Genomic DNA, 43838 nt, shown 5'->3' on the forward strand with positions numbered 1-43838 from the left:
CGGCGTTTGAGGACGAGCGCGTTCAGCGCGACAAAGGGGGGTCTGGGGGCGCAGCCCCCAGGGATGGGACGGGTAGGGGCGGCGGGGGCGAAAACAACCACCAGGCACCCTCTTCCCCCAATCGGACGCCAAGTAAGGGAACGGTAAAACGGGCCCGGTCGTTCACTCGGCATGACAGCTATGACCCCCGGCTCGAACATCCCTCTCCCCACCACACGCGTGACGGTGGACGTCACCGCCCCCGTGCGGCTCGACGTATCGAGCCTGCTGCTCACCGCCGACGGCAAGGTGCGCTCCGACGACGACTTCATCTTCTACAACCAGCCGACCGGCCCGGGCGTGACGTACCGCTCCGGCGGCGGCACCACCCCCGACTCGATCACGGTCGACACCACGACCGTCCCCCCTGGCATCGAAAAGATCGTCGTCACGGCAAGCCCGGACGCCGCAGGCCAGACCTTCCAGGGCATCGAACCGACGGCCACGATCCGCAACGCGGCCGACAACGCCGTCCTGGCCACGTTCACACCCCCACAGCTCGGCTCCGAAACCGCACTGGTGATCGTCGAGATCTACCTCCGCAACGGCGCCTGGAAGGCCCGCGCGGTGGGCCAGGGCTACGCGAACGGCCTGGCCGGCATCGCCACGGACTTCGGCGTGAGCGTGGAGGAACCGGCCCCGGCCCCGACCCCCGCCCCGTCCGCGCAGCCGACCCCGGTCCAGCCCCCCACCCCGGTCCAGCCCCCGGCGCCTCCGGCACCCCCGGCCGCTCCCCCCACCCCCACCCTCGGCGCCGGCAAGATCAACCTCGACAAGGGCCGCGTAAGCCTCCAGAAGAACCAGACCGTCTCCCTGGTCAAGGGCGGCAAGCCCCTCCTCTCCCAGGTCAAGATGGGCCTCGGCTGGGAGCCGGCGTTCCGGGGCAAGGACATCGACCTCGACGCATCGGTCATCGCGTACGGCCCGCAGCGCAACCACATCGACAGCTGCTACTTCGGCAAGCTCTCCATCGTGAACGGCGCGATCAAGCACTCCGGCGACAACCTCACGGGCGAGGGCGGGGGCGACGACGAGGTCATCGTGGTCGACCTGGGCCGCCTCCCCCAGGAGGTCACCGGCCTGGTCTTCACGGTCAACTCCTTCTCCGGCCAGAAGTTCACGGAGGTGGCGAAGGCGTACTGCCGTCTCCTGGACGCGGCGACGGGCGAGGAACTGGTCCGCTTCGACCTGACCAGCGCCGAAGCGCAGACGGGGGTCATGATGGCCAAAATGATCAAGCAGTTCTCGGGCGAGTGGGAGATGACGGCGATCGGCGACTTCGTGAAGTCCCGCACGGTCAGGGGCATGGTGAAGCCGGCAGCTCAGGCACTCTGAGCACCAACAGAAGCGGGCCGTGGGGTCAAGCGGTCACCTTGGCGATGAACGCGGCAAGGCTCCCCACGGTCCGCCGGATCTTCTCCTCCAGAGTGATCGTCTCGTGGAGCCGCGCCCCGGCGCCCGCGTCCTTCCTGCCGCGCACATACAGCGAGCAGCACAGGTCGCCGCATATGTAGGCCCCCACCGAGTTGCCCTGCTTCCCTGCCTTCCCCGCCCTCGGCGCGACCATCAGCGACACGCCCCCGGTGTGTGAGGTCAGGCAGATCGAGCACATGCTGCGCCGTGTCTGGCCGAAGGCGGGCGCCGAACTGCGCAGGACAAGACCGGACGGACGGCCGCCTTCCAGCTCCGCGACCAGGTAGGCACGGTCAGGGGCCTGCGGATCCCGCCACCCCAGGAAGTCCAGGTCCTCCCAGGGCCGGTCGGCCAGATCACGCGGCACGGACAGGCGCCGCGCCTCACCCTTCGTGCAGTTCACGAACGCGGCACGGATCTCTTGCTCAGTCAGCGGCTCCATAACGGCAGGCTAATTTGCCTAAACACTTTAGGCAAATGCATAATCAGCTTAGCCAAACAGGCCCCACGGACGAACGGGAGAGGCCATGGCTGCACGCGCAGGACTGACCACGGAACGCGTGACCAGAGCCGGAGCGGACCTCGCCGACGAGGTCGGCTTCGACCAGGTGACCGCCTCGGAACTCGCCCGGCGCTTCGACGTCAAGGTCGCGAGCCTGTACTCGCACGTGAAGAACACCCACGACCTCAGGACCAGGATCGCCCTCCTCGCCCTGGAGGAACTCGCCGACCGGGCCGCCGACGCCGTGGCCGGACGGGCGGGCAAGGACGCCTTGACCGCCTTCGCGAACGCCTACCGCGACTACGCCCGGGAACACCCCGGCCGCGCCGCAGCCGCCCGGATGAGACTCGACCCCGAGACGGCGGCGGCCAGTGCGGGCGTCCGGCACGCCCAGATGACCCGGGCGATCCTGCGCGGATACGACCTGACGGAGCCCGACCAGACCCACGCGGTCCGCCTCCTGGGCAGCGTCTTCCACGGTTACGTCAGCCTGGAACTGGCGGGCGGCTTCAGCCACAGCGCCCCCGACTCGCAGGAGACCTGGACCCGGACCATGGACGCCCTCGACGCCCTGCTGCGCAACTGGCCGTCTCCTTCCCCCCGTTGACCCACAGGCCGCCCCTTCCCCCATCGACCCGCAGGCTGAGGACGCACATGCACACCGACCCCGAGTGGACCACCACCCCCATCACCGCGGACCTCATACGCGGCGCCCTGGACCTGGAGCACACCTCCCACGGCGTGCTCCCCCACCGCCTGCCCGCCCGGGCCCGCGCCCAGAACACGGACCCCCAACTCACCATGGCGGAGACCCAGCCCTCCGGCGTACGGCTGGTCTTCCGCACCCGGGCGACCTCCGTCGAACTGGACACACTGCCCACCAAGCGCACCTACGTGGGCGCCCCACCCCGCCCGGACGGCGTGTACGACCTGCTCGTCGACGGCCGCCAGACCGGTCGCGGCAGCGTCACCGGCGGCAACACCGTGACCGTCGACATGGCTGCGGGGACCGCCGAAAACCGCCCCGGCACACCCGGAACCCTCCGCTTCACGGGCCTGCCGGACACCATGAAGAACATCGAGATCTGGCTGCCCCACAACGAGACCACCGAACTCGTAGCCCTCCGCACCAACGCCCCGACCGAGCCCATACCCACACCGCACGACGGCCGCAAAGTCTGGCTGCACCACGGCAGTTCGATCAGCCACGGCTCGGACGCCGCGAGCCCCACGACCACCTGGCCCGCCCTCGCCGCCTCCCTCGGCGGCGTGGAACTGATCAACCTGGGTCTGGCCGGCAGCGCCCTGCTCGACCCGTTCACCGCCCGCGCGATGCGCGACACCGCCGCCGACCTGATCAGCGTCAAGATCGGCATCAACCTGGTCAACACCGATCTGATGCGGCTGCGCGCCTTCACCCCGGCCGTCCACGGCTTCCTCGACACCATCCGCGAGGGCCACCCCACGACACCGCTACTGGTGATCTCGCCCCTCTACTGCCCCATGCACGAGGACACCCCCGGCCCCACGGCCCTGGACTTCACCACGCTCAGCACCGGCCGACTCCGCTTCCAGCCCATGGGCGACCCGGCCGAGGTCACCGCCGGAAAACTGACGCTCAACGTCATCCGGGAGGAGCTGGCACGCATCGTGAAGGAGCGGTCGGCAGAGGACCCGAACCTCCACCACCTCGACGGTCGCGCCCTCTACGGCGAGTCCGACTCCGCCGAACTCCCGCTCCCCGACCAGCTCCACCCGGACGCGGCGACCCATCGCCGCATCGGCGAACGCTTCGCCGAACTCGCCCTCACCGCACCGGAACCGCGCTCCTGGAACGCGAAGGACTAGAACAGGGCGCTGTACGCGTTCAAGGCGGGCTGCCCACCCAAGTGCGCGTACAGCACTGTGGACTCCTGCCCGATCTCCCCGCGCGCCACGAGATCGACCATCCCCGCCATCGACTTCCCCTCGTACACGGGATCGGTGACCATCCCCTCCGTACGGGCGGCGAGCCGCATCGCGTCCAGGGTCGTGTCGTCGGGGATGCCGTACACACCCGCGTGGTAGCGCTCGTCCAGCTCGACGTCGTCCTGCGTCAACTCACGCTTGAGGCCGATGAGTTGACCGGTGTTGTGGGCGATCCGCGCAATCTGCTCCTTGGTCCGGGCGGGCGCCGCCGACGCGTCGATGCCGAGCACGCGCCGCGCCCGGCCGCCCGCCTCCTCCAGCGCCGCGAACCCGGCGACCATGCCGGCCTGGGTGGACCCGGTCACGGAGCACACCACGACCGTGTCGAAGAAGACGCCCAACTCCCGCTCCTGCTCAGCGACTTCGTACGCCCAACCGGCGAAGCCGAGCCCACCCAGCGGATGGTCGGAGGCACCGGCCGGAATCGCGTACGGCTTGCCGCCGCCCTCCTCCACCTCCCGCAGGGCCAGCTCCCAGCTCTCCTTGAACCCGATCCCGAACCCGGCACGCACCAACCGCACATCGGCCCCGGCGAGCCGGCTGATCAGGATGTTGCCGACCTTGTCGTAGACGGAGTCGGGCCACTCCACCCAACTCTCCTGAACCAGAACACACTTGAGCCCGGCCCGCGCTGCACAGGCCGCGACCTGACGGGTGTGGTTGGACTGCACCCCGCCGATCGAGACGAGCGTGTCGCACCCCTTGGCGAGCGCGTCGGCGACGAGGTACTCCAGCTTGCGGGTCTTGTTGCCGCCGTACGCCACACCGGAGTTGCAGTCCTCCCGCTTGGCCCAGAGGGCGGCACCGCCAAGATGCGCGGTGAGCCGCTCCAGCGGATGCACGGGCGAGGGCCCGAAGAGGAGTGGGTAACGCTCGTACGAGGAAAGGGACATGGGGTTCTCCAGGTATCAGTGAGCCTCTTGGCCGGCATCGCCGGCTTCGTCGGCGAGCTCCTCCAGGCCCCGCCAGATCTCCGCGGTGACCCGGACCGCACTGTCCGCGTCACCCGCCGCGCAGGCCTCGATCAGCTGCTCGTGCAGCCCGGCCGAACGGCAGTTGCCGCCCTCCCCGAAGCGCCGCCGTTCCAGGCGGCGGATGAGGGGGGTGTAGCGGGCGACGGTGGCAGCGGCGGCGCGGTTGCCGCTGACGCGCACGAGGACGTCGTGCAACTCGTCGTCGGCGTGCAGGGCGGCGTCCACATCACCGGTGCGCACGGCGGCGGCGAACCGAGCGTTGGCCGCGCGCATGACGTCAATGTCCGTGCCCCGCAACCGGGGTACGGCCACCCGAACCGCCAACTCGTGCATGGCCCCGACCACGGCGGCGGCGTCCCGCACCTCGGCGGCCACGACGGGAGTCACCCGCGTATAACTCTGCGGCTTGCTCTCCAACAGCCCCTCGTCGACCAGCCGCGAGAACGCCTCCCGCACGGGCGCCCGGGACAGCCCGAGCCGCTCCGCCAGCTCGGCATCGCGCACCACCGCGCCGGGCTCGATCTCCCCGGCGACGATGGCGTCCCGAATCGCTGAGTACGCCCGATCCCTGAGCAGGGTCCGGGGCACAGGTCGTATCGCCGGTCGCATCGCATCCACAACTAAAATGTTAGATGTCAGTCACGGCGATGCACAAGGGTGTGACCCGCACCGAAGTACGGGTCACACCCAAGTCAGCTCACTTCAAGCGCGCCTCAGCCGACCCACGGCCAGTCCGCGCTCCGCGCACTCTCCAGCAGCGGCACCATCCGGAACGCCGCGTCCGAGAGCCCCCCGAAGGTGTGCCGGTTGGCCGCCCCCGACGGGCCGTGGCCCGCCTTGTACCCGGCGAGGTTCCAGGTGTACACCGGCACGTCAGCCGGTACCTGCGCGGTCGGATCACCGTGCCGGCTGTACGCGTACTGCTCGTCGGTGACGATCAGTACCCGGTCGTGCTTCTTGTAGTGGCGCCGGACCGCCTCAGTCGTGTCGGTGCCGCCCAGGTCGCCGAAGCGGTCCAGGATCTTCAGCACCGACTCGCCCTTGCGGTACTTCACGGCCTTGCTCGACGTACCGAACTCGACGAGATCCGCGTCCGCCGCCCGCAGTGCGAGCGCCGAGCCGAAGACCGCCGCCGCGTCGGCCCGGGTGAGTTCCGAGCGCTCGGACAGCCGGGAGAAGAACATCGAGCCCGAGCGGTCGACGAGGACCAGCGTCCGCCCGCCCAGCGCCGGCACATTGGCCAGCGAGTGCCCGAGCGCCTGCTCCAGCGGGTACGCCCAGCGCAGCGAGGGCGCGTGCCGGTACGCGGCGAGGTAGCGGAAGGGGAACTGCCGCGAGCGCGCAACCTCGGCCGGGTCGCTGATCTTGGCGGCGACCCGCGCCGCGACCTCGTCGCTCACCCCCGCCTCGTCGAAGTTCCGCAGGTTCCGGACAAGCGCCATCGCCCCCATGGACGGAATGACCGCCTCCCAGGCCGCCCTGTCCATCGGCCCCTGCAGCCAGCCGGCCAGCGCCTCCCAGGTCATACCCGCGTCCGCCAGCCGCTCGGCGCCGCCCGACCCGGTCACGACCTTGCGCCGCTTGGCGGGCCGCAGCGCCATCAGGTCACGGTGTGCGGTGAGCACGGGCAGCGACTTGGGCACGACGGCCGTCTCCGGGTTGTGGCGCCGGTCGAGGGCGTACTGGAACAGGTCCCCCTGCCACGGCTTGTCCGCGTCCGGCGCCGCGTGCACGAGGTTGAGGATGTCGCCGAAGCGGTAGCCCTTGGACGCCGTGTCGTACTTCAGCAGCGACTTGCCGCTGTAGAGCCGACGTACGGCGTCGGCGACGCCCCGCTTCACCGGCTTGGGGATGTTCCGGCCGTACCGCGAGGTCCAGTAGGCGAGCAGCTCGCCGGGCTCGTCCGGGCGACGCAGTACGGAGTCGATGACCTGCCGGTTCGTCGGACCGTCGGTGACGTTCGCGTCGAGGCGTGCCTTCACGTACTCGGCGGCGCCCACGATGGCGGCCGTACGGAGGTTGCCCTCGCCGCGCAGCCAGCCGAGCAGGCCGGCCGTCCACGCCGGGTCGGTGACGGCGAGCCGGCGTACGAGCGCGGCGAACCGGTCGTCGCGGTCCTCGCCGCTCTCGTAGAAGGTCTTCTGCGCGACGAAGTTGGCGAGCGACAGCAGGAACAGTTCCGAGCGCTCGTCCCGCTCACGGCCGCGGCCGCCCTCGAACGTACGGAGCACACGCCCCGTCGAGGTGACCCGCGAAGCGGGCTGCGCCTTGGTGGCCTTGGTGTTGAATCGCGCCATGATGAATTCCCCCCCATTCGCCGGCACTTCGTGCGTGGAACGGTTGTTTTTGGAGGGAGGCGCAGCAATAGGAGGGTGACCGAGGTCGAAATCGGCGACGGTTGCTTATAACTGGCGCGTCTTCCATTCCGCCACACCGACCCTGGGCCGATGACGGGATTCGAACCCGCATGAGGAGTCAACCCCACCAGTTCCCGAAGTATCCGCTGCCTGCGCACCGGGCACCCACCATTTGCTGCGCCTCCCCGAGATCGAATCGCGCACCGGGAGGTGCATGAAGCAATTGACGTACTGGGTGTCCAGAGATCGAAGCCGGCGGAACCGACGTAGGTGCTCTGTCCTCTGAGCTACACCGGCGCGTTGTACCGATGGCGGGATTCGAACCCGCGGCCGCCCCATTGAGAGTGGAAGTAGGTCCTGCCTTCGCACCTGGACGTTCATCACTCTAGGAGGCGTACCGCGGGCCGAGCGACCGATTTATTTATCCGCGCTTCTGCCGCTTCCACGGCCCCGTGATGGCCAGCATGATTCCCGGCGTCTGGATGTTGGCGTACAAGGTCTTGCCGTCGGGTGAGAAGGTGACGCCGGTGAACTCGCTGTATTCAGGCTCTTCTTCAGTACCGGCGTTGAGTTCGTTGCGGGCGATCGGGTACGTCCGTCCGCTGTCCGTCGCGCCGAACAGGTGCTGGATGCCCTCGCCGTCCTCGGCGATGATCAGGCCGCCGTACGGGGAGACGGTGATGTTGTCGGGGCCGTCGAAGGCGCCGTCGACCGACGGGTCGGGGTTCACGCCCAGCAGGACCTTCAGGGTCAGCGTGCGGCGCTTGGGGTCGTAGAACCAGACCTGGCCGTCGTGCTGGACGGGGCTCTCGGCGCGGGCGTACGAGGAGACGATGTAGGTGCCGCCGTCGCCCCACCACATGCCTTCGAGCTTGCGGGCCCGGGTGATCTCCCCGGTGCCGAACTGCTTGCGCACGTCGACGGTCTTCCCGTCGCGGTCGGGTACGTCGACCCAGTCGACGCCGTACACCGTGCCGATCTTCGTGGCGCGGGAGAGGTCGTCGACGAACTTGCCCGCGGAGTCGAAGCACTTGGGGGCCTGGAGGGTGCCCGCGGTGTCGGAGAGGGTGCGGAAGGTGCCGTGGCCGTAGTGGAAGTGCTGCGGCGCGGTCCAGCGGTAGAGCAGGCCGTTGGGCGAGGCGGCGTCCTCGGTGAGGTAGGCGTGGCCGCGCTTGGGGTCGATGACGACGGCCTCATGGTCGTAACGCCCGAAGAACTTCAGGGGCTTGGGGTTCTTGTTGGCGCGCTTGTCGCAGGGGTCGACCTCGAAGACGTACCCGTGGTCCTTGGTCATGCCGTTGACGCCGGCGCGGTCGGAGTTCTCCTCGCAGGTGAGCCAGGTGCCCCAAGGGGTGCTGCCACCAGCGCAGTTGGTGGACGTACCGGCGATGCCCACCCACTCGGCGACCTGACCGCCGGGACGCACCTCGACGACCGTGCAGCCACCGGACGCGGCCGGGTCGTAGACCAGGCCCTCGGTGAGCGGCACCGGGTACTTCCAGTTGGCGCGCGGGCCCTTCAGCTCGTGGTTGTTGACGAGAAGGGTGGTACCGCGCGGCCCGGCGAAGGCGGCGGTGCCGTCGTGGTTGGACGGGGTGATCTCGCCGGACTCCAGCTTGGTCTTCCCGCTGTACGTGATCACGCGGTACGAGAATCCGGCGGGAAGCGCCAGCAGCCCCTTGGGGTCGGGCAGGAGCGGCCCGTAGCCGACGCCCCCACCGTGCCGGTCCTCGGTGGCAGCCGTCTCCGTGGACGCGAGGGCGTTGGGCGCGGTGGCGAGGGCGCCGACACTGCCGGCCAGCGCGACCCCGGCCGAGGTGATCGCGGAGTTCCTGGCGAAGTCCCTGCGGGTGAGCGACATGGTGATGTCTCCTGTGACGGTGGGCGTGCCGTGCGGCAAACGGGACGTGGAGGGCGGCGCACTCGTTCGGCGCAACCGTCCCGCCCACGCTTGAACGCGAGTTGAACGGCGAGCGACATCACGGACCAAGGTTCAGCATGGCGCCCCAAAGGGGCGCGGGGAACTGCGCGACAAGCCACGACGCACCCGCAGCCGGGGTCGATCCGCAGCACCCCCCACAGACTCCGCACCGCACCACTACTACCCCCCTTGCTGCGACCGCGCCTTGAACGCCGCCTTCCGCGCCTCCTTAGCCACCCGCTTGTCCGGATGCAACCGCCCCATCGCCTCCAGCACATCCGCCGTAGCCGGATGCCCCACCCGCCACGCCGCCTCGAAGAACCCCCCGTGCTGCTGGGCCAACCCCTCCACCAGCCCCCGCAGCTCCGCCGAGTTCCCCTCGGCAGCCAGCTGCGCGGCCACCGTGTCGATGGTCAGCCAGAACACCATCGCCTCGGACGGCGCCGGCACATCCGGCACCCCGTGCTCACTGAGCCAGACCCGCGCCAGCCCACCCAGCTCCGCATCGTCGAGAACCTCCCGCAGCGCGGGCTCCGCCTCGGCACCGACAAGAGACAGCGCCTGCTGGCAGAGCAGCCGCCGCAGCGGCCCACCGGCGTCCCCACCCCGCGCCGCCGCAAGCAACTCCCGCGCCGCGGCAAGGGGTTCACGACGCGTCAGCCACTGCTCGGTCTCGGCCTGCGCCGCCGTCGCCGGGAAGTCCGCCGTACCGTCGAGCAACGCGTCCGCCCCCTTGTCCGCGAGGTCCCCGACGGCGGGCGCCACGAAGCCGGACTCCAGCAGCCGGGCCCGTACGCCGTACAGACCGAGCGGGGTCAGCCGGACCATGCCGTAGCGGGAGACGTCGGTGTCGTCGCCCGCGAGCGCGCCCTCGGCGGGTTCGTCGGTGTCCGCCATGAGCGCCTCGTCGACGGGCCGGTAGGCGACGAGCCCGATGGGTTCGAGCAGCCTGAACTGGTCGTCGAGGCGCATCATCGTGTCCGAGACCTGCTCCAGGACGTCATTGGTGGGCTCGCTCATGTCGCTCGGTACGACCATGGACGCGGCCAGCGCCGGCAGCGGCACCGGACTGTCGGCGGGCCCGCCCTCACTGACGGTCAGCAGGTACAGGTTGGCGAGCACCCCGTCGAGGAGGTCGGCCTCCGCCTCGGGGTCCCAGTCCAGCTGGGAGAAGTCGACCTCGGCGCCCTCGTCCATGGCGCCGACGAGATCGTCGAGGTCGGGCACGCTCGCGTCGGCGAGGACGGTCTCCAGCGCCGCGAGCCAGACCGCGAGCACGTCGTGCGGTGCCCCGGAGGTGAGCAGCGCCAGGTCCTCGCCCACCGTGACGGTGCCCTCGTCCTCGTCGACGACCTCGACGAGCCCGGTGTCCACGGCGACCCGCCACGCCTCACTGGCATGCGCGAGCGCGTCCTCGACCGCTAGGCCCTCCCCCGCAGCCCCGTCGGCGATCAGCCCGAGCGTCTCCGCCGCCGCCGGCAGCTGCTCGTCGACGAGTTCGCCACCGGCCCCGACCCGGGTGCCCGGCCCGGCCCAGCGGGCGAGCCGGACGGCGCGGGAGACCAGCGGGGCGGCGAGCGCGTCCCGCGCCAGCTCCGCTTCGGAGTGCAGTCGCACCGGCGGCAGGGGGGAGCTGTCTGACATCGGCTGTTTTCTCCTCAGGCGCCCGAAAGGCCGTACGGCGGCACCCGGTACGCATCCACTACACATCCGATACGTGATCCGAAGTCCGACGACGGCGTCTGACGACCGTACGACGTTGTGTTGAAGGCCGTACGACTCAGCCGCTCAGCCTAGACGGATTTGGCACCATGCCGCCCGGTTCATGAACCTGCCAAAGGCGGTAGATGGCTGAAACCTTGACAACTGGCGTGACCAGGCAGGAGATTGACGCGCGTAGAAGTTCAGGCCGGGCGTTCACCGTCGATCGCCCGGCGCCGAGCCCTCGGCGCGGAGCCTTTCGCACCGAGTGTTCACCGGATGTCTACGCGCGTCGCCAGCCGCCCAGCAGCTCGCGTTCCCCCCACGGCACCACCCTTGACAGCTTCTTCACCACCTTCGTCCCGGCACCCACGTTTGTCCCCGGAGGGATCCCGTTGCCGAGCAAGTCTTCCGCGCGTCTCGGCGCGCTCACTGTCGCCGCCGTCTGTTCCACGGTCGTCACCCTGGTGGTGATCCCGTCGTCCGCGCAGGCCGACACCGTGCGTATTCATGACATCCAGGGCACCACGCGCCTCTCCCCGCTCGCGGGCCAGAAGGTCACGGACGTGGCGGGAATCGTCACCGGCGTCCGTACCTACGGTTCGTCGCGCGGCTTCTGGATCCAGGACACGGCCCCGGACGCCGACCCGGCCACCAGCGAGGGCGTCTTCGTCTTCACCAGCTCCAAGCCGACCGTCGCCGTCGGCGACTCGGTCACCGTCACCGGCACCGTCGCGGAGTACGTGCCGGGCGGCAACTCGTCCGGCAACCAGTCGCTGACCGAGATAACCAAGCCGACGGTCACCGTCGTCTCCAGCGGCAACGCGGTCCCGGCCCCGACGGTCGTCGACGCCAAGTCCGTACCGGCCGTCTACACCCCGGCCGGCGACACCGCCGCGAGCGGCTCGGTGAACGCGCTGACGCTGGAGCCCACGAAGTACGCCCTGGACTACTACGAGTCCCTCGAGGGCATGGACGTCCAGGTCAAGGACGCTCGTGTGGTCACCGCCACCGACCCGTACACCGAGCTGTGGGTCACGGTGAAGCCGCGCGAGAACGCCAACCGCCGTGGCGGCACGGTGTACGGCTCCTACACCTCGCAGAACACCGGCCGGATCCAGATCCAGTCCCTGGGCGCGGTGGCCGACTTCCCGACCGCGAACGTCGGCGACAGCCTCACCGGTACGACCACCGGCCCGCTGGACTACAACCAGTTCGGCGGCTACACCCTCGTCGCGAACGAGATCGGCACCCTGAAGCAGGGCGGCCTGGAGCGCGAGACGACCCGCAAGCAGTCGCGGAGCGAGCTGGCGGTGGCGACGTACAACGTCGAGAACCTCGACCCGTCCGACGCCACGTTCGAGGAGCACGCCGCCGCGATCGTGAACAACCTGCAGTCGCCCGACATCCTGTCCCTGGAGGAGATCCAGGACAACAACGGCGCGACGAAGGACGGTACGGTCGCCGCCGACCAGACGGTCCAGAAGCTGATCGACGCGATCGTCGCGGCGGGCGGCCCGACGTACGACTGGCGCTCCATCGACCCGGTCGACCTCGCGGACGGCGGCGAGCCCGGCGGCAACATCCGCCAGGTGTTCCTGTTCAACCCGGCGCGGGTCTCCTTCATCGACCGCCCGGGCGGCGACGCCACGACCGCCGTCGGTGTCACCAAGGATCACGGCAAGGCGGCCCTGACGGTCTCCCCCGGCCGCATCGACCCGGCCAACGCGGCCTGGACGAACAGCCGCAAGCCGCTCGCGGGCGAGTTCGTCTTCCGCGGCAAGACCGTCATCCTGATCGCCAACCACTTCTCCTCGAAGGGCGGCGACCAGGGCCTCACCTCGCAGTACCAGCCGCCGTCGCGCAGCTCGGAGACCCAGCGTCACCTCCAGGCGACCGCGGTGAACACGTTCGTCAAGGACATCCTGAAGGTCCAGAAGAACGCGCACGTGATCACGCTCGGCGACATCAACGACTTCGAGTTCTCCGACACCACCGAGCTGCTGGAGGACGGCGGCGCGCTGTGGTCGGCGATCAAGTCGCTGCCGAAGAGCGAGCGTTACACCTACGACTACCAGGGCAACAGCCAGGTCCTGGACCAGATCCTGGTCAGCCCGTCGATCAGTCGCGGCTGCGACTTCGACTACGACTCCGTGCACATCAACTCGGAGTTCAACGACCAGATCAGCGACCACGACCCGCAGGTGCTCCGCTTCAAGCCGTAACTCCCAGTGGTTCAGGCCTGGTTGAACACACCGTTCAGCCAGGCCTGCCACTCGGCCTCGCACTCCTTGATGTCGCTGTCCGGCGTGAAGTCGTGCAGCGAGATGCCGACGGGGTAACCCCAGTGGTTGCGCCCGAAGATACGGGTGAGCCCCCGGTCCGTCCGCAGCCCGATGAAGTACGGGTCCCGGAAGTCGACCACGGCCTCGAACACGTCGGGCCCCTGGACGGTCACCCGCTCACCGGCGGCCACGCCCTCCCCGAGACCGAGCGCCCGCCCCACAACGGCCAGCGCGTCGGGCGCCTTCGAGCCCTCGGGCCCGTCGAAGGTGGCGAAGGCGGCAGGCCGCGGCGCGAAGTGGACGAGGTACTCGCGCAGGGTGTGCAGATAGAAGTCGGTGTGCTTGGCGGCACCGTCGTACTGGTTGTCCCAGTCGTCGACGAAGATCCCGCTGTGCACGTACCGCACCCAGGCCCGCCGGCCCTCGTCGCGCGGCTCGACGGTGTAGTCGAGCTGGTTGGCGGTCTGTTCGGCGATGCCCTCGACGTCCTCGACGCGGTTGGTGTAGCGGTGCGGAGGCTCCCAGGCGGTGACCGTCGACCCGAAGGGCCCCTTGCCGCCGACCCGTGGCTCCGGCGGCTCCATCGGCCACAGATACCCGCCGGTCCCGGTGGTGATCGCCTCCCACACCTGCTCCGGGCTGGCGTCGACCTCGAACTCCCGGACGATCTCGAACTCTTTGGACACTTTCTCGGACATGACGAACTCCTGACTCATTCCAACTCGGTCTGCTTGAGCGTGGGATGGACGGCCACGACGATCCGGTGGTCACGGCCGCCCTCGGCCTCCGGGGAGTCGTACTTGCGCACCAGCGCGGCGACTCCCGCCGTCAACTCCTCGACGAACGCGGCCCGTTCACCCGCCGAGGCGAAGCGCACCTCGCCGTCCAGCGCGTACGTGGCGAGCCCCTTGCGGGCCTTCGTCGCGCCGGTGATCAGCGCCCCGACGTCCCTCACCAGCCGCGCCCCGACCGCCAGCAGCCAGCGCGCGGAGAGCTGGTCCCGGAAACGGTCGGGATCGGGCTGTACGGCGGCGAGGGCGAGCGGCGAGATGACGTACGACGCGGCGGTCGCCCGCATCAGCCGCTCGGTGACATTGCCCTTGCGGCGCTCCCCGGCCAGCTCGACCAGTCCGTGCCGCTCCAGCGCCTTGAGGTGGTAGTTCACCTTCTGCCGGGGCAGCCCGACCTTGCCGGCCAGCATGGCGGCCGACGCGGGCCCGGCGGCCAGCTCGGCGAGCAGCCGGCCCCGTATGGGGTCCAGCGAGACGGCGGCGGCGGCCGGGTCCTCGATCACGGTGACGTCCAACATGGCTCCACCGTCTCACCGAACACTTTTTTTGTCCAGGGGAGAAAAGTCTTCGGTGAGAGACGGGTGCGAGGCCCGGATCACTCAGGGACGAGGCCGAGGGCGTACGAGTACCGACTGCCCGTGAAGGACTTCACCGCGGGGTACGTCCGTACGCGCTCCCACTTCGGCTCCGCCGAGCCGAGGCCCGCTCCCGACGAGGCGATGGCCTCGTCGTAGGACTCCGCGCTCTCCCACTCGGCGTAGTTCAGGACGTGGGTCCCGTCCTGGCTGAGGTGGAAGTGCGCGGAGATCAGCCCGCGGTCGCTCTCCGGCGGGTCGGCGAGGGCGTCGAGCACCAGGTCGACAAACTCGCGCCGGCGTTCGGCGGTTTCCTCCACGAAGTCGATCCGGCCGACCAGGACGAGCCCGGGCACGCGCGTGTCACCGACGGCCCGCTCCCGGCTCCGGTACCGCCGGTACCGATCGAGGGCGACCCGCTCGATCCCCGGCACAGCGATGTCGATCTCGTCGACGCGCTCCTGCCGCTGCGTCTTGACGAAGGCCTCGTAGTCCTGCTCGCGGGCCCACTGGGAGTGATGGAGAAGGGTGGTCCCGTCATGCCCGGCGTAGACGAAGTAGCCGAGCCCTCCCTCGGCGGGCCAGGCCCGGCGCTCCCAGGTCGCGGCGATGGCCTCGACGGTCTCCCGCTGCCGCTCGGGCGTACCGACCCGCCAGGTGCTGAAGAAGGGCGCCAGGGCGTCCGGGCGGGTGAGATCGGGGTGCGTGTGGGTACGACGGGCCATGACGGCCTCCGTGTGATCGGCAACGTGTGTACGCCGACCAGCCTCCGACCTCGACCAGGATTGAGGTCAAGCCCTACCAGAGGCCGCGACCAACTCCCCTATCCCTTGGGCCCGTTGCCGGACCCCCCTTCCTCCAGCCCCGCCAACCGACTCTGGAACCAGTCGAGCCGGGCCTGCAACAGCGCGGCCTCGGCGACGAGTTCGGGCACCCCGAGCCCCTCGGCGGAGCCCAGTTGACCGCCGGCGCCTGCCACCCCACGACCACCGCCCCCCGCCACGACCCGCAGTCCGTCCCCGGCCAGCCGGGCGAACCCGGCGAGCGACACGGACGTACGCCCTCGCACGCAGCCCGCGCACACGGCGGCCAGGCCGAGCCAACCCGGCCTGCCCCAGCCGGCGTCGGCGAACGCGACGGCGGCCGCACCGCAGACACAGGGCCCGACGGTCGCGACGCGCACCCGCTGACGGGCGTACCGGAAGCCGAGTTCGAAGCGGATGTAGGCACCGAGGACGGTGACGTCGAGCAGGACGGCCGCCCGGTGCTCGCCGGTGCACAGCAGCCCTTCGGCCGTTGCCCGGTCGTGCACACAGTGGAACCCGCAGTCGCAGCGGCGATTCGGCGCACGGTGCCGCAGCCCGTAGACGCAGGACGCGTCGGCGAGGACTCCGTACGGCAGCGCGCCGCCCAGCGACACCCCGGTGAACCCGGCCCGGGTGCCGTCCTGGGACAGCACCGGGTGGGCGATCTTGTATCCGGTCGGCGGCTCCGCCGGACGTTCCTCGGGGAGCCGCAGCCTCATCGGGCGACCGGAGCCTCTTCGACGGAGGCTGCCAACTCCTGCACTTCGTCAGGCAGTTGGAGTTCTTCGTCCTGGACGGGAACCTGCTCCTCCGCGACACCGGTGGCGAGTGCCTTGCCGAGCTTCATGACGCCTCCCATGACTGCTGTTCGGTGGCCGTTCCGGCCATGGTGACTCATGGGAGCCCGATTTGGCACTAGTGCCTCCACCTTCGCCGTAGCACTGCTTACCAATACAAGGCAAAAAAATTAAGTAGAGCTTCACCAACAACCCGTCGAGACTACTCGCATGAAGACACCACCGACACCGACATCAACACGGACACCGACGCCCTTCGGCCGTGCCCTGTGCGCGATGGTCACCCCTTTCACCGCCGAGGGCGCCCTGGACCTCGACGGCGCCCAGCGGCTCGCCGACCGGCTGGTGGCCGGGGGCTGCGACGGCCTGGTGCTCTCCGGCACGACGGGCGAGTCCCCGACCACGACGGACGCGGAGAAGTCGGCGCTGGTACGGGCGGTGCGGGAGGCGGTCGGTGCGCGGGCGTCGATCGTGGCGGGAGTGGGAACAGCCGACACCCGCCACTCCGTCGAACTGGCCCGGGCGGCCGAAAAGGCGGGCGCGGACGGCCTGTTGGCGGTGGCGCCCTACTACAGCCGACCCCCGCAGGACGCGATCGAGGCCCACTTCCGAGAACTGGCGGACGCCACCGCCCTCCCCCTCACGCTGTACGACATCCCGGGCCGCACCGGCGTACGCATCGAGCCGGAGACGATGATCCGCCTGGCCGAACACCCGAGGATCGTCGCGGTGAAGGACTGCGCGTACGACCTGATGGACACTCAGAAGGTGCTGACCCGGACCGACTTGGCGTACTACACGGGCTGCGACGAGTACGTACTGGCGCTGTACGCGCTGGGCGGCGCCGGATACATCAGCACGGTGGCGAATGCGGCCCCCCGCCACTTCCGGTCGATCATCGACAGGTTCGACGCGGCAGAGACGGCCGAGGCGGCCCGCCTACAGCAACGAGCCCTCCCCCTCACCGAGTTGATGATGGCGAAGGACCTGCCGGGAGCGGTGACGACGAAGGCACTGCTGGGCCGGCTGGGCCTGCCCTCGGGCCCGGTAAGGCCACCACTGCGCCCGGCGGACGAGCGGACGAAGGACGAACTACTGGCGGCGTACGAGGAGTTGACCGCGTAAAGCCCGGTGACGGGGGGAGGGGCGAGGTCCGAACCGGACCTCGCCCCTCCCCCCCAAAAAAAGCCACGGCTCAATCAATCCCAGCGATACCCGTCACCCAACAGGAGGAAGTGCTCCAGCACGTCCTCCATCGGGTCGTCGATCTGACCGACGTTGACGAGCCCGATCTTGGGACCGTTGTGCGAGTTCGTGTTGTACTCGTCCGCGCACGCCGTCCCTGCGGAGAGCCCGCAGACCACGGCCGCGGTGGCCGCCCCCGTCAGCCAGCGCGCGGTGATCCTGGCCCGCTCGTTCGTCATGAGCTCCGCCCCTCGTCCTGCTTCGACATTCGGCATCTGATCGTCGGACACTGTGTCCACCCGTTCATCTGCCTGAAGCCGGACGAGGTCACGCGGAGTAACCCGTACGTGATCTTGGGGGGTTGCCGTACGAACCCGTACGGGGTACGTCAGTTGTGGCTGTGGAGAACCTCGTTCAGACCGCCCCAGACCGCGTTGTTCGGGCGGGCCTCGACCTTGCCGGTGACGGAGTTGCGGCGGAACAGGATGTTGGAGGCGCCGGAGAGTTCGCGGGCCTTGACGATCTGGCCGTCGGGCATGGTGACGAGGGTGCCGGCGGTGACGTACAGCCCGGCCTCGACCACGCACTCGTCGCCGAGCGCGATCCCCACGCCGGCCTCGGCGCCGACCAGGCAGCGCTCGCCGATCGTGATACGGACCTGGCCGCCGCCGGACAGCGTGCCCATCGTCGAGGCACCGCCGCCGATGTCGGAACCGTCGCCGACCACGACACCGGCCGAGATACGGCCCTCGACCATCGACGTACCGAGGGTGCCCGCGTTGAAGTTGACGAAGCCCTCGTGCATGACGGTCGTGCCCTCGGCGAGGTGCGCGCCGAGGCGCACCCGGTCGGCGTCGGCGATACGGACGCCCTTGGGGGCCACGTAGTCGGTCATCCGGGGGAACTTGTCGACGGACGTCACCTGGAGGTGCAGGCCCTCGGCGCGGGCGTTGAGCCGCACCTTCTCGATGTCGTCCACGGCGACCGGGCCGAGCGAGGTCCAGGCGACGTTGGCGAGGTGGGCGAAGATGCCGTCCAGGCTCTGCCCGTGCGGCTGTACGAGCCGGTGCGAGAGCAGGTGGAGGCGGAGGTAGACGTCGTGCGTGTCGAGCGGCTTGTCGTCGAGGGAGGCGATGACCGTACGAACCGCGACCACTTCGACACCCCGGCGAGCGTCAGGGCCGACCGCTTTGGCCGCACCCTCGCCGAGCGCCTCGACGGCCCGCTCGACGGACAGCCGCTCGGTACCGGCGGGACCGGGCTCGGCGGACAGCACGGGGGCGGGGAACCAGGTGTCGAGAACAGTCCCGTCAGCGGCGACGGTGGCAAGCCCGGCGGCCACGGCGCCGGTGGTACGAGAAGCAGTCGTATCGGTCATAGACAAAACCTAACTTGAGGGGCCCCACCCGAGCGAACCAGCACGGACCAGATCTCAAGGACCGGTCACACCATCCAGCCCGGCTGACACCGTCCAGCCCGCCTGGCACCCCCAGCCCGTCCGGCGTTTGAGGACGAGCGCGTTCAGCGCGACCGTCCCACCCACCCACCTCCGCCTTGCCCACCCGCCCCAGGCACCCCCAGCCCGTCCGGCGATTGAGGACGAGGCCGTTCAGGCCGACACGCGGGGGTCTGGGGGCGCAGCCCTCAGGAACGGGATGGGACGGGTAGGGGCGGCGGGGGCGAGAAAACACCCCACCTCACCCCCGCAACACCCGCCCGAACACCTCCCGAGCAAACTCCTCCTCATACTCCCGCCCCGTAAGCAACACCTGCAGACACATCCCGTCCATCACCGCCACCAACGCCCGCGCGGTCACCGCATCCGTCCGCCCCACCAACAACTCCCCCACCCCCTCCACCCACTCAGCCGCAACAGGCCGCAACGCCGGCCGCCGAACCGCCGCCAGATACAACTCGCACTCCAGCTCCACCCCCGCCCGATCCCCACCCAGCCACTCCCCCAACAACCCGGCAAGCTCCCCTGCCAGATCCCCCGTCCCGTCCCGCAGCCCACCCCTCGCGGCGACCACCTTCGCGAACCCCTCGTTCGCCTGCCGAAGCGCGGCGACGAGCAGCTCGTCCAGCGTGCTGAAGTGATACGTCGTCGACCCCAGCGGCACATCCGCCTCGGCCGCGACCGACCGATGACTGAGCCCCGCAATCCCCTTCTTCCCCACCACCCGAATCGCCGCGTCGATGATCCGCTGCCGCCGCTCGGGGTCGTACCGCCGCCCCATCAGTGCGCACCGCCCATGTTCAGCACGACGACCCCGCCGATGATGAGCACGATCCCGGCGACCTTCGCCACGCCCATCCCCTCCCCCAGGAACACCGCGCCGATCGTCGCGACGGCAGCGGTCCCTATCCCGGACCAGATCGCGTAAGCCGTCCCCACCGACACGGTCTTCAGCGTCTGCGCGAGCAGCACGAACGCGACGGCGTACCCCAGACCGGTCAGCACGGACGGCCACAGCCGGCTGAAGCCGTCGCTGTACTTCATGGCGGTCGTGGCGCCCACCTCGGCGGCGATGGCTCCGACCAGCAGCAGATATCCCATGTGTACGAGTGTACGCATCGATATGTACGCCCGTACACAGCACCGCCCAAACCCACCCTCAACCGCCCCACCCCACCCGCACCGACCACCAACTCCCCCACCCCCCGGTCTCATTGAGGAAACAACCCTTCTCACAGCAATGGACAGTCCCCTAGCCTCGCGTCCATTACTGTTTCAACTACTCGTTCACACGTTCGCCACAGGCGACGCCGGAGGAACAGCGCATGACAGAAGAAAAGCCCCGGCTCATCCCAACTCAACCGTGGGAGAACGGCTGGGCCCCGGACACCTCACGTGTGCCCGGGACGCGGCGGCTCTGGATGGCGGGCACCCTGGCCCTGTCGGTCGTGGCCGCCTGTGTGACCGCGATCATCGTCACGGAGCGGCAGTCCGTGGAGCCGACGCCCGTGGCGAAGGCCCCGCTGCCGTCGCCGGGCTCCACGTACCCCGGTCTCCTCACCTACGCCTCCCCGTCGGCGACCGGAGCCGCACCGCCGAGCGGGAAGAGCGGCCTGTCGTCGGCCCAGCCGACCACGCCGGCCGCCACGGCCCCCGCGCCCGCCGCCCCCGCCCCGAACGCCGAGGGCTCCGCGTCCGCTCCGGCCTCGGCGGCCCCCGAGAAGCCGGCCGCCTCCCCCTCCCCCAGCAAGTCCTCGGCCGCTCCCGTGCAGCCGGCCTCCCTCTGGAGATCCGTCCAGTCGGCCAACTACCCCAGCCGCTACTGGCACGTGGACGACGGCCTCGTGAAGCTCGACTCGGTCCGCGGCTCGGAATCCCGCAGGGACTCCACCTTCAAGGTGGTCAAGGGCCTGGCGAACGCCGACTGCTACTCCTTCGCCACGGCCTCCGGCTCATACCTGCGCCACCGCAACTTCGTCCTGCGCGCCGAGCGCAACGACGGCTCGTCCCTCTTCAAGAAGGACGCCACGTTCTGCGCCCGCGGCTCGTCCGTCTCCGGCGCGGCGATGCTGGAGTCGGTCAACTACCAGGGCTACTTCCTCCGGCACAAGAACTTCCAGATCCGCCTCGACCGCTTCGAGTACTCCAGCGGGTACGCGGCGGACTCGGCGTTCAAGGTGGTCGCCGCCCTGTCCTGAGCCATGCCCCCCGCACTGTCAGTGTCGTCCGGCACCATCGCACCATGACCCGATCAGCAGATGGAACGGCTGCCCGAGTGGAATTCGCCCACGCGGTTCGGACAGTCATGGCCGAGGCAGTGCGGGAGGGTGGCACGAAGCCCACTCTGAAGAGAATCGCCCATGCCTCGCAGGGAAAAAGCCGTCCGAGTGTGAGCACATCGGCGATCAGCGCGTGGAAGAACGGGGAGCGGCTCCCGTCATCCTGGTCGGTTCTGGAGTCATTTCTCGTAGCACTGGAGCAGGCAGCATCACTGCCACGAGGAAAATTCGATCGGCGCTTCTGGGAGCGGCTGTACACACTTGCCCAGAGCGACCCCGTTGTCGCTCCGTCGCGAGTCGCGGTGTTTCCGGTGCGGGACGCCGACCCGCTCGAACTAAAGGTGCACCGAGCGCGCACGCTGGGAGACGGCACTGCTGTCCCCGCCTACATCCCCCGCGACATCGATCCCGCGGTACGCAAAACGTTGTCCCGGATCAGGAACGACGGAGGTGTCGTTCTCCTTGTCGGGGCCTCCACATCGGGCAAGACCCGCTGCGCCTATGAGGCGATGACCAAGGTGTTGCCGGACCACATGCTCGTTGTGCCACCGCACGTCACGGATCTGCCGGACGCCATCACCGAAGCCGTCCGATCGGGCCGGTCCGGAAGCCCATGCGTCCTCTGGCTCAACGACATGGAGCAATACCTCGGCCCGCAGGGCCTGACACTCGGCGACATACGGGCCCTGCGCGTGGCTCGGACCGTAGTACTCGGCACCATGCGTTCCCGTATCCGCGAAGACCTGCCTTCCCACGAGTTGGTGCGGCTGGCTGAGGAGTTCGAGGTGGAGCGGCTGTGGTCGCCGCAGGAGCTCGGACGCGCCCGGGAGCGGTTGCGGTCCCACCGTGATGAGCGGCTGCGCCTGGCTCTCGACCAGGCCGAAGACTTCGGCATCGCGGAGACACTGGCCACTGGACCTCAGCTGTGGCGGGAGCTGCGCGGCGCCTCAGTCGTCAACGGCAATCCTCGCGGCGCCGCTCTGGTGTGGACCGCGATCGACCTGGCCCTGGCAGGCCTCACCGAACCGCAGCCGGCCGACCTGCTCAGAGATCTGCACGAGCGGTACATACCGGGCCGCAACAAGCAGCTGATCGCCCCCGAACCCTTTGACGCCGCACTCTCCTGGGCTACAAGTCCGCGGGACGCGGTGACTCGCTTGTTGATCCCCGAGGGTGATGGGCTGAGGCCGTTCGACTACCTGCTCGATGCACATCTGCGAGATCAAGGGCCGTCATCGGACCTGATCCCCGAGGAGATCTGGGAGGTCGCCCTCGATCGTGGATCCCAGAAGCACCAGCGGTTCAGCATCGCCCTGGCCGCCCATGCCAACGACCGCATGGACATAGGTCGGCGCGCCCTCCAGCCGTTGGCGGACGCGGAGGACGTGGACACCCTCCGCACACTGGGTCTGCTCTACGAACGGAGTGACACTGGAGAAGCGGTCCAGTGGCTTCAGCGCGCCATTGATGCAGGCGACATCCTGTCCCTCCGGCTCATGGGCAACCTGCACTTCCGGAAGCAGGACAGGGAGACTGCGACGGCGTGGTACAGGCGAGCGGCAAAAGCCGGCGACGAGGTGTCGCAGTCGTACTACAACTACCCGGGCGTGGACCGACGCCCGACTCCGGATGAACTGACCCCGCCAGCGGCACCACCCAAGGCGGATGACGAAGACGACTGGGACGACGATCGGGAGTACGGTCCGTCGGCTCGCACCTTGCGTGTCCTGGAGGCCGCCCTCGACATCTTGTCCGACATGGCGAGCATGGCTCGCAGGGAGATCGGTGACCGCCCCGTCGACCTCGGTGACGGCTACGCGTTCGTTTTCAGCGAATTGCCGGTGCTGACGTGGCGGCAGGACGCCCAGTGGCGTCGTCAAATGGTGCGCTGCTTCGATGACTTGGCCGAGGACATCAGGGCGGGAAAATGGCCGCAGCCCACCTGCACGGGCGAGGAGATGGCAGTACACCTGGCCATCGAGCAGGCATCAAGCATGGTGGTGGACTCCCCTGAGCTGGTCGCCTCGTTCGTGGAAGGGCTACCGCCGCACCACGACGACTGGGACTGGGGACTGTGCCTCGATGTACTGCTCGAGGACACGGACGTGCTCTTCCTCTACGAGCCCTGGTCTCAAGGCATCGAGGACTCCGACGATCACGTCAACCAGTTCATGGGCATCGCCAACCTCGAAGCCGAGGATTGGTTCAAGCCCTTCTACGGGGACAGCCCACGTGACCCGGAGCGAGGGTTCCGGGACTGAATGGTCTTCCCGCCGGGAAAACCCGCCCACATGGCCTGACCTGGGAGATCGTTCTTCAGCGATATGTGCTCGGTAGCGGTAGGCATGGGCGGCCGGGTTCTGTGGTGTGAGCGATTGCGGTACCCATCGTCCCGCCACAGAAAGGTCCTGGCCCATGCCCTTCACCCACGAGTTTCTGCTTCTTGCAGGCGTCCCGTTGGCCATCACCCTCGCCCTTCTCGTGGGCCACCTCGCCACCCTGCGGGGACTGCGGGGAGGCCAGCGTGTTGCGGCCTTCCGGGAATTTGCCGATGCGGTGAAGCGCCGCCGATGACAATGAAGGGCCCCGGCCACTCGGCCGGGGCCCTTCACGGGCTGTCGGTATCCGGTCAGACGTTGAACCCCAACGCCCGAAGCTGGTCCCGGCCGTCGTCCGTGATCTTGTCCGGGCCCCACGGCGGCATCCACACCCAGTTGATGCGGAGTTCGTTGACGATGCCGTCCGTGGCGGACTTGGCCTGGTCCTCGATGACGTCCGTGAGCGGGCAGGCCGCGGACGTCAGGGTCATGTCGATCGTCGCGATGTTCGCGTCGTCGATGTGGATGCCGTAGATCAGGCCGAGGTTGACGACGTCGATGCCCAGTTCGGGGTCGACGACGTCGTACAGCGCCTCGCGGACCTCGTCCTCCGAGGCCGGCTTCATCTCAATGGTCTCGCTCATGCCGTCTTCCTTTCGGCGGCGTCCGAGCCCAGGGCCTGGGCCGTCGCGTCCTTCCACGCCATCCAGCTGAGCAGCGCGCACTTCACCCGGGCCGGGTACTTGGAGACACCGGCGAACGCGACCGCGTCCTCCAGCACCTCCTCCATCTCGTCGTCCGGCTCGACCTTGCCCTTGGACTGCATCAGCTCCAGGAAGGTCTCCTGGATCTTCTGCGCCTCGGACAGTTCCTTGCCGACCAGCAGCTCGTTCAGTACGGAGGCCGAGGCCTGGCTGATCGAGCAGCCCTGGCCCTCGTACGAGACGTCACTGATCGTCGTGCCGTCGTACTTCACGCGCAGGGTGATCTCGTCGCCGCACGTCGGGTTGACGTGGTGCACCTCGGCATCGCCGTCCCGCAAGCCCCGGCCGTGCGGGTGCTTGTAGTGGTCCAGGATGACTTCCTGGTACATCGAATCCAGCTTCACACCAACCGCCCTCGCATCTCAGCCGGCTCCTCAGCCGAAGAAGTTCCGTACGTGCTCCAAGCCGTCGATCAAAGCATCGATCTCGGCCGGCGTGGAGTACAGATAGAACGACGCTCGCGTGGTCGCGGGAATTCCGTAGCGCAGGCAGACCGGGCGGGCGCAGTGGTGGCCGACCCGGACGGCGATGCCCTGCTCGTCGAGGACCTGGCCCACGTCGTGCGGGTGGATGTCGCCGAGCGTGAAGGAGATCGCCGCGCCCCGGTCCTCGGCCGTGGTCGGGCCGATGATCCGCAGGTCGGGGACCTCGCCGAGCCGCTTCACCGCGTACTCGGTGAGCGCGTGCTCGTGGGCGAGGATCTTGTCCATGCCGATCGCCGAGAGGTAGTCGATCGCCGCTCCCAGGCCTACCGCCTGGGCGATCGGCGGGGTGCCCGCCTCGAACTTGTGCGGGGCGGGAGCGTACGTCGACGAGTGCATCGACACGGTCTCGATCATCTCGCCGCCGCCGAGGAAGGGCGGCAGGTCCTCCAGGAGTTCCTGGCGGCCCCACAGCACGCCGATGCCCGTCGGGCCGCACATCTTGTGGCCGGTGAAGGCCACGAAGTCGGCCTGGAGGGCCTGTACGTCCAGCGGCATGTGCGGCGCGGCCTGCGAGGCGTCGATCAGGACCAGGGCCCCGACCTCCTGCGCGCGGCGCACGATCTTCTCGACCGGGTTGACCGTGCCCAGGATGTTGGAGACCAGCACGAAGGAGACGATCTTCGTCTTCTCCGTGATGACCTCGTCTATGTTCGAGAGGTCGAGCCGGCCGTCGTCCGTGAGGCCGAACCACTTCAGCTTCGCGCCCGTGCGCTGCGCGAGCAGCTGCCACGGCACGATGTTGGAGTGGTGCTCCATCTCCGTGATGACGATCTCGGTCTCGTGATCGACCCGGTAGGGCTCGTCGGCCCAGCCGAGCATGTTGGCCACGAGGTTGAGCGACTCGGAGGCGTTCTTGGTGAAGATCACCTCGTCGCGGCTGGGCGCGTTGATGAACGCGGCGACCTTGTCGCGCGCACCCTCGTACAGCGCCGTGGCCTCCTCCGCGAGCACATGGATGCCACGGTGCACATTGGCGTTGTGCTGCTCGTAGTACTCGGAGAGAGTGTCGATGACCTGGCGGGGCGTCTGGGAGGTCGCCGCGTTGTCCAGGTACACGAGCTTCTTGCCGTCGTGGATCACCCGATCGAGGATCGGGAAGTCCTTACGGATCGCCTCGTCGAGTAGTTGAGATGTATCCGTGAGGAGGCCCGGCAGCTGTGTCACGCGGATACGCCACCCTTCGTGGTGTAAGCCTCGTAGCCCTCGTTCTCCAGCTTGTCGGCGAGTTCGGCGCCGCCGGACTCGGCGATCCGGCCGTCGGAGAAGACGTGGACGAAGTCGGGCTTGATGTAGCGCAGGATGCGCGTGTAGTGGGTGATCAGCAGGGTGCCGACCTCACCGGTCTCGCGGACGCGGTTGACGCCCTCGGAGACGATCCGCAGCGCGTCGACGTCCAGACCGGAGTCCGTCTCGTCGAGGATCGCGATCTTCGGCTTGAGCAGCTCCAGCTGGAGGATCTCGTGGCGCTTCTTCTCACCGCCGGAGAAGCCCTCGTTGACGTTGCGCTCGGCGAAGGCGGGGTCCATGTGGAGGCGCTGCATGGTCTCCTTGACCTCCTTCACCCAGGTGCGGAGCTTGGGCGCCTCACCGCGGATGGCCGTGGCGGACGTACGAAGGAAGTTGGAGACGGAGACACCGGGGATCTCGACCGGGTACTGCATCGCCAGGAACAGGCCCGCGCGGGCGCGCTCGTCGACGGACATCTCCAGGACGTCCTCGCCGTCGAGGGTGACGGTACCGCCGGTGATCGTGTACTTCGGGTGACCCGCGAGCGAGTAGGCGAGGGTCGACTTGCCGGAGCCGTTGGGGCCCATGATGGCGTGGGTCTCGCCCTGCTTCACGGTGAGGTCGACGCCCTTGAGGATCTCCTTCGTGGCGTTGTCGGCCTCGACGGTGACGTGCAGGTCGTGGATTTCAAGCGTTGCCATGGGTTCCTCAGGACTCCTGGGTGAGGGAGACGAGCACATCGTCCCCTTCGATCTTTACGGGGTATACGGGGACGGGGCGCGTCGCGGGAAGGCCGGACGGCTTGCCGGTGCGGAGGTCGAAGCTGGAGCCGTGCAGCCAGCACTCGATCTGACAGTCCTCCACCTCGCCCTCGGAGAGCGAGACGTTCGCGTGCGAGCAGATGTCGTGGATCGCGAACACCTCGCCCTCGGTACGGACGACCGAGACCGGCGTGCCGTCGAGTTCCACCCGCTTCGGGGTGTCCTCGTCCAGCTCGCTCAACCCGCAGGCCCGCACAAAGGTGGTGGACATCAGACCGACGCCTCCAGCTCCTCGTCGATCTTCGTGAGAAGGCGCTGCTGGATGTCGTCGACGCCGATCTGCTGGACCAGTTCGGCGAAGAAGCCGCGCACGACCAGCCGGCGGGCCTCGTCGGCCGGGATGCCGCGGGCCATCAGGTAGAACAGCTGCTCGTCGTCGAACCGCCCGGTCGCGCTGGCGTGCCCGGCGCCGACGATCTCACCGGTCTCGATCTCCAGGTTCGGTACGGAGTCCACGCGGGCCCCGTCCGTGAGTACCAGGTTGCGGTTCATCTCGTAGGTGTCGGTGCCCTCGGCCTTGGCCTCGATGAGCACGTCACCGATCCACACCGCGTGGGCGTCCTGGCCCTGGAGCGCGCCCTTGTAGACGGCGTTCGACTTGCAGTGCGGGGTGTTGTGGTCGACGAGGAGGCGGTGCTCCTGGTGCTGGCCGGCGTCCGTGAAGTACAGGCCGAACAGCTCGGCCTCGCCACCGGGGCCGGCGTAGGCGACGCGCGGGTGGAGGCGTACGAGGTCGCCGCCGAAGGTGACCACGAAGGACTTGAAGGTGGCGTCGCGGCCGATCAGCGCGTTGTGCTGGGCGACGTGCACGGCCTGGTCGTCCCAGTCCTGGACGGAGACGACGGTGAGCTTGGCGCCGTCCCCCAGGACGTACTCGACGTTGGCGGCGAGCACGGCGTCACCGGTGTGGTCGATGATCACGACGGCTTCGGCGAAGGCCCCCAGCTCGATGACCTGGTGGCCGTAGGCCACACCGCCCTCGCCGTGCACGGCGACGCGGATCGGCTCGGCGAGGACCGCCTCCTTGGGGACGGTGATCACACCGGCCACCTCGAAGGAGGAGTACGCCTGGGCGGCGACGCGGTCCACGGGGGTGCCGGCCCGGCCGAGGCGCGCGTCGTCACGGCCGACGGCCTCGACGGTGACGCCCTCGGGTGCCTGGACGTCCACCTTCACTCCGGCGCCGGTGGCGACCGCGGTGCCGTCGTGCAGCCCGCGCAGCCGGTCCAGCGGGGTGAACCGCCACTCCTCCTCGCGGCCGTGGGGGACGGGGAAGTCCGCCACGTCGAAGGAAGGGGGCGCGCTCATGCGCGTGGCGACGGTCGACTCGGCCGCGGCCGCAACCGCGATCGAGCCGGCGGTGGTGCTGCCCACCGGGATGTTCTGAACCTCAGCCATGGCTGTCGGTCTGCTCTCTTTCCTGCGTAAGTGGCTTGATGGGGAGGACAGTCGGCCGTCAGCCGACCGAGCCCTCCATCTGCAGCTCGATCAGCCGGTTGAGTTCGAGCGCGTACTCCATGGGCAGTTCCTTGGCGATCGGCTCGACGAAGCCGCGCACGATCATCGCCATCGCCTCGAACTCGGACAGACCACGGCTCATCAGGTAGAAGAGCTGGTCGTCGGAGACCTTGGAGACGGTCGCCTCGTGGCCCATGGACACGTCGTCCTCGCGGACGTCGACGTACGGGTACGTGTCGGAGCGGGAGATGGTGTCCACCAGCAGCGCGTCGCACAGCACGTTGGACTTGGAGCCGTGGGCGCCCTCGCCGATCTCGACGAGACCGCGGTAGGACGTACGGCCGCCACCGCGCGCCACGGACTTCGAGACGATGTTGGAGGAGGTGTTCGGCGCCATGTGGACCATCTTGGAGCCGGCGTCCTGGTGCTGCCCCTCGCCCGCGAAGGCAATCGACAGGGTCTCACCCTTGGCGTGCTCGCCCATGAGGTAGACGGCCGGGTACTTCATCGTCACCTTGGAGCCGATGTTGCCGTCGATCCACTCCATGGTCGCGCCCTCGTAGGCGACGGCGCGCTTGGTGACCAGGTTGTAGACGTTGTTCGACCAGTTCTGGATGGTCGTGTAACGGCAGCGGGCGTTCTTCTTGACGATGATCTCGACGACCGCGCTGTGCAGGGAGTCCGACTTGTAGATCGGCGCCGTACAGCCCTCGACGTAGTGCACGTAGGCACCCTCGTCGACGATGATCAGGGTCCGCTCGAACTGGCCCATGTTCTCCGTGTTGATACGGAAGTAGGCCTGGAGCGGGATCTCGACCTGCACGCCCTTGGGCACGTAGATGAACGAGCCGCCCGACCACACAGCACTGTTCAGCGACGCGAACTTGTTGTCGCCGACCGGGATGACGGTCCCGAAGTACTCCTTGAAGAGCTCCGGGTGCTGCTTCAGCGCGGTGTCGGTGTCGAGGAAGATGACGCCCTGCTCCTCCAGGTCCTCACGGATCTGGTGGTAGACGACCTCCGACTCGTACTGCGCGGCGACACCGGCGACCAGGCGCTGCTTCTCCGCCTCCGGGATGCCGAGCTTGTCGTAGGTGTTCTTGATGTCCTCGGGCAGGTCCTCCCAGGACTCCGCCTGCTTCTCCGTGGAGCGCACGAAGTACTTGATGTTGTCGAAGTCGATGCCCGACAGGTCCGAGCCCCAGTTCGGCATGGGCTTCTTCTCGAAGAGGCGCAGGCCCTTGAGGCGGAGCTTGGTCATCCACTCGGGCTCGGACTTCTTCGAGGAGATGTCGCGGACGACGTCCTCGTTGATGCCGCGCTTGGCAGCGGCACCGGCCGCGTCGGAGTCGGCCCAGCCGTATTCGTACGTGCCCAGACCCTCCAGCTCGGGGTGGGCAGTCTCCTCGATGGGGAGCGTCATGCTGGGTTCCTCCCGGCGGTACGTGCAGATGCTTTATGGGTGGTGGTGGACAACTGTGGGGCGGGTGAAGCAGAGGCGTGTGAGGCCTTCGGGATGAACGTCGTGCACACACCGTCGCCGTGGGCGATGGTCGCGAGCCGCTGGACATGCGTGCCGAGCAGCTGGGAGAAGATCTCCGTCTCCGCCTCGCAGAGCTGCGGGAACTTTTCCGCGACATGGCCCACCGGACAGTGGTGCTGGCAGAGCTGCTCTCCGACCGGTGCGCTGCGCGCCGTAGCAGCGTACCCGTCCGCGCTCAGGGCCTTGGCCAGGGCTTCGGCGCGCTTCTCGGGGCCTGCGGCCTCGATCGCCTCGCGATAGCTCTCAGCCTGCTCGGCGAACCGGGCCCGCGCGAAGGCGAGCACCGCCTCGTCGCCGCCCTCGCGTGCCGCGATCCAGCGCAGCGCGTCGGCGGCGAGCTTGTCGTAGGACTGGTCGAAGGCGTCACGTCCGCAGTCGGTGAGCGCGAAGGCCTTGGCGGGCCGGCCACGGGTACGCGCCCCGTAGATCCGCTGCTCTCGCGGTTGTACGACGTCATCGGCGACCAGCGCGTCAAGGTGACGCCGTACGGCCGCGTGGGTCAGGCCCAGTCGCCCGGCCAACTCGGCGACGGTCGACGGACCGTGGTCCAGGATGGATCGCGCGATCCGGTTGCGCGTCGAGCGCTCACCGGTCGCGAGTTCCTCCTGAGGGGCACCCATGGGAGCCTCCCGATCCTCGCCGACGTATTTCACAACACCATTGTTGCGTAATTCCTCAGAGCGCGGCAAGCCGCGTCCACCCCTCTCGACGGTGCCCTGCATCACTTAGGCTCACCTAACCTGACCTGCGCAAACGATCTTTGATCGATCACCGGACCGCCCCCGAGCAGCACGGGAGCCCACCCGACCCCTGGCCCGAGCGGAGGCCGGATCAGGCCCCCGCGCACCTGGGCGGCACCTCCCGTACCTAGACTCTGGACCCATGCGAAGCGAGCCCGTGGTCCAGGTCCAGGCCCTGGTGAAGCGGTACGGCACGAAGACCGCGGTGGACGGCCTCGACCTGGTGGCCCCGGCGGGCATCACCGCCGTACTCGGTCCGAACGGCGCGGGCAAGACGACCACCATCGAGACCTGCGAGGGATACCGCAGACCGGACTCCGGGACGGTACGTGTCCTCGGCCTCGACCCGGTACGGGAAGCCGCCGCCCTCCGCCCCCGGGTCGGCGTGATGCTCCAGTCCGGCGGCGTCTACTCGGGCGCCCGCGCCGACGAAATGCTCCGCCACGTCGCCAAACTCCACGCCCACCCGCTCGACGTGGACGCCCTCGTCGAACGTCTCGGCCTCGGCAGCTGCGGCCGGACAACCTACCGCCGCCTCTCCGGGGGCCAGCAGCAGCGCCTGGCGCTCGCGATGGCGGTCGTCGGCCGCCCGGAACTGGTCTTCCTCGACGAACCGACCGCCGGCCTGGACCCCCAGGCCCGCCGCGCCACCTGGGACCTGGTCCGCGACCTGCGCACCGACGGTGTCTCGGTCATCCTCACCACCCACCACATGGACGAGGCCGAGCAGCTCGCCGACGACGTCGCGATCATCGACGCCGGCAAGGTCATCGCCCAGGGCACCCCGGAACAGCTGTGCCGGGGCGGCGCCGAGAACACCCTGCGCTTCACGGGCCGCCCGGGCCTGGACGTGGGCTCCCTGCTCAAGGCCCTCCCCGCGGACTGCACGGCAGCCGAGCTGACCCCGGGCGCCTACCGCGTCGGCGGCAAGGTCAACCCGCAGCTCCTCGCGACGGTGACGTCGTGGTGCGCACAGCACGGGGTGATGCCGGACCGGATCTCGGTGGAACGGCACACCCTGGAAGACGTCTTCCTGGAGCTGACCGGCAAGGAGCTGCGCTCATGACCACGACCGCCACAGGGACGTACACCCCGCAGCCGGGCGCCGCCCCGCTCCCCCGCATGATCGGAGCGCAGGCGGCCCTGGAGACGAAGATGCTGCTGCGCAACGGCGAGCAGCTGCTCCTGACGGTGATCATCCCGGCCCTGCTCCTGCTGCTGTTCGGCTCGATCGACATCGTCGACACGGGCGCAGGCAAGGCGGTCGACTTCCTCGCCCCCGGCATCCTCGCGCTCGCGGTCATGTCCACGGCCTTCACCGGCCAGGCCATCGCGACAGGCTTCGAACGCCGCTACGGAGTCCTGAAAAGACTCGCCTCCTCCCCCCTCCCCCGCTGGGGCCTGATGACGGCGAAAACGGCATCCGTACTGGTCACCGAGGTCCTCCAGGTGGCCCTGCTGACGGCGATCGCCTTCGCGCTCGGCTGGTCCCCGCACGGCAATCCCCTCGCCGTACTCCTCCTGCTCCTCCTCGGCACGGCCGCCTTCTCGGGCCTCGGTCTGCTGATGGCGGGCACCCTGAAGGCGGAGGCCACACTGGCCGCCGCGAACCTCGTCTTCCTGCTGCTCCTGGTGGGCGGCGGGGTGATCGTCCCGCTGGACAAGTTCCCGCCCGGCGCCCAGGACGCCCTGGCCCTGCTCCCCATCTCGGCCCTCTCGGACGGCCTGCGGGACGTGCTCCAGCACGGCGCCGGGATGCCCTGGGGCGACCTGGGGATTCTCGGGGTGTGGGCGGTCGTTGGGCTGGCGGCGGCGGGGCGGTTCTTCCGCTGGGAGTGACGGAGGGGAATGCCTGAGGGGCTGGGGGACCCCTCGTGAAAGCGTGCACAAGCAGCCGCCTACGATGGGACGCGTGCCAAAGATGACCCCCGCCGAGGCCCTGTCCGCCCTGCGGAACCCCCTCGCCTTCATCGCCGCCCGCTGGACGCCGACCCCTCGGACCGTGCAGCGCGCCGCGCTCGCCGCGCTCGTCATGTCGGTGGTCATCGTGGTCACCGGCGGTGCCGTACGGCTGACCGGATCGGGGCTCGGCTGCCCGACCTGGCCCAAGTGCACCGACGACTCGCTGACGACGACGAGTGCAATGGGCGTCCACGGCGTCATCGAGTTCGGCAACCGCATGCTGACGTACGTGCTGTGCGCTGCGGTCGGCTGGGCGATCATCGCCGCCCGCTCGGAGAAGCCGTACCGCCGCAGTCTGACCCGGCTCGGCTGGGCACAGTTCTGGGTCGTCATGAGCAACGCGGTCCTGGGCGGCATCGTCGTCCTGGTCGGCCTCAACCCGTACACGGTCGCGGCCCACTTCCTGCTCTCCTCGGCCCTGATCGCGGTCGCCGCGGTGATGTGGCAGCGCACGAAGGAGGGCGACGAGGCACCCCGCCCGCTCGTCGGCAAGGCCGTGCAGCAGCTGGTGTGGTTCCTGGTGATCGCCACGGTGCTGCTGATCGCGGTCGGCACGGTGGTGACCGGCTCGGGCCCGCACGCGGGCGACTCGAGCGAGATCGAACGCATGCCGCTGAACTGGGAGAACGTCAGCAAACTGCACGCGGTGCTGGCCTGGGTCGTGGTGACACTGACGTTCGCCCTGTGGTTCGTCCTGAAGGCGGTCGACTCCCCCAAGGGCCCCCTGGACCGCACCCGGGACCTGTTCCTGATCCTGCTCGCTCAGGGCGTCATCGGGTACGTGCAGTACTTCACGAACCTCCCCGAGGTCCTGGTCGGCCTCCACATGCTCGGCTCGGCGCTGGTGTGGATCGCGGTCCTGCGCGTCCTGCTCGCCCTGCGCGAGCGCCGGGACACCGCCGCCCTGGCCGACGTACCCGGCCCCGCGACCGAGGCGACGGTCGGCACGCGCGCGTAGACGTTCTTCAGGACATCAGCCGTACGAGGCCACCAGGCGGTCGATCGCAGGCCCCAGGAAACCCCGCGTCAGCTCGGCACGCCGCTCGAGCCACCCGGCCGCGACCGGGCCGCCGCCTTCCTGCCCGTACCGCCGTCGTGCGACGTCCTCGACGACCTCGACCGGCGCCCCCAGCCCCGGCAGCAGGTCCAGCGCCTCCCGTTTCGAGATCAGGCTGCCTTCCCGCACGGTCATGGTCGCCCGCGCGAAGGTGACCAGGCCCAGGTCGACCCATACGTCCCGCGTCCAGAGCCGGGCCTTGTCCACGGCGGGTCGGTAATTGTCGCGCAGGTCACGCACGACGTAGTCGGTCAACTGCCGGTCCGGCACCAACGGAAGCAGCTCCCCGGGCACCTTCCCGTACAGCACCCGTCCGAAGGCGTGCAGCTCGCGCCTGGTCACCGAGGAGACGGTCCGCCGGAACAGATGACTGTGCGCCCAGGTGAGGTGCCGCCGCTCGGGATTGGCCGTCGTCGCGTCGGACAGGTAGGTGCAGTGCAGCAGCGGGGCGAGCGGGTGGGTGCGGAGACGGGCGTGCGCCTTGGCCACGTTCCAGACGGTGGCCGGCCCGATCGGCCCGTCCAGAACGGCGATCAGGTCGAGGTCGCTGCGCCCCTCCTGGTAGTCGCCGCCGCCCAGCGAGCCGTGGGCCCAGACGGCGACCGGGGCGAGCGCGCGCACCTCACCCAGGAAGCGGTCCAGTAAGGCTTCGGTCAAGGCATCCGTCCGGTCCGTCCGGGTCCCGTGTGTCGTCATGCCCCCAGTCTGTACAGCTAGCCCAGCCCGTACACCCGTCGAGCGTTCCCCGCGGCGATCAACCCGGCCACCCGTTGCGCGTCCCCCAGCGACCACGCCCCCTCGGCGACCCAGCCGCCGAGCACCCGGCCGAGGGCCTCGCGGAAGAGCCGGGCGCCCACCACATGGAGTTCGGGCAGGCCCTGGGCACCACTGGAGAAGATGATCTTTCCGAAGGGGGCGAGTTCGAGGATCTCGGCGAGGATGGCGGCGGCCCGGGCACCGGTGCGGACCATGGCGGCGCCCAGATCGGCGTACACATGCGGGAAGACACCGGCGAGGTGGGCCGCGTGGCGGTGGTACGGGTATCCGTGCAGCAGCACCAGGTCGGTGCCGAGCCCGGCCGTCGCACGGACGAAGTCGGTGAGCAGGACCGGGTCGGTACGGTCGATGCGCATGCCGGGTTCGCCGAGCCCGGCGTGGAGTTGCAGCGGCAGGCCCGAGGCGACCGCGATCCACAGCAGATGGCGCAGCAGCACCGGGTCACTGAGCGCACCGCCGACCCGGCGTCCGGCCAGCCAGCGGCCCGCCGCGCCGCGTACCTCGCCCGGCCCCGGCGGATCGGGCGCGAGCGCCAGTCCGTGCCGTACGCCCGCCACGGAGGTGAAGGCCACGGCGCTCGTGGCCGCGCCGTGCACCGACTCGGCGAGGTTGGCGAGGAAGGACTCGACGGTGCCGGAGGTGTCGGCGACCTGTTCGGCGAGGAGTTCGAGCCGGACGATCTCATGGGCCTCGGCGGCGCCGGCGGAGGCCATCTCATCGGGCCCGGTGAGGTCGCCGGGCAGTCCTGCGTCGACCAGATATGTCGTGATTCCGCTGCCCCGCAGCAGCCGCCGGCCCGACTCCAGTACGCCGAGTTCACGACGCCGGGCGAGATAGCGGGCGGGGGGAGCGTGCGGTTCCAGGCCGAGCAGCGGGGGGCACCAACGGCGTACGGCGAACCCGGTCTGGGTGTCGAAGAGGGTCGTCCCGGCGGCGGGCGGGCCCTCGGTACGCGCGAGCTGGGCCTCGAAGGTGCCGAGGCCCAGCTCTGTTCTCAGTACGCCGTGGCAGTACTGGTCCACGAGGGACGGCGTTTCGATCATCCGGGCTCCCCGTGTTCTGGACCGTGTGTTCCTAAGGTCCTAACGGGTGAACCGACTGTCAGGTGTTGCTCTCGCACACCCCGTGGGAATGAGCGGCGCCGATCGGCCACCCCCCACGCCTCATGAGTTGCTGGGCCCGCCGACCTGGATCCCCGCCATGCGTGTCCACTCGTACGGGCCGGTCGTCACCTTGGCCGCGAACTCGCCGTCGAAGTCCTCGTGGACGGTGATGCCGGCCTTCTCGACGGCCTGCTGGGCGATCTCGTACGTGGGGGCCACCAGGTCGCCCCAGCCACCGTCCTCACCGACGAGCACGATCCGGGCCCCACGCTCCCCGATGTACGCCACCTGCCCCTCGGCCCCACCATGCTGCTTGGCGAACCCGTTGATCTGCTTGGCGAGCTTGGCCACCCTGCGCTCCTGCGTATCTGCCATGCCCAGGATGCTACCGACGGGTAGTTCAAACGGCGACGGCGGGTGGAAGTGGCCTTGCCCACGTATTCGCCCAGCAGGAGCGCCCCTTCAGGGGCGCGGGGAACTGCGCGACCAGCCACAGCGCACCCGCAGCCGACTACGAGCGCATCACCGAAGGAAGGGATCCACAGCCACAGCCACAAACAGCAGCGACACATAGGTGATCGACCAGTGGAACAGCCGCATCTCCTTCAGCTTCACACCCGTCGACTCCGCCCGAGCCCGACTCTGCAACGCGTGCGCCTCCCACAGCCACCAGCCTCCCGCCGCCAGCGCCACCGACGTATAGAACCAGCCGGTGTAACCGAGCGGAGTGAGCAGCAGCGAGACCACGACCATCGCCCAGCTGTACGCCACGATCTGCCGCGCCACCGTCTTGTTGGAGGCGATCACCGGCAGCATCGGCACGCCCACGCGCGCGTAGTCCTCCTTCACCTTCATGGACAGCGGCCAGTAGTGCGGCGGGGTCCAGAAGAAGATGACCAGGAAGAGGATGAGCGGCGCCCAGGAGAGCGAGTCCGTCACGGCGGACCAGCCGATGAGGACCGGCATACAGCCCGCGATGCCGCCCCACACGATGTTCTGCGACGTACGCCGCTTGAGGATCATCGTGTAAATGACCACGTAAAAGAGGAGGGCGCCCAGCGACAGCCAGGCCGACAGCCAGTTGACCGTGAGGCCGAAGAGGAGGGTGGCGGCGACGGCGAGGGTGATGCCGAAGGCCAGGCACTCGCGCGGGCTGACCATGCCGGTGACCAGCGGACGCTGCGAGGTGCGGTCCATCAGCGCGTCGATGTCACGGTCGATGTACATGTTGAGCGCGTTCGCGCCGCCCGCGGAGAGGTAGCCGCCGACGCAGGTGAGGAGGACCAGTCCCAGGTCCGGCACCCCCTGCTCCGCGAGGAACATCACCGGAACGGTGGTGATGAGCAACAGCTCGATGATCCGCGGCTTCGTCAACGCCACGAACGCCATGACCCGGGCCCCGAACGGCCGTCGGCTCGGGCTCTGGCTCGTCCCGATCATCCCCGCTGGACGGGATTCAACGGCCGTCACGCACACCCCTGACAGAGACATTCCAACAAGCCTCCCGGTGTGAAGTCCCGGTAAAGGCTCGCGCTTACCACGCCACTCTAGACGTTGCCCAGACCCCGCCCTTCGCGGGGGTGGGGTCGTGTTGAGGGGTGCTTTGTGATGGGCGTGACGTGGCTCGATTGAGCAGTTGGACCGCCCGCTTCGTATTCACCAGCCGAATGCCGATCACACTGGTCGGACAGCGGTCCGGCAGTGGCCGGGAGGCGGATCCGAAGCAGTCCCGGCAGTCTGGAATGACTCGAAAAACTGCACGTTCTTACGAGGGTAGGCTCGACAAAGGCCGAGGGTGTCAGCCCCCGGCAGCCGGTGGACACCGAGGACGCCGGCATTAGACATGTGGAGAGGAGCCCTGACCCAGGGTGAGCACCAAGCCGACCACCACAGACCTCGAGTGGACCGAGTTGGACCAGCGGGCCGTCGACACCGCCCGCGTCCTGGCCGCCGATGCCGTACAGAAGGTCGGCAACGGCCATCCCGGTACGGCGATGAGCCTGGCCCCCGCCGCGTACACCCTCTTCCAGAAGGTGATGCGGCACGACCCGGCGGACGCCGACTGGGTCGGGCGCGACCGTTTCGTGCTGTCCGCCGGCCACTCGTCCCTGACCCTCTACACCCAGCTGTACCTGGCCGGTTTCGGCCTGGAGCTGGACGACCTGAAGGCATTCCGGACGTGGGGTTCGAAGACCCCCGGCCACCCCGAGTACGGGCACACGACGGGCGTCGAGACGACGACCGGTCCGCTCGGCCAGGGTGTCGCCAACGCCGTGGGCATGGCCATGGCGGCCCGCTACGAGCGCGGTCTGTTCGACCCGGAGGCACCCGAAGGGGAGTCCCCGTTCGACCACTTCATCTTCGCGATCGCCGGTGACGGCTGCCTCCAGGAGGGCATCTCCGCGGAGGCGTCCTCGCTGGCCGGCCACCAGAAGCTCGGCAACCTGGTCCTGCTGTGGGACGACAACCACATCTCGATCGAGGGCGACACCGAGACGGCCGTCTCCGAGGACGTCGCCAAGCGGTACGAGGCATATGGCTGGCACGTCCAGCGGATCGCCCCGAAGCCGGACGGCGACCTCGACCCGCACGCCATCTACAACGCCGTCCAGGCCGCCAAGGCGGTCACGGACCGGCCGTCGTTCATCGCGATGCGCTCGATCATCGCCTGGCCCGCCCCGAACGCCCAGAACACCGAGGCGGCGCACGGCTCGGCGCTCGGCGACGACGAGGTCGCGGCCACCAAGCGCGTCCTCGGCTTCGACCCGGAGCAGTCCTTCGAGGTCTCGGACGCGGTCCTCAACCACACCCGCGAGGCGCTGGAGCGCGGCCGTCAGGCCAAGGCGGAGTGGGAGAAGTCGTTCCAGGAGTGGCGCAACAGCAACGCCGAGCGCGCCGCCGAGTTCGACCGCATCTCCGCGGGCGAGCTGCCCAAGGGCTGGGAGGAGAAGCTCCCGGTCTTCGAGGCGGGCAAGGGTGTCGCCACGCGTGCCGCGTCCGGCAAGGTCCTGCAGGCGCTGGGTGCGGTCATCCCGGAGCTGTGGGGCGGCTCGGCCGACCTGGCCGGCTCGAACAACACCACGATCGACGCGTCGAGTTCGTTCCTCCCGGCGGACAACCCGTTGCCGGAGGCGGACCCTTACGGCCGCACGATCCACTTCGGTATCCGTGAGCACTCGATGGCCGCCGAGATGAACGGCATCGCGCTGCACGGCAACACCCGTATTTACGGCGGTACTTTCCTCGTCTTCTCCGACTACATGCGCAACGCGGTACGGCTGTCCGCGCTGATGCACGTGCCGGTGACGTACGTGTGGACGCACGACTCCATCGGCCTCGGCGAGGACGGCCCGACGCACCAGCCGGTCGAGCACATCGCGTCACTGCGTGCCATCCCGGGTCTGAACGTCGTCCGCCCGGCGGACGCCAACGAGACGGCCATCGCCTGGCGCGAGATCCTCAAGCGCTGGACGAAGGTCTTCGGCAAGGGCGCCCCGCACGGCCTCGCGCTGACCCGCCAGGGCGTACCGACGTACGAGGCCAACGAGGATGCCGCCAAGGGCGGTTACGTCCTCTTCGAGGCCGACGGCGGCACGCCGGAGGTCGTCCTCATCGCGACCGGTTCCGAGGTCCATGTGGCCGTCGGGGCGCGGGAGCAGCTCCAGGCGGAGGGTGTGCCGACGCGGGTCGTGTCGATGCCGTCCGTGGAGTGGTTCGAGGAGCAGGACCAGGGGTACCGGGAGAGCGTTCTGCCGCCGTCCGTCAAGGCACGTGTCGCGGTCGAGGCCGGTATCGGTCTCACATGGCACAAGTACGTCGGGGACGCGGGTCGCATCGTTTCCCTGGAGCACTTCGGTGCGTCGGCCGACGGCAAGGTCCTCTTCCAGGAGTTCGGCTTCACTGCCGAGAACGTCGCATCCGTAGCCCGGGAATCGATCGCCGCAGCCCAGCGCTGACGCTGACATAACGACTCGTAGGAGATGTAATTCCATGACAGACGCACTCAAGCGCCTCTCCGAGGAAGGCGTCGCGATCTGGCTGGACGACCTGTCGCGCCAGCGGATCACGTCCGGCAACCTCGCCGAACTGATCGACCAGCAGCACGTCGTGGGCGTCACCACCAACCCGTCGATCTTCCAGAAGGCGATCAGCAGCGGTGACGGTTACGAGCAGCAGCTCACCGACCTCGCCGCCCGCAAGGTCACCGTCGAAGAGGCGATCCGCATGATCACGACGGCGGACGTCCGTGACGCCGCCGACATCCTGCGTCCGGTCTTCGACTCGACGCAGGGCCAGGACGGCCGGGTGTCGATCGAGGTCGACCCCCGTCTCGCCCACAACACCGCCGCGACCGTCGCCGAGGCCAAGCAGCTGGCCTGGCTCGTCGACCGCCCGAACACCCTGATCAAGATCCCGGCCACCAAGGCGGGTCTCCCGGCGATCACCGAGGTCATCGGCCTCGGGATCAGCGTCAACGTCACGCTGATCTTCTCGCTGGAGCGCTACCGCGAGGTCATGGACGCCTACGTGGCCGGTCTGGAGAAGGCCAAGGACCGCGGCCTGGACCTGTCGAAGATCCACTCCGTGGCGTCCTTCTTCGTGTCCCGCGTGGACACCGAGATCGACAAGCGGATCGACGCGCTGGGCACCGACGCGGCCAAGGCCGCCCGTGGCAAGGCCGGTCTCGCCAACGCGCGGCTCGCCTACCAGGCGTACGAGGAGGTCTTCTCGACCGACCGCTGGGCGGCCCTCGACAAGGCGCAGGCCAACAAGCAGCGTCCGCTGTGGGCCTCGACCGGCGTCAAGGACAAGGCGTACAAGGACACCCTGTACGTCGACGACCTGGCCGCGCCGAACACCGTGAACACCATGCCGGAGGCGACCCTGTTCGCCACCGAGGACCACGGTCAGATCACCGGCAACACCATCGCCGGTACGTACGAGCAGTCCCGCGCCGAGCTCGACGCGGTCGAGAAGCTCGGGATCTCGTACGACGACGTGGTCCAGCTGCTGGAGGACGAGGGCGTCGAGAAGTTCGAGGCGTCCTGGACCGACCTGCTCAAGTCGACCGAGGCGGAACTGGCGCGCCTCGCCCCCTCGGAGGGCTGAAACCTTGTCAAGCAGCAACCCGCTGCGTGACCCCGCAGACCGACGGCTCCCGCGTATCGCGGGGCCGTCGGGCCTGGTCATCTTCGGGGTCACTGGCGACCTGTCACGCAAAAAGCTGATGCCTGCTGTGTACGACCTCGCCAACCGCGGGTTGCTGCCGCCAGGTTTCTCCCTCGTGGGCTTCGCCCGGCGTGAGTGGCAGAACGAGGACTTCGCGGCGGAGGTCCACGACGCCGTCAAGGAGCACGCCCGTACGCCGTTCCGTGAGGAGGTCTGGCAGCAGCTCATCCAGGGGATGCGCTTCGTCCAGGGCACCTTCGACGACGACGAGTCCTTCGAGCGGCTGCGTTCGACGATCCAGGAGCTGGACAAGGCGCAGGGGACGGGCGGCAACTTCGCCTTCTACCTCTCCGTGCCGCCGTCCGCCTTCCCGGTGGTCATCAAGCAGCTGAAGAAGCACGGCCTCGCGGACCAGGACAGCGGTTCCTGGCGGCGCGCGGTCATCGAGAAGCCCTTCGGCCACGACCTCAAGTCGGCGGAGGAGCTGAACTCGACCGTCGAGGAGGTCTTCGCCCCGGACCAGGTCTTCCGGATCGACCACTACCTCGGCAAGGAGACCGTCCAGAACATCCTGGCGCTCCGCTTCGCCAACCAGATGTTCGAGCCCATCTGGAACCGGTCCTTCGTGGACCACGTACAGATCACGATGGCCGAGGACATCGGCATCGGCGGCCGGGCCGGCTACTACGACGGCATCGGCGCGGCCCGTGACGTCATCCAGAACCACCTCCTCCAGCTGATGGCCCTGACGGCCATGGAGGAGCCGGCCTCCTTCGACGCGGACGCGCTGGCCGCCGAGAAGACCAAGGTCCTCGGCGCGGTCAAGCTCCCGCCGGACCTGGGCAAGGACACGGTCCGCGGGCAGTACGCGGCGGGCTGGCAGGGTGGCGAGAAGGCCATCGGCTACCTCCAGGAAGACGGCATCGACCCCAAGTCGAAGACCGACACGTACGCGGCGATCAAGGTAGAGGTGGACAACCGCCGCTGGGCAGGCGTCCCGTTTTACTTGAGGACCGGCAAGCGCCTGGGCCGCCGAGTCACCGAGATCGCGGTGGTCTTCCAGCGGGCGCCCCACTCCCCCTTCGACCACACGGCGACGGAGGAGCTGGGCCAGAACGCGATCGTCATCCGCGTCCAGCCCGACGAGGGCATCACGGTCCGCTTCGGCTCCAAGGTGCCCGGCACCTCGATGGAGATCCGGGACGTGTCGATGGACTTCGCGTACGGCGAGTCCTTCACGGAGTCCAGCCCCGAGGCGTACGAGCGGCTGATCCTGGACGTCCTCCTCGGCGACTCCAACCTCTTCCCGCGCACCGAGGAGGTCGAGCTGTCCTGGCGGATCCTCGACCCGATCGAGCAGTACTGGGACAAGCACGGCAAGCCCGCCCAGTACCCCTCGGGCACCTGGGGTCCCGTCGAGGCCGACGAAATGCTCGAACGAGACGGACGGAGCTGGCGGCGCCCATGAAAATAGACCTCACGGACACCACGGCCAGCAAGGTCAACAAGGCACTGGTGAAGGGCCGCAGGGCCATCGGCACACCGGCAGTAGGCATGGTGTTGACCCTCGTCATCGTCACCGACGAGGAGAACGCGTACGACGCCCTGAAGGCGGCGAACGACGCCTCGCTTGAGCACCCCTCACGCACCCTGGTCGTCGTCAAGCGCGTCTCCCGCTCCCCCCGCGACCGTACGACGTCCCGCCTGGACGCCGAGGTCAGGGTGGGCGTGGACGCGGGCACCGGCGAGACGGTCGTGCTGCGCCTGTACGGCGAGGTAGTGGACCACGCCGACTCGGTGGTCCTCCCTCTCCTGCTGCCGGACGCCCCCGTGGTCGTCTGGTGGCCGGTGAACGCCCCGCTGGACCCGGCGAAGGACCCGCTGGGCGCCCTGGCGCAGCGCAGGGTGACGGACACGTACGCGGCCGAGCAGCCGGTACGGGAACTGGCAGCGCGCGCGGACGCGTACACGCCGGGCGACACCGACCTCTCCTGGACCCGGATCACCCCCTGGCGCTCCATGCTCGCCGCAGCCCTGGACCAGGTCACCTGCGAGGTGGACGCGGTCGAGGTGGAGGGCGAGGAGTTCAACCCGAGCTGCGAGCTGCTGGCGATGTGGCTGGCGGACCGCCTCGATGTCCCGGTGAAGCGCTCCCTGTCCTCAGGCCCCGGCCTGACGGCGGTCCGCATGCGAACAAGCACGGGCCCGATCACCTTGGACCGAGCCGACGGCTCTCTGGCGACCCTCTCCATCCAGGGCCAGCCCGACCGCGCGGTGGCACTCAAGCGCCGCGAGACGTCCGAGCTGATGGCGGAGGAACTGCGCCGCCTGGACCCGGACGACACGTATGCGTCGGCGCTGCGTTTCGGGGTGGACCGGCTGGCGGCTCCGACACCCCCCGAACCGCAGGCCCCGGCACCGGCACCGTCGTCGGCGCTGGCACTGGAACCGGCGCGGAAGGCACCCGCGACGGAGGACACGGACAGGGCGACTCCGGCTCTGATGCCACCGGTGAAGAAGGTGTCGGCGAAGTGAGTACGGCACCGCAGCTCGTCGTCCACCGCGACAAGGAGCTGATGGCCGAGGCCGCCGCGGCCCGCCTGATCACGAAGATCGTGGACGCGCAGGCGTCAAGGGGCTCGGCGTCGGTGGTGTTGACGGGCGGCCGCAACGGCAACGGCCTGCTGGCCGCCCTGGCCGCCGCGCCGGCCCGGGACGCGATCGACTGGACCCGGCTCGACCTGTGGTGGGGCGACGAACGCTTCCTGCCCGAGGGCGACCCGGACCGCAATGTCACCCAGGCGAGGGAGGCACTGCTGGACGCGGTGCCTCTCGACCCCACCCGCGTGCACGCCATGCCCGCGTCGGACGGCCCGTACGGCTCCGACGTGGACGCGGCGGCGGAAGCGTACGCGGCGGAGCTGGCGAAGTCAGCAGGCCCGGAGAACCACGGTCCGGTCCCGACCTTCGACGTCCTGATGCTGGGCGTGGGCCCGGACACGCACGTGGCGTCCCTGTTCCCGGAGCTGCCCGCGGTCCGCGAAACGGACCGCACGGTCGTGGGCGTCCACGGCGCCCCGAAACCCCCACCGACCCGAGTCACCCTGACCCTCCCGGCGATCCGGGCGGCCAGGGAGGTATGGCTGCTGGCGGCGGGAGAAGACAAGGCGGGAGCGGCGTCGATAGCGCTGTCGGGCGCGGGCGAGATCCAGGCCCCCGCGGCGGGCGCCTACGGCAGACAACGCACCCTGTGGCTCCTGGACGCAGCGGCAGCGTCCCAACTCCCGAGGACGCTGTACCCGCCAGCGTCACCCTGAACAACATCGGCATCGCGTAGGGGCGGCGGGGGCGAGCTTTCTTCGCCC

General features: G+C 69.1%; 43 protein-coding genes and 1 tRNA gene. 16 read left to right on the forward strand and 28 right to left on the reverse strand.

From position 1 onward, the window contains the following. Positions 1–180 precede the first annotated feature (180 nt). On the forward strand, positions 181–1374 hold the full coding sequence (locus ACWCRB_RS29570) for a TerD family protein (protein ID WP_450998984.1): 1194 nt from the start codon (positions 181–183) through the stop codon (positions 1372–1374). A 25-nt stretch (positions 1375–1399) separates the two neighbouring features. Here the strand turns inward: ACWCRB_RS29570 and ACWCRB_RS29575 are convergent, their stop codons facing one another. Then, on the reverse strand, positions 1400–1894 hold the full coding sequence (locus ACWCRB_RS29575; RefSeq protein ID WP_450998950.1) for an FBP domain-containing protein: 495 nt from the start codon (positions 1892–1894) through the stop codon (positions 1400–1402). A gap of 85 nt (positions 1895–1979) precedes the next feature. On the opposite strand from ACWCRB_RS29575, the gene ACWCRB_RS29580 reads away from it, so the two are divergent. Continuing rightward, on the forward strand, positions 1980–2561 hold the full coding sequence (locus ACWCRB_RS29580; RefSeq protein WP_450998951.1) for a TetR/AcrR family transcriptional regulator: 582 nt from the start codon (positions 1980–1982) through the stop codon (positions 2559–2561). Between the two features lie 47 nt (positions 2562–2608). Then, positions 2609–3802: a GDSL-type esterase/lipase family protein gene (locus ACWCRB_RS29585; RefSeq protein ID WP_450998952.1), complete on the forward strand. Its 1194-nt coding sequence runs from the start codon at positions 2609–2611 to the stop codon at positions 3800–3802. Here the strand turns inward: ACWCRB_RS29585 and ACWCRB_RS29590 are convergent. From ACWCRB_RS29590 to ACWCRB_RS29615, 6 genes are all read right to left on the reverse strand, one after another. Continuing rightward, a complete protein-coding gene (locus ACWCRB_RS29590; protein WP_450998953.1) occupies positions 3799–4815 on the reverse strand; it encodes a 1-aminocyclopropane-1-carboxylate deaminase in 1017 nt (338 codons plus the stop codon). The genes ACWCRB_RS29585 and ACWCRB_RS29590 overlap by 4 nt on opposite strands. 15 nt (positions 4816–4830) lie before the next feature. Further along, the gene (locus tag ACWCRB_RS29595) at positions 4831–5505 is read right to left on the reverse strand and encodes a GntR family transcriptional regulator (protein ID WP_450998985.1); all 675 of its coding nucleotides are present in this window, start codon (positions 5503–5505) and stop codon (positions 4831–4833) included. A 104-nt stretch (positions 5506–5609) separates the two neighbouring features. Further along, positions 5610–7193, reverse strand: a complete 1584-nt coding sequence (locus tag ACWCRB_RS29600) for a TROVE domain-containing protein (protein WP_450998954.1) — start codon at positions 7191–7193, stop codon at positions 5610–5612. Positions 7194–7556: 363 nt separating this feature from the next. After that, positions 7557–7638 (reverse strand) — tRNA-Glu (locus tag ACWCRB_RS29605). 36 nt (positions 7639–7674) lie between these two features. Continuing rightward, positions 7675–9114 (reverse strand): alkaline phosphatase PhoX, encoded by a 1440-nt coding sequence (locus ACWCRB_RS29610; RefSeq protein WP_450998955.1) that lies wholly within the window; start codon positions 9112–9114, stop codon positions 7675–7677. A gap of 240 nt (positions 9115–9354) precedes the next feature. Further along, positions 9355–10818, reverse strand: coding sequence for a hypothetical protein (locus ACWCRB_RS29615; RefSeq protein ID WP_450998956.1), 1464 nt, complete (start codon positions 10816–10818; stop codon positions 9355–9357). A 452-nt stretch (positions 10819–11270) separates the two neighbouring features. On the opposite strand from ACWCRB_RS29615, the gene ACWCRB_RS29620 reads away from it, so the two are divergent. Next, positions 11271–13100 carry an endonuclease/exonuclease/phosphatase family protein gene (locus tag ACWCRB_RS29620; protein WP_450998957.1) on the forward strand — a complete coding sequence of 610 codons (1830 nt, stop codon included), beginning with the start codon at positions 11271–11273 and terminating at the stop codon, positions 13098–13100. An 11-nt stretch (positions 13101–13111) separates the two neighbouring features. Here the strand turns inward: ACWCRB_RS29620 and ACWCRB_RS29625 are convergent, their stop codons facing one another. The 5 genes from ACWCRB_RS29625 to ACWCRB_RS29645 form a co-directional block, all read right to left on the reverse strand. Beyond that, positions 13112–13846, reverse strand: coding sequence for an SRPBCC family protein (locus ACWCRB_RS29625; RefSeq protein ID WP_450998986.1), 735 nt, complete (start codon positions 13844–13846; stop codon positions 13112–13114). Between the two features lie 26 nt (positions 13847–13872). Beyond that, positions 13873–14469, reverse strand: a complete 597-nt coding sequence (locus ACWCRB_RS29630; RefSeq protein WP_450998958.1) for an ArsR/SmtB family transcription factor — start codon at positions 14467–14469, stop codon at positions 13873–13875. 77 nt (positions 14470–14546) lie between these two features. Then, on the reverse strand, positions 14547–15251 hold the full coding sequence (locus tag ACWCRB_RS29635) for an antibiotic biosynthesis monooxygenase (protein ID WP_450998959.1): 705 nt from the start codon (positions 15249–15251) through the stop codon (positions 14547–14549). A 98-nt stretch (positions 15252–15349) separates the two neighbouring features. Then, the gene (locus ACWCRB_RS29640) at positions 15350–16051 is read right to left on the reverse strand and encodes a hypothetical protein (RefSeq protein WP_450998960.1); all 702 of its coding nucleotides are present in this window, start codon (positions 16049–16051) and stop codon (positions 15350–15352) included. Continuing rightward, entirely contained in the window at positions 16048–16179 is a 132-nt protein-coding gene (locus ACWCRB_RS29645) for a hypothetical protein (RefSeq protein ID WP_369037296.1), read from the reverse strand. The genes ACWCRB_RS29640 and ACWCRB_RS29645 overlap by 4 nt, the downstream gene beginning before the upstream one ends. A 160-nt stretch (positions 16180–16339) precedes the next feature. Here ACWCRB_RS29645 and dapA point away from each other — a divergent pair, with 160 nt between their 5' ends. After that, entirely contained in the window at positions 16340–17254 is a 915-nt protein-coding gene (gene dapA, locus ACWCRB_RS29650) for a 4-hydroxy-tetrahydrodipicolinate synthase (RefSeq protein ID WP_450998961.1), read from the forward strand. Positions 17255–17328: 74 nt separating this feature from the next. Here dapA and ACWCRB_RS29655 read toward each other — a convergent pair whose 3' ends face one another. The 4 genes from ACWCRB_RS29655 to ACWCRB_RS29670 form a co-directional block, all read right to left on the reverse strand. Further along, positions 17329–17553: a hypothetical protein gene (locus ACWCRB_RS29655; RefSeq protein WP_450998962.1), complete on the reverse strand. Its 225-nt coding sequence runs from the start codon at positions 17551–17553 to the stop codon at positions 17329–17331. Between the two features lie 149 nt (positions 17554–17702). Beyond that, entirely contained in the window at positions 17703–18692 is a 990-nt protein-coding gene (gene dapD / locus ACWCRB_RS29660; RefSeq protein ID WP_369037299.1) for a 2,3,4,5-tetrahydropyridine-2,6-dicarboxylate N-succinyltransferase, read from the reverse strand. Between the two features lie 319 nt (positions 18693–19011). Beyond that, positions 19012–19551 carry a TetR/AcrR family transcriptional regulator gene (locus ACWCRB_RS29665; protein ID WP_450998963.1) on the reverse strand — a complete coding sequence of 180 codons (540 nt, stop codon included), beginning with the start codon at positions 19549–19551 and terminating at the stop codon, positions 19012–19014. Continuing rightward, entirely contained in the window at positions 19551–19871 is a 321-nt protein-coding gene (locus ACWCRB_RS29670) for a DMT family transporter (RefSeq protein ID WP_450998964.1), read from the reverse strand. Before ACWCRB_RS29670 ends, ACWCRB_RS29665 begins: the two co-directional genes overlap by 1 nt. A gap of 224 nt (positions 19872–20095) precedes the next feature. On the opposite strand from ACWCRB_RS29670, the gene ACWCRB_RS29675 reads away from it, so the two are divergent. From ACWCRB_RS29675 to ACWCRB_RS29685, 3 genes are all read left to right on the forward strand, one after another. Further along, positions 20096–20968 carry an AbfB domain-containing protein gene (locus ACWCRB_RS29675; protein WP_450998965.1) on the forward strand — a complete coding sequence of 291 codons (873 nt, stop codon included), beginning with the start codon at positions 20096–20098 and terminating at the stop codon, positions 20966–20968. A gap of 44 nt (positions 20969–21012) precedes the next feature. Next, positions 21013–23310 (forward strand): tetratricopeptide repeat protein, encoded by a 2298-nt coding sequence (locus ACWCRB_RS29680; protein ID WP_450998966.1) that lies wholly within the window; start codon positions 21013–21015, stop codon positions 23308–23310. A 154-nt stretch (positions 23311–23464) separates the two neighbouring features. Continuing rightward, positions 23465–23623 carry a hypothetical protein gene (locus tag ACWCRB_RS29685; protein ID WP_450998967.1) on the forward strand — a complete coding sequence of 53 codons (159 nt, stop codon included), beginning with the start codon at positions 23465–23467 and terminating at the stop codon, positions 23621–23623. A 55-nt stretch (positions 23624–23678) separates the two neighbouring features. Here ACWCRB_RS29685 and ACWCRB_RS29690 read toward each other — a convergent pair whose 3' ends face one another. Genes ACWCRB_RS29690 through ACWCRB_RS29725 form a run of 8 tightly spaced genes read right to left on the reverse strand, consistent with a single transcriptional unit; the run spans position 23679 to position 30318 of the window. Continuing rightward, on the reverse strand, positions 23679–24011 hold the full coding sequence (locus ACWCRB_RS29690) for a metal-sulfur cluster assembly factor (RefSeq protein WP_053741509.1): 333 nt from the start codon (positions 24009–24011) through the stop codon (positions 23679–23681). Beyond that, on the reverse strand, positions 24008–24475 hold the full coding sequence (gene sufU, locus ACWCRB_RS29695) for a Fe-S cluster assembly sulfur transfer protein SufU (protein ID WP_450998968.1): 468 nt from the start codon (positions 24473–24475) through the stop codon (positions 24008–24010). Before sufU ends, ACWCRB_RS29690 begins: the two co-directional genes overlap by 4 nt. Positions 24476–24505: 30 nt before the next feature. Then, complete coding sequence (locus ACWCRB_RS29700; protein ID WP_450998969.1) at positions 24506–25780, reverse strand: cysteine desulfurase; 1275 nt, start codon at positions 25778–25780, stop codon at positions 24506–24508. Beyond that, positions 25777–26544: a Fe-S cluster assembly ATPase SufC gene (gene sufC / locus ACWCRB_RS29705; RefSeq protein ID WP_450410251.1), complete on the reverse strand. Its 768-nt coding sequence runs from the start codon at positions 26542–26544 to the stop codon at positions 25777–25779. The genes ACWCRB_RS29700 and sufC overlap by 4 nt, the downstream gene beginning before the upstream one ends. Before the next feature lie 7 nt (positions 26545–26551). After that, positions 26552–26875, reverse strand: a complete 324-nt coding sequence (locus ACWCRB_RS29710; protein WP_105975095.1) for a non-heme iron oxygenase ferredoxin subunit — start codon at positions 26873–26875, stop codon at positions 26552–26554. Continuing rightward, on the reverse strand, positions 26875–28062 hold the full coding sequence (sufD, locus tag ACWCRB_RS29715) for a Fe-S cluster assembly protein SufD (protein WP_450998970.1): 1188 nt from the start codon (positions 28060–28062) through the stop codon (positions 26875–26877). The genes ACWCRB_RS29710 and sufD overlap by 1 nt, the downstream gene beginning before the upstream one ends. Before the next feature lie 58 nt (positions 28063–28120). Then, entirely contained in the window at positions 28121–29545 is a 1425-nt protein-coding gene (sufB, locus tag ACWCRB_RS29720) for a Fe-S cluster assembly protein SufB (RefSeq protein WP_450998971.1), read from the reverse strand. Next, a complete protein-coding gene (locus ACWCRB_RS29725) occupies positions 29542–30318 on the reverse strand; it encodes a helix-turn-helix transcriptional regulator (RefSeq protein ID WP_450998972.1) in 777 nt (258 codons plus the stop codon). The genes sufB and ACWCRB_RS29725 overlap by 4 nt, the downstream gene beginning before the upstream one ends. Before the next feature lie 229 nt (positions 30319–30547). On the opposite strand from ACWCRB_RS29725, the gene ACWCRB_RS29730 reads away from it, so the two are divergent. The 3 genes from ACWCRB_RS29730 to ACWCRB_RS29740 all read left to right on the forward strand — a co-directional run bounded on the left by ACWCRB_RS29730 (position 30548) and on the right by ACWCRB_RS29740 (position 33325). Continuing rightward, positions 30548–31471 (forward strand): ABC transporter ATP-binding protein, encoded by a 924-nt coding sequence (locus ACWCRB_RS29730; protein WP_450998973.1) that lies wholly within the window; start codon positions 30548–30550, stop codon positions 31469–31471. After that, entirely contained in the window at positions 31468–32244 is a 777-nt protein-coding gene (locus ACWCRB_RS29735) for an ABC transporter permease (RefSeq protein ID WP_450998974.1), read from the forward strand. Before ACWCRB_RS29730 ends, ACWCRB_RS29735 begins: the two co-directional genes overlap by 4 nt. A gap of 64 nt (positions 32245–32308) precedes the next feature. Then, a complete protein-coding gene (locus ACWCRB_RS29740; protein WP_450998975.1) occupies positions 32309–33325 on the forward strand; it encodes a COX15/CtaA family protein in 1017 nt (338 codons plus the stop codon). A gap of 15 nt (positions 33326–33340) precedes the next feature. Here the strand turns inward: ACWCRB_RS29740 and ACWCRB_RS29745 are convergent, their stop codons facing one another. From ACWCRB_RS29745 to ACWCRB_RS29760, 4 genes are all read right to left on the reverse strand, one after another. Beyond that, positions 33341–34120 carry a nucleotidyltransferase gene (locus tag ACWCRB_RS29745; RefSeq protein WP_450998976.1) on the reverse strand — a complete coding sequence of 260 codons (780 nt, stop codon included), beginning with the start codon at positions 34118–34120 and terminating at the stop codon, positions 33341–33343. 17 nt (positions 34121–34137) lie between these two features. Further along, positions 34138–35244 (reverse strand): amidohydrolase family protein, encoded by a 1107-nt coding sequence (locus tag ACWCRB_RS29750; RefSeq protein WP_450998977.1) that lies wholly within the window; start codon positions 35242–35244, stop codon positions 34138–34140. 120 nt (positions 35245–35364) lie between these two features. After that, complete coding sequence (locus ACWCRB_RS29755) at positions 35365–35679, reverse strand: hypothetical protein (protein ID WP_450998978.1); 315 nt, start codon at positions 35677–35679, stop codon at positions 35365–35367. 147 nt (positions 35680–35826) lie between these two features. Beyond that, on the reverse strand, positions 35827–36744 hold the full coding sequence (locus tag ACWCRB_RS29760; protein ID WP_450998987.1) for a heme o synthase: 918 nt from the start codon (positions 36742–36744) through the stop codon (positions 35827–35829). 428 nt (positions 36745–37172) lie between these two features. Between ACWCRB_RS29760 and tkt the strand changes: the two genes are divergently transcribed. The 5 genes from tkt to pgl are packed head-to-tail and all read left to right on the forward strand — an operon-like array spanning position 37173 to position 43790. Next, positions 37173–39260 (forward strand): transketolase, encoded by a 2088-nt coding sequence (tkt, locus tag ACWCRB_RS29765; RefSeq protein ID WP_450998979.1) that lies wholly within the window; start codon positions 37173–37175, stop codon positions 39258–39260. Positions 39261–39294: 34 nt separating this feature from the next. Further along, on the forward strand, positions 39295–40413 hold the full coding sequence (gene tal, locus ACWCRB_RS29770; protein ID WP_450998980.1) for a transaldolase: 1119 nt from the start codon (positions 39295–39297) through the stop codon (positions 40411–40413). A 4-nt stretch (positions 40414–40417) separates the two neighbouring features. After that, positions 40418–41941, forward strand: coding sequence for a glucose-6-phosphate dehydrogenase (gene zwf, locus ACWCRB_RS29775; RefSeq protein ID WP_450998981.1), 1524 nt, complete (start codon positions 40418–40420; stop codon positions 41939–41941). Next, positions 41938–43008: a glucose-6-phosphate dehydrogenase assembly protein OpcA gene (gene opcA, locus ACWCRB_RS29780; protein WP_450998982.1), complete on the forward strand. Its 1071-nt coding sequence runs from the start codon at positions 41938–41940 to the stop codon at positions 43006–43008. Before zwf ends, opcA begins: the two co-directional genes overlap by 4 nt. Beyond that, a complete protein-coding gene (gene pgl, locus ACWCRB_RS29785) occupies positions 43005–43790 on the forward strand; it encodes a 6-phosphogluconolactonase (RefSeq protein WP_450998983.1) in 786 nt (261 codons plus the stop codon). Before opcA ends, pgl begins: the two co-directional genes overlap by 4 nt. Positions 43791–43838 lie beyond the last annotated feature (48 nt).

Source organism: Streptomyces sp. NPDC002156, assembly GCF_053593675.1.

What these genes read in the sequence shown, in the direction of transcription:
- ACWCRB_RS29690 (WP_053741509.1), bottom strand. Translation starts at nt 24,011, where the DNA reads ATGAGCGAGACCATTGAGATGAAGCCGGCCTCGGAGGACGAGGTCCGC.
- ACWCRB_RS29595 (WP_450998985.1), bottom strand. Translation starts at nt 5,505, where the DNA reads ATGCGACCGGCGATACGACCTGTGCCCCGGACCCTGCTCAGGGATCGG.
- opcA (WP_450998982.1), top strand. Translation starts at nt 41,938, where the DNA reads ATGAAAATAGACCTCACGGACACCACGGCCAGCAAGGTCAACAAGGCA.
- ACWCRB_RS29635 (WP_450998959.1), bottom strand. Translation starts at nt 15,251, where the DNA reads ATGGCCCGTCGTACCCACACGCACCCCGATCTCACCCGCCCGGACGCC.
- ACWCRB_RS29610 (WP_450998955.1), bottom strand. Translation starts at nt 9,114, where the DNA reads ATGTCGCTCACCCGCAGGGACTTCGCCAGGAACTCCGCGATCACCTCG.
- ACWCRB_RS29645 (WP_369037296.1), bottom strand. Translation starts at nt 16,179, where the DNA reads ATGAAGCTCGGCAAGGCACTCGCCACCGGTGTCGCGGAGGAGCAGGTT.
- tal (WP_450998980.1), top strand. Translation starts at nt 39,295, where the DNA reads ATGACAGACGCACTCAAGCGCCTCTCCGAGGAAGGCGTCGCGATCTGG.
- ACWCRB_RS29745 (WP_450998976.1), bottom strand. Translation starts at nt 34,120, where the DNA reads ATGACGACACACGGGACCCGGACGGACCGGACGGATGCCTTGACCGAA.
- ACWCRB_RS29585 (WP_450998952.1), top strand. Translation starts at nt 2,609, where the DNA reads ATGCACACCGACCCCGAGTGGACCACCACCCCCATCACCGCGGACCTC.
- dapD (WP_369037299.1), bottom strand. Translation starts at nt 18,692, where the DNA reads ATGACCGATACGACTGCTTCTCGTACCACCGGCGCCGTGGCCGCCGGG.
- ACWCRB_RS29600 (WP_450998954.1), bottom strand. Translation starts at nt 7,193, where the DNA reads ATGGCGCGATTCAACACCAAGGCCACCAAGGCGCAGCCCGCTTCGCGG.
- ACWCRB_RS29740 (WP_450998975.1), top strand. Translation starts at nt 32,309, where the DNA reads ATGGGACGCGTGCCAAAGATGACCCCCGCCGAGGCCCTGTCCGCCCTG.
- dapA (WP_450998961.1), top strand. Translation starts at nt 16,340, where the DNA reads ATGAAGACACCACCGACACCGACATCAACACGGACACCGACGCCCTTC.
- ACWCRB_RS29590 (WP_450998953.1), bottom strand. Translation starts at nt 4,815, where the DNA reads ATGTCCCTTTCCTCGTACGAGCGTTACCCACTCCTCTTCGGGCCCTCG.
- ACWCRB_RS29675 (WP_450998965.1), top strand. Translation starts at nt 20,096, where the DNA reads ATGACAGAAGAAAAGCCCCGGCTCATCCCAACTCAACCGTGGGAGAAC.
- ACWCRB_RS29755 (WP_450998978.1), bottom strand. Translation starts at nt 35,679, where the DNA reads ATGGCAGATACGCAGGAGCGCAGGGTGGCCAAGCTCGCCAAGCAGATC.
- sufC (WP_450410251.1), bottom strand. Translation starts at nt 26,544, where the DNA reads ATGGCAACGCTTGAAATCCACGACCTGCACGTCACCGTCGAGGCCGAC.
- ACWCRB_RS29670 (WP_450998964.1), bottom strand. Translation starts at nt 19,871, where the DNA reads ATGGGATATCTGCTGCTGGTCGGAGCCATCGCCGCCGAGGTGGGCGCC.
- ACWCRB_RS29615 (WP_450998956.1), bottom strand. Translation starts at nt 10,818, where the DNA reads ATGTCAGACAGCTCCCCCCTGCCGCCGGTGCGACTGCACTCCGAAGCG.
- ACWCRB_RS29760 (WP_450998987.1), bottom strand. Translation starts at nt 36,744, where the DNA reads ATGATCGGGACGAGCCAGAGCCCGAGCCGACGGCCGTTCGGGGCCCGG.
- ACWCRB_RS29710 (WP_105975095.1), bottom strand. Translation starts at nt 26,875, where the DNA reads ATGTCCACCACCTTTGTGCGGGCCTGCGGGTTGAGCGAGCTGGACGAG.
- ACWCRB_RS29575 (WP_450998950.1), bottom strand. Translation starts at nt 1,894, where the DNA reads ATGGAGCCGCTGACTGAGCAAGAGATCCGTGCCGCGTTCGTGAACTGC.
- sufD (WP_450998970.1), bottom strand. Translation starts at nt 28,062, where the DNA reads ATGGCTGAGGTTCAGAACATCCCGGTGGGCAGCACCACCGCCGGCTCG.
- ACWCRB_RS29730 (WP_450998973.1), top strand. Translation starts at nt 30,548, where the DNA reads ATGCGAAGCGAGCCCGTGGTCCAGGTCCAGGCCCTGGTGAAGCGGTAC.
- ACWCRB_RS29580 (WP_450998951.1), top strand. Translation starts at nt 1,980, where the DNA reads ATGGCTGCACGCGCAGGACTGACCACGGAACGCGTGACCAGAGCCGGA.
- ACWCRB_RS29570 (WP_450998984.1), top strand. Translation starts at nt 181, where the DNA reads ATGACCCCCGGCTCGAACATCCCTCTCCCCACCACACGCGTGACGGTG.
- ACWCRB_RS29655 (WP_450998962.1), bottom strand. Translation starts at nt 17,553, where the DNA reads ATGACGAACGAGCGGGCCAGGATCACCGCGCGCTGGCTGACGGGGGCG.
- ACWCRB_RS29630 (WP_450998958.1), bottom strand. Translation starts at nt 14,469, where the DNA reads ATGTTGGACGTCACCGTGATCGAGGACCCGGCCGCCGCCGCCGTCTCG.
- ACWCRB_RS29665 (WP_450998963.1), bottom strand. Translation starts at nt 19,551, where the DNA reads ATGGGGCGGCGGTACGACCCCGAGCGGCGGCAGCGGATCATCGACGCG.
- ACWCRB_RS29640 (WP_450998960.1), bottom strand. Translation starts at nt 16,051, where the DNA reads ATGAGGCTGCGGCTCCCCGAGGAACGTCCGGCGGAGCCGCCGACCGGA.
- ACWCRB_RS29735 (WP_450998974.1), top strand. Translation starts at nt 31,468, where the DNA reads ATGACCACGACCGCCACAGGGACGTACACCCCGCAGCCGGGCGCCGCC.
- ACWCRB_RS29680 (WP_450998966.1), top strand. Translation starts at nt 21,013, where the DNA reads ATGACCCGATCAGCAGATGGAACGGCTGCCCGAGTGGAATTCGCCCAC.
- ACWCRB_RS29685 (WP_450998967.1), top strand. Translation starts at nt 23,465, where the DNA reads ATGCCCTTCACCCACGAGTTTCTGCTTCTTGCAGGCGTCCCGTTGGCC.
- ACWCRB_RS29750 (WP_450998977.1), bottom strand. Translation starts at nt 35,244, where the DNA reads ATGATCGAAACGCCGTCCCTCGTGGACCAGTACTGCCACGGCGTACTG.
- sufB (WP_450998971.1), bottom strand. Translation starts at nt 29,545, where the DNA reads ATGACGCTCCCCATCGAGGAGACTGCCCACCCCGAGCTGGAGGGTCTG.